We start from the raw sequence: 57,671 nt of genomic DNA on the forward strand, positions 1-57,671 counted from the left end.
CAGTTCTGCTACTTTGATTATCCCATTACGGATGTGAAAGGTTCAACGTTAGGTGTGTTTGGAAAAGGCTGTTTAGGTACAGAAGTGGGGCGTTTAGCCGAGCTTTTAGGCATGAAAGTGCTTTATGCTGAACATCGAAATGCCACAACGTGCCGTGAAGGTTACACGCCTTTTGAAGAGGTGCTAAAACAGGCCGATATTCTGACATTGCATTGTGCATTGACTGAAACAACTAAAAATTTAATCAATCAAGAAACCTTGTCACTTTGTAAGAAAGGTGCATATTTAATCAATACTGGTCGTGGTCCATTGATTGACGAGCAAGCAGTTTGTGACGCATTAAAATCAGGGCAATTAGGTGGTGCTGCATTAGATGTGTTAGTGAAAGAACCACCAGAGAAAAACAATCCTCTGATTGAATTAGCGAAAACGATGCCGAATTTAATTATCACACCTCATATTGCTTGGGCGAGTGATAGCGCGGTAACCACGCTAACGAAAAAAGTGGCGCAAAATATTGAAGATTTCGTTCAACAATTAAATCAAAAATAATGAATTTACCTATTTCTTTATACGTCGCTCTACGATATTGGCGTGCAAAAAGCGCTGATCGTTTTGGGCGACTTGTTGCTAATTTGGCAAGCTTTGGCATCGTACTGGGTGTGATGGCATTGATTATTGTGCTTTCTGTCATGAATGGACTGGAAGACTATCAAAAACAACAGGTGCTTTCGAGCATTCCACACGCGATTGTTAGCCAAGAAGCGCCTATTTCGGCAGAAAAAACGCTTGAAAATACACCGCACTTTGTGCAAAAAGCAGTGCCGATTAATACGACGAATGTCGTGTTTCAAACAGCAAAAGGCGTAAGCGCGGGACAAGTGATTGGTATTCAGTCTTTTTCAGATGATCCTTTATTAGAAGATATCGATCCTAGTCAGTTTAACCAACTTTTACCGCAAGGTGAGTTTAAGTTAGTTATGGGCGATAAGTTAGCGCAAAAATTAGGCTTAGCAGTGGGTGATAAGGTTCGTTTAATGATTACGGAAAACAGCCAATACACCCCGTTTGGTCGCGTGCCAATGCAGCGTTTATTTACGGTGAGCGAGCTTTACTATGATTATGGCGAAGCGTCAGGTTACGAGGTTTTTGCTAATTTAGCGGATATTGGCCGCCTAATGCGTATTCAACCAGGTGAGGCGCAAGGCTATCGTTTATTCCTAGATGATCCTTTCCAAATCACAGAATTACCAACCTATTTCAAAGAGAGTCATATCAGCGATTGGCGTGTCCAAAAAGGGGAGTTTTTCCAAGCGGTTCGTATGGAAAAAAATATGATGGGCTTGTTGATTAGCTTAATTATTGTTGTGGCGATTTCCAATATAGTGACCTCATTAAGTTTAATGGTGGTGGATAAACAAGGGGAAATCGCCATTTTGCAAACGCAAGGTGTGACTAAATCACAAGTGCGTTCGATCTTTATTTATCAAGGTTTATTGGTGGGGCTAGTGGGCACATTGATTGGTGCCGTACTGGGCGTATTAATCACTTTAAACCTTGGGGCAATTTTAAGTGCGGTCAATCCGAACGGTGTTTTCTTGCCAACATCCATTGAGCCTGTGCAAGTCATTATTGTGATTGCCTTTTCTTTATTGTTATCTTTATTATCAACCATTTATCCAGCTTATCGTGCGGCGAAAACTGAGCCGGCGGAAGCATTACGTTATGAGTAAAATATGAATAACTACTTATTAGAATGCCAAAATATTAATAAATTTTACCAAGAAGGCGAGAACCAAACACAAGTATTAAAAGGCGTAAGCTTTGCTATGAAACCACAAGAATTAGTGGCGATTGTGGGGAGTTCAGGTTCAGGAAAAAGTACTTTATTGCACACTTTGGGTGGTTTAGATCAGCCAAGTAGTGGGGAAGTCTTTATTAAAGGGCAATCTTTGCAAAAAGCGTCTGAAAGTGAATTGGCTAAATTACGTAACCAAAATCTAGGTTTCGTGTATCAATTTCACCATTTAATGGCGGATTTTACCGCATTGGAAAATGTGATGATGCCGATGTTAATTGGTCGCCAGAATAAAACAGAAGCAAAAGATCGTGCTGAAAAAATATTAGGCGCAGTAGGCTTAAGTCATCGCATTACTCATCGTCCATCTGCACTTTCGGGCGGTGAACGTCAACGTGTAGCGATTGCTCGTGCATTGGTGAATAACCCCGCTCTTGTCTTGGCTGATGAACCAACTGGTAACTTGGATCATAAAACCACAGAAAGTATTTTTGAGCTAATTCAAACCTTGAATGCGGAACAAAACATTGCGTTTTTATTGGTTACACATGATATGTCATTAGCGCAAAAATTGTCTCGTTGCTTAACCATGCAAGACGGCATTTTGAAGGAAGGTGCATAATGAATACGCCTTTTTTCATTAGTTGGCGTTATCAACGGGGTAAGCAAAAGAATCCGTTGGTAGCGTTAATTTCAAAATTCTCTGCTATCGGTATCGCCCTTGGCGTAGCGGTATTGATTGTCGGATTAAGTGCCATGAATGGTTTCGAGCGTGAATTAAACTCGCGCATTTTGGCTGTCGTGCCACATGTGGAAATTACAGTAAATCCACAGGGTAATGAAGCCACATTAAATCATTGGCAGAAGTTAGCAGATCGTTTAAAAACGAACAAAAAAATTACCGCACTTTCACCTTTTGTGAGTTTTACTGCCTTAGTTGAAAATGGCAATAAACTTAAAGTTGTGCAAGTGAAAGGAGTTGATAAACAAGCTGAAGATCAAGTGAGTTCTCTTGGTAAGTTTGTGGAAGGTGATGGCTGGCAGAAATTTGCAGAAGAAGGTGGATTGGTGCTGGGCTCTGGTATTGCCAAAGAGTTAGATGTTAAAGCAGGCGATTGGGTGTCATTATTGATTTCTCAACCTAATGGTGAAGATCAAATGGCTCAGCCTAATCGTGAGCGTGTTCAAGTGACCGCTATTTTACGTTTAGATGGTCAATTAGACCACAGTTATGCCTTGCTGGCATTACCTCAAGCACAAGAATTAATGGGGTATCGCGAAGATCAAATTACCGGTGTTGAATTGAAAATTGATGATCCATTTAAAGTACAAGAAATGGATTATTCGATGCTGAATGATTATCCGCTGCTGCTTTATATTCAAAACTGGGTGGCAAAATTTGGCTATATGTATCGTGATATTCAGCTTATCCGCACAGTGATGTATATCGCTATGGTGCTTGTAATTGGGGTGGCGTGTTTTAATATCGTTTCAACCTTAATTATGGCGGTAAAAGATAAGCAAGGTGATATTGCGATTATGCGAACCCTAGGGGCGAATAATGGATTTATTAAACAAATCTTTATTTGGTATGGTTTACTTGCAGGGATGAAAGGATGTTTGATTGGTATTGTGTTAGGTGTTGTACTTGCACTGAATCTTACGCCGATTATTCAAGGCATTGAGACATTACTCGGTAAAAAACTGTTATCAGATGGCATCTATTTCGTTGATTTCTTACCAAGCGAATTGCATTGGTTCGATGTTGTGCTGGTTTTAGTGGCAGCATTGGTATTGAGTTTACTCGCGAGTCTTTATCCAGCCAGTCGAGCCGCGAAGTTACAACCGGCTCAAGTATTGAGTAATCACTAATAAAAAATCAGGGATTAAGTATTTAATCCCTGATTTTTTTATTATTCAACCGTTAATTATTATTGGTTTTCTTTATCTGTTTTTAATAAACCAGATGAACCTTCGGAATAATCACGAGGCGGCTCTTCAGATTTACTTTCTGATGAGGCGGTCACCAATTGTTGAGTGAATAAACCTTTGTTAGCGGGTTTATTACCAAGCAAGGTTTCAGATGAAACTGCATAGTGACGATAGAGTTTTTGATAATCACCAATTAAAGTTTTAAATAATTCGGCACTTTCAGCAAAATGTTTTTCAAGTTGTGCTTGTTGATCGCTTAACTGTGTTTTCACTTCTTTTAGCTCAGCTTCTGTCTGAACTTGTTTTTTAACTGAGCCTTTCGTTAAACGTAATAATAAATAGCCTAAGATTACGCCAACCACAAGCCCAATTACAGCGGCTTGCCATATTTCTGGTATCCATGATTGCATACATTACTCCTTCTTTTGAATTCAGTGTTTAGTGTAAAGGAAAAACAAAAAAGTTTCTTTGCGGTTGATCACATTTTGAAAAAGCTGTACTTACACGGATGCAATAATCACGATCTCAACTTTCCAATCAGGATCTGCAAGTTTTGCTTCCACGGTTGCTCGGCTTGGTGGATTTTGACTATCAACCCATTCATCCCATGCTTGGTTGAGTTGAGCATAATCCGCCATATCAGCAAGGAAGATTTGCGAGGTAAGAATTTTACTTTTTTCAGAACCAATTTCTGCCAATAATTTATCGATCAGTGAAAGGACTTCTTTGGTTTGCTCGTAAGCATTTTGCTTAACGGTTTTTTCCGGTACTTGGCCTGCAAAATAGGCAGTATTGTTATGAATGACCACTTCAGAAAAGCGTTTGCTTGGTTGAATGCGTTGAATCGACATAATGGCTCCTTTTTGATGAAGATAATTCCATTCTAAAGGTGGTTTTAGACTTTGTAAATCAAGAAATTGTGAGATAAAATAATTGAGAATTTTTATCAACTAAAGGAAACTATGAAACTCCTGATTTCAAATCAATATGGCGCCATAGTGATGGCATTATTGCCTTTTGTTTACGGTATGTTATTAGCTTCACCTGTTTGGGCGCATTTCTTTTTGCTTTTAGCTTGGTTCACGATGTATTTGCTGAGTTACCCAATGCTGAGTCTCTTTAAAGGCAAAAATATGGCGGAATATAAAAAGTGGACAATCATCTATGGTGTCTCAGCTTTTTTATTTGCGCTTCCTGCCATTTTTTATAACTGGCAAATTCTTTTCTTTATTGCAGCCATGTTTCCTTTTGTGTTGGTGAGTATCTATTACACCAAGAAAAAAGATGAACGCAATCTTCTCAATGATTTAGCGGGTATTGCGATTTTTGCTCTTGCAGGTATGGGATCCTATTATTTTTCTGACCGCTCTTTTGATGAAAAAATCTGGTGGGTAGCACTGTATCCAAGCTTATTTTTTATTGGCACGACGCTTTACGTCAAATCAATGATGCGTGAACGTAAAAATCCGCTTTATCTCAAAGCCTCTATTATTTTCCATGTGTTTTGCGTGCTCGGTTGTTTATTTACCCAACAATATGTCTTATCACTTGCTTTTGTGCCGGCGTTAATTCGTGCCATTTATTTACCCACCAAGAAACTTTCGGTTAAGCAAGTCGGTCTAATAGAATTCGGAACATCCGCCATTTTTTTGATTATTTTATTGATAGCGACATTATAAGATGAAGACATTAGCCAAACTTTTACTCCTCACCACGCTCACCTTAAGCAGTTCAGCATTTGCGATGAAAACCATTGATTTGGTCGATAAAGCGCAAATGACAGAGCAGCAAAAAATGGATCTGGCGCAAAAACTGGCTGAGAAACAAGATTGGAAAGCCGTTTTTGAAATTATGTATCCTCTAGCTTTGGAAGGTAATTTACAAGCACAAAGCAATTTAGGGATGCTTTATAATTTGGGCCGTGGAGTGGATGAAAATAAAGAGTTGGCTTATTGGTGGTTTAGCGAAGCTGCTGAGCGAGGTAGTATTAAAGCTATCAATAATTTGGCGGTTATGTATTTCAACGGCAACAACTATGTAAAACAAGATACCGCTCAAGCGATTAAATTATTTGAAACCAGTGCGACAAAAGATCCTGATGCCATGCTTACATTAGGGGAAATTTATACCAATCAGAAAGAATTTACCAAAGCCTTTGAATGGTTCCAAAAAGCGGCGAATGCGGGCAGCAATGAGGGGCGATTCCGTTTGGCTCGTTTGTATGAAGAAGGGATTGGGACACAAGTTAATATTGGTTTGGCCAAATTGCTTTATTTGGAAATTATGAATACGGCGAAAAAGGATGAAATCAAAGAAATCGCCAGACAGCGATTACAACGTTTAAGCTTGTATTAAAAAAGTGCGGTTGATTTTAACCGCACTTTTTTATTTCACTTCCGCCCCTTTCAACCTGCGTCTGACCCAACTGCGGTTTGGCATTAAGTTATGAATCAGATCTTCACTCATCGGTAAGGGTTCACCATAAATTAAGGAAGCCAGTGTTTCACCCAAAAATGGCGCAGAAGTTAATCCTCTAGAGCCTAATGCGCCGATTAAGTAGAGATTAGGGTAGTTTTCAGCTTGTTCTATTGGCTGTTTACGGCGGCGTAAATTAAACAAATTCTGATATTGTGTTTGCTGAGCAGAAAAATGAGGAACAGCGCCCATCATTGGCGTAAGATCACGTACCGAACAACGTACACCGATTCGAGCAAGATTACCCGATGTATCCACTTCTTTTGTCCAATTTTCAGGAATATTTTGCTGAATTTTTTGTTGGTTTTCTTGTTGTTCGGTTAGGCTAAATTCACGAGTCGCATTATCACGAACATGACTGGCACCAATACAATGACTGGTTTTCGCTTGATCGACTGGCGTCAGGTAGCCGTCATAGCACAACACGGTTTTGAGTTTAAGTAACTTTTCCGATGTCGGAATTTGGCTCACTTGTCCTCGAACAGGATAGAGTGGGAGTTTTTGTGTTTGCTCAAACTCAGTGAGTTTATGTCCGTTTGCTAAAATAACCACTTCATGGCAGAAAGTTTCATTTTCAGCAGTGGTGATTTGCCAACCATTTTCTGTTTGAGAAAGTGCGGTTGCTTTTTGTGATGTTTTAATCTGGACACCTTGTTTTTCTAAAAAGGCAAAAGTGTGTTGAACTAACTGACGAGGTGCAAGCCAAGCGCCTTGAGGGATAAAAGCGCCACCAAAAGGTAACGGTAAGCCCACTTTTTCACTTAATTCAGATTGGCTTAATGACTGATATAAATCAGAAGGCAAATTCAGCTTAGCGATTTTATTTAATTTACTTTCAGCTTTCTCATTGTAAGCACAAAGTGCGACACCACAGAACTCATGTTCAAATTCAATTTGTTGTTGAATTGCCCATTGTAGAAATTGATGGCCATAGGCGAAAGCATGAATATAAAAACGAATATTACGCTCGTTATCATCGCTCAGTTGCGGATAAAAGGCACCCTGTTTATTGCCAGATGCATTGAGGGCAGTTTGCTCATCTTCGCAATAAATTGTGATTTTAGCCCCACGTTTAACCAATGAAATGGCTGTACAAAGCGAGGCAACCCCACCACCAATAATGGCAATATCTTGTTCTTTGAGATTGGCTGGCTGACTATGAAACCAGGATGTAGAAAGTGCGGTCAGTTTTTCCTGCGTTTTTTGACCAGAAAGACATTCCCGTTTTTTACCAAAGCCTTTGCGTTTCTTAATATTAAAGCCCGCATTTTCTAAGCCTTTTCTAACCGCACTTGCCGCAGTAAAGGTCGCAAAGGTGCCTTGTGGCTTGGTAAAACGAAACATTTGCTGATAAAGCTGCTCATTCCACATGTCGGGGTTTTTACTCGGTGCAAAACCATCTAAAAACCAGGCATCAATTTTACCATTCATATAATCGCCCAGTTGTGGCAGATTTTCAGCGACATCGCCAAACCAAAGATCTAACGTGGTTTCATCAAAATGAAAACGATAGCAACCTTGAATGGGATTAAGCCAATTCTGTTGTAAATGCTGAGCAAGATGAGAAAATTGCGGATAAGCTAAATGGGCTTGTTGTAATGCATCAAGTAGCAAAGGGTATTTTTCAAAAGAGATAAAATAAAGGCGTTTTAAAGGCGAATCAGGGTGTTTTTGACGAAATTCACGGAATAGCGTAGTCACCGCAAAGAAATTTAATCCTGTGCCAAATCCCGTTTCAGCAATCACAAAGTGGGCTTTTTGGTAATGAATCCAACGTTCCCACAACTGATTGCCTTCTAAAAACACATAATGGGTTTCTGCTAAACCATCTTGATTAGAAAAATATACGTCATCGAATTTATCCGAAACAGGGGTATTCTCTTCGTTAAAATGAATTTTTGCGTGCTGAATGGTGAACATGTGTTAGCCCTTTTTTGCCTTATCAAATTCTTTTATAATAGCACGGAAATTTTGAGTCGGTTAAAACTTAACTGGTCGAACAAATGAATTATTGCTTGCAATATTTTCATTTCATAGTAAATTGCGTTCAGCTAACAACTGTAAGTTGAATTAAATTTCCCCTAACTCATAAGGAATAAAGAATGAAAAGAGCTGTAATTACTGGTTTTGGTATTATTTCAAGTATCGGTAACAACAAAGAAGAAGTTTTGGCTTCATTAAAAGCAGGTAAATCTGGTATTGAAGTCGTGCCTGAGTTTATTGAAATGAAAATGCGTAGCCATGTTGCCGGTACAATCAAACTTGATCCAAGCGAGCATATCGATCGTAAAGTGTATCGTTTTATGGGTGATGCGGCAGCTTATGCATACCTTTCTATGCGTGAAGCGATTGAAGATTCAGGTTTAACAGAAGATCAAGTTTCAAATGACCGTACAGGTCTGGTAATCGGTGCAGGTACTGGTTCAGCTCACAACCAATTAGTGGCTTGTGATGCAGTGCGTGGTCCACGCGGTGTGAAAGCAATTGGTCCTTATGCGGTAACTAAAACGATGGCATCAAGTGTGTCAGCTTGTTTAGCAACCCCTTACAAAATCCGCGGTGTGAACTACTCAATCAGCTCTGCTTGTGCAACGTCTGCACACTGTATCGGTCACGCAGTTGAATTAATCCAATTAGGTAAACAAGATGTGGTTTTCGCGGGTGGTGCGGAAGAATTATCTTGGGAATGTGCAACTGAATTCGATGCAATGGGTGCGGTTTCAACTAAATACAATGATACCCCAGAAAAAGCGTCTCGTGCTTACGATGCAGACCGTGATGGTTTCGTTATCGCTGGTGGTGGTGCAGTTGTAGTGGTTGAAGAATTAGAACACGCATTAGCACGTGGCGCAAAAATCTACGCAGAAATCGTGGGCTACGGTGCAACCTCTGATGGTTATGACATGGTAGCGCCAAGTGGTGAAGGTGCAGAGCGTTGTATGAAACAAGCAATGGCAACGGTAGATACCCCAATTGATTACATCAACGTACACGGTACATCAACACCAGTTGGTGACGTGAAAGAATTAGGTGCGATCAAAAATGTATTTGGTGACAAAATTCCAGCGATTTCCTCAACCAAATCAATGACTGGTCACTCTCTAGGGGCAGCAGGTGCGCACGAAGCAATCTATACCTTATTAATGTTACACAATGACTTCATTGCACCAAGCATTAATATCGAAACATTAGACGAAGCGGCAGAAGGCTGCAATATCGTGACTGAAACAAAAGAAAATGCAGGCTTACAAACTGTCATGTCAAACAGCTTTGGTTTCGGTGGTACAAACGCGACTTTAGTGTTCAAACGCTATAACGGCTAATTAAAAACCTCTTAAAATCTAACCGCACTTTGGCTCTTCCAAGTGCGGTTTTTTCTTATAATCTCTCCCTTTCTCCTTAATCGTCATAGAAATTGACGCTTAAAATGTGATCCAGTTCAAAATTTTGAACAAAAGAATAAAAAATTTTTATTTTTATAAAACTCCATATAAAACTACAATTTTCTGCTTTTTATATTAATTATCTTTATTTAAATCTTAATATTTGTATTTTGTTAGTTTTTAATGCTTTTTAATTCGTCTTTTTAGACTTTTATCATGCTGGACAAGCCATTTTCTTTCGGTATGATGTTTCTATTGTTTTGACACGAATCGTAACAAATAAAAGTGCGGTCAGTTTTAGGAGTAAAATATGAAGAAATTATCCGGTGCGGAAATGGTGGTTCAGTCTTTGCGTGACGAAGGCGTTGAGTATTTATTTGGTTATCCGGGCGGTGCCGTATTGGATATTTATGATGCAATTCATACTCTTGGTGGGATTGAACATATTTTAGTCCGTCATGAGCAAGCAGCGGTGCATATGGCTGATGGTTACGCACGTGCGACCGGTAAAGTGGGGTGTGTGTTAGTCACATCAGGACCTGGTGCAACCAATGCGATTACGGGGATTTTGACCGCTTATACAGATTCGGTACCAATGGTGATCATTTCAGGTCAGGTAATGAGTAGCTTAATCGGTCGTGATGCGTTCCAAGAATGTGATATGGTGGGGATTTCTCGTCCGGTGGTTAAACACAGCTTTATCGTTAAAAAAGCAGAAGACATTCCAGGTATCTTGAAAAAAGCTTTTTACATTGCTTCAACAGGCCGTCCTGGTCCCGTTGTTGTTGATATTCCAAAAGATACCGTAAACCCAACTTTAAAATATCCTTACGAATATCCAAAATCTGTTGAGCTTCGTTCTTATAATCCAACGGTAAATGGTCACAAAGGTCAAATTAAGAAAGCGTTAAAAGCATTATTAGTGGCTAAAAAACCGGTTTTATTCGTCGGTGGTGGTGCTATTGCAGCAGGCTGTCATGAGGAATTAACGCAATTTGCACAACGTTTAAATTTACCGGTAACTTCATCGTTAATGGGTTTAGGTGTGTATCCAAGTACCGATAAACAATTCTTAGGTATGCTTGGGATGCACGGAACTTACGAAGCCAATACAGCCATGCATGAAAGTGATTTAATCCTTGGTGTTGGAGTTCGTTTTGATGACCGTACCACTAACAACTTAGATAAATATTGCCCGAATGCAAAAGTGATTCAGATTGATATTGACCCAACCTCTATTTCTAAAAACGTCCCTGTTGCGATTCCAATTGTAGGTAACGCGAAAAATGTATTGGATGAGTTCTTAAGCTTATTAGGTGAAGAAATTGGTTCGCGTCCTCAAAACCAATTAGAAGATTGGTGGAAACAAATTGATGAATGGAAAGCGAAAAAATGCTTGGATTTCGACCGCACTTCAGGCGTAATTAAACCGCAGCAAGTGATGGAAGCCGTATATCGTATTACAAAAGGCCAAGCTTATGTGGCATCGGATGTAGGTCAACACCAAATGTTTGCCGCATTACATTATCCGTTTGATTTACCGCGTCGTTGGATCAACTCAGGCGGTGCAGGTACGATGGGCTTCGGTTTACCGGCTGCATTAGGGGTGAAACTTGCGCATCCTGAAGCAACAGTGGTTTGTGTAACGGGTGATGGCAGTATTCAAATGAATATCCAAGAGCTTTCAACAGCAACGCAATATGGTATTCCTGTTGTGGTAATTTGTTTGAACAACCACTTCTTAGGCATGGTAAAACAATGGCAGGATTTGATTTACTCTGGCCGCCATTCTCAAACTTATATGAATTCTTTACCGGATTTCGTGAAGTTAGCCGAATCTTATGGTCATGTGGGAATTCAAATTTCTACACCAGATGAATTAGAAAGCAAATTAAAAGAAGCCTTCAGTATTAAAAATAAATTGGTCTTTGTTGATATTAACGTTGATGAAACCGAACACGTTTACCCAATGCAAGTTCGCGGCGGGGCGATGAATGAGATGATTTTAAGCAAACCACAAGAGGAGAAAGAATAATGCGTAGAATTTTATCTGTTTTATTAGAAAATGAATCCGGTGCATTATCTCGTGTGGTCGGCTTATTTTCCCAACGTGCATTTAACATTGAAAGCTTAACTGTGGCACCAACCGATGATCCAACGCTTTCTCGTATGACGATTGAAGCGGTGGGAGATGAGCAAGTACTCGAACAAATCGAAAAACAACTTCACAAATTAGTGGATGTGTTTAAAGTTATTAACTTGAGTGAACATGAGCATGTTGAGCGTGAAGTGTTGTTAGTGAAAGTTCGTGCAACGGGTTCATCGCGTGATGAGTTAAAACGTTTAGCCGACATTTTCCGCGGTCAGATTGTAGATGTAACAACAAAATCCTACACGATTCAATTAACTGGTACAAAAGATAAATTAGATGCTTTTGTTGAGGCTGTGAAGGAAGAAAGTACATTACTTGAGATTGTTCGTTCAGGCTTAATTAGCCTTTCCCGTGGTGAGAAAAATATTCTCTAATGATATGGAAAGTGTGGTTAAAAATGACCGCACTTTTGCAAATGAAAAAAGGAAGTCATGATTGACTTCCTTTTTGTTTATTCTGAATGAATATTAAGCTTCCGATTTATTAGTTAATGCGATATATAAACAAACTGCAAAACCGGCAAGTAAAACATAAGGCGTAAAGGTTGGAACGCCAGTAGGAGCGGCTGCGAAACCAAAGTTATGTGCCGCTGCTGCACCCAGTAGCATACCGAGCACAAATAATGCTGAGTCATTATTTCCTTCACCAATATTGACTAATTGTTTGCCTGGGCAACCACCGCCTAATGCAAAGCAAAGACCGCAAAGTGCCATAGAAAGGAAATTGTAGAGATAGTCATTATGTGCGATAGGTTGTTTTTCAAAGCCTAAATGGAATTGACCTAATAAGGCATTGGTTATTGCTGCAAAGACAATCAGTGCAATCACACCATTTAATAAATGTGCATCACGGAAGAGGACAAAGTTTCGGAATGCCCCAATTGTACAAAAACGTGATTTTTGCATCAGCACACCAAGAAGTAATCCGCCAGCAAGTGACATCCAAATAGCCGCATGTTGTGCACCAGGGCCTTTTTCAGAGGTGTAAATCGCTAGATTTTCACCAAATTTAAATTGGGTTAAGGCTAAAACAAGCAAAATCACGGCAAAGATTGGACCGATTAATCCAGAAGATTGGCTTTGTTCCTTAGATTTACCTAATGAGAATCCTCGATTAGCAAAGAAAATGCCACCTAATACACCGGCAAATAATCCTACGATACCTGCAATTGCAGTGAGATCTCCGCCACCTAATCGTAAATAAGCACGCCATGGACAACCTAAGAAAATGAGCGCACCAAGCATCGCAAAAAAGCCTAAGCTAATACGAGCAAGTGGGGCAGAGCCACCACGAGGTTTAAATTCCTTAGATAAGAATGCACTGGCGAGTGCACCTAAAACTAATCCAATGAGTTCTGGGCGAAGGTATTGTAATGGGGCAGCGTGGTGTAATCCAAGCGATCCGGCTGTATCGCGTAAGAAACAAGCCGCACAAAATCCCATATTACCAGGATTGCCATTGTAAGTGAGAAGTGGCGCAACGATACCAAGTGCAGCACCTGCAACCACAGGCCAAGTTAAAATTTTCATAATTAGACCCTTGTGATATCTGAAGTTAAATTGAATTGTGTGTTTTTAATAATAAAAACAAAGGTATTGTAGAAAGAGTTGAAAAATAAAGAAAGTTTATTTTTTTGAAATTGTGAGCAGGATCAATAAATTGATATTAATAACCTTTAAAGCCATCTTCCTAAATGCAATTCCACAATATCGACTAAATGTCGAAGAAATGTGGTGTCTTGGTCGTTGTGGAAACGGTCTGTGTCTCGAGATTTGAAGAGTAAAAGTGCGGTTGGTTTTTGAGGTGTTCCACCTAAGCGGCAAATCGCCACAGAACCGATAGGGAGTTCTTCAGGAAGGAACATGAGGGCTTTTTCTTTATTGGAGAGATCGCCTAAATAGAATTGGCGTAAGCCCATGCGCTCTAGGCGAATGAGTTCAAAGGCTTTTCGGTCTAACCAATGTTGTTCAGGAATGGTGCTATTTTTTTGCCAGCAGTCAGTGAAAAGTAAGATTTTGGCACCTTCTAGTTCATAGCCTTTTGCCCAGTCATCAAGTTTTTCATTGATGGCAATAAAGTCTTCTGTTTGAAATAGTTTTTTCTGCAAAGGCAAAAGAGCAAAGAAGATATCTGCTTCTTGATGAGCAAGCTGATGAAATTTTTCGAGGAGTTGAGTAAGCGTTTTGATTTGTTCTCGTTGCTGAGCAAGCTGTGCTTCGACTAAGGAAATCGTCCCTTCTTCATGGCTATGCGGAATACTAAGCAGTTGAAGTAGTTCAGGACGATGGGTAAAAAAATCAGGGTGATTTTTTAGGTAGTCAGCAATATCTTGTTCAGTCATCAAAAACTCCTTAAAAAAATAACCGCACTTGGTTGTGCCAAAGTGCGGTTTATTTTTATGCTGTTTTAGGCCGCAAATGGATCGCGTAAAATCATTGTTTGAACACGATCTGGACCTGTTGAAAGGATAGCTACTGGCACACCAGTTACTTCTTCGATACGTTTGATGTAATCACGGCAAGTTTGCGGTAGTTTATTTACATCAGTCACACCGAAAGTGTTTTCTTTCCAACCAGGTAAGGTTTCGTAAATTGGCTCTACACCTTCCCAATCTTTCGCTGCTAATGGTGCATATTCAACGATTTCACCATTTGGCATTTTGTAAGCAGTACAGATTTTCACTTCATCGAAACCATCTAATACGTCTAATTTGGTCATACAGAAGCCAGAAATAGAGTTAAGTTGAATCGCACGGCGAATGGCTACGGCATCAAACCAACCACAACGACGAGGACGACCAGTTACTGCACCAAATTCATTACCTTTACGAGCAATTTCAGCACCAGTTTCATCGAATAATTCTGTGGTGAATGGACCGCCACCAACACGTGTACAGTATGCTTTGATGATACCTAACACATAATCAAGGTTACGAGGACCGAAACCAGAACCAGTTGCTACGCCACCTGCAGTGGTATTAGAACTGGTTACATACGGATAGGTTCCGTGGTCGATATCAAGCATGGTACCTTGTGCACCTTCGAATAAAATGTTGTCACCATTTTTGCGAGCGGTATCTAAGATGGTTGTCACATCTGCCACCATACCGGTGATGATATCAGCTACCGCGAAGACATCGTCTAATGTTTTTTGATAGTCAACAGGTTCTACTTTGTAGTAGTTCACCAATTGGAAATTATAGTATTCAAGGATATTTTTTAATTTTTCAGCAAAGGCTTCGCGATTGAATAAATCGCCCACGCGTAAACCACGACGAGCGACTTTATCTTCATAAGCTGGACCGATACCACGACCGGTTGTACCAATAGCTTTTTTACCTAATGCGGCTTCACGCGCGTGATCCATTGCAACGTGATAAGGTAGGATTAAAGGGCAAGCTTCTGAAATTAATAAACGTTCACGTACTTTTACGCCACGGCTTTCTAATTCGCCCATTTCTTGCATTAATGCGGCAGGAGAAAGCACCACGCCGTTACCGATTAAACAGGTCACGTTATCACGTAAAATACCAGATGGAATTAAGCGCAATACGGTTTTTTCACCATTAATAATTAACGTGTGACCTGCGTTATGACCACCTTGGTAACGCACCACATATTTGACTCGATCCGTTAATAAATCAACGATCTTGCCTTTCCCTTCATCGCCCCATTGAGCGCCAAGAACAACAACACTTTTTCCCATAATTTCCGCCTTAAGTTTGCGTAAGTTTATAAATCAGACAAACGATTACTTTACTCTTTTTTTGCCTTAATCTCAAATTTAAAACGTAAAAAAGTGCGGTTATTTTTAACCGCACTTTTCTTAAATTTATTATTCAAACAACGATTTATGTAATGAACGTACTACATCATCCGCTTTGTCACTATGCGCTAGCATACAAATATTATTCGTGCTTGCTCCATAGCTAATCATGCGAATGTTATAACCTTCGAGCGTGTCGAAAATACGTTTTGCTACACCAGAAGCGAGGTGTAAGTCATTTCCAATTAATGCGACAAGTGATAAGCCTGTATCGACTTTCACGGTGCAATATTGACTTAATTCTTCTAATAATTCTGGTGAAAGTAATTCAACACCAGATGAAGCAGAACCTGTTTTATCTAAAGTTAATGCAATACTCACTTCAGAAGTGGTAATCGTGTCCACCGAAATTTTATATTTGGCTAAGATATTGAATACATTCGCAAGGAATCCTTGGGCGTGTAACATGCTTAAGCTTGAAAGCGTCAATAAAGTTTGATCACGGCGAACTGCAATTGCACGGAATGTCGGACGTGGTTGTGGATCGCGTGTTACCCAAGTACCACCAGCATCAGGCGCTTTACTTGAACCTACATAAACGGGAATATTACTGCGTACAGCTGGAAGTAATGTTGCTGGGTGTAATACTTTAGCGCCAAAAGTTGCCATTTCAGCCGCTTCAGCAAAGCTCATGGTATCAATACGTTTAGCTTCAGGGACGACACGAGGGTCTGTGGTATAAATTCCCGCCACATCCGTCCAAATTAATACATCTTTTGCGTTTAATACTTCAGCTAAAAGTGCCGCAGAGTAGTCACTACCACCACGACCTAAAGTAGTTGTTTTACCGCCCGGTTCACGGCCGATAAAACCTTGGGTGATGACTAATTCACCTCGGTCGATTAGTGGTTTCAATAAATTATCGCAATTTGTTTGGGTTTGAGCATCATCTGGTGCCGCTTTACCAAAGTTATCATTGGTTGCGACTAAAGTACGCACATCGACCCAAGTAGCTGAGGTTTGTAATTCTCTTAATACTTCAATGAAAATTTGTGTCGACATCATTTCACCTTGACTGATGATTTCATCAGTTAAAGCTTTTGATGTCGCAAGGCTTGCCGCTTCAGAAAGTGCGGTAATATTTTCTAAGTATTTTTCGATGACAGGGCGTACACGGCTATCATCTTGTAATTCATTTAAAATATTTTCTTGAATTTGACGGACTTCACCAATTAATTTTGCACGTTCTTCTGCTTCTACACCATTGGCTAGGGCAACTAATAAGTTTGTTACACCGGCTGATGCGGAAAGTACCACAACGCGAGTATTAGGATCTGCAATGATGATTTTGGCACAAGCCTGCATAGCCGAATAGTTTGCAACGGATGTACCACCAAATTTTGCTACCGATAAATGAGACATAAGATAATCCTCTAAAATGAAAAGTAAGATGTTGTGTTTTGTGATGGGTATTAGAAATAGCGATTTCATCAAAAATTGTCAAATAAATACTCCAAAAAAATAGAGTAAAAAACCAATTATTTAGATATTTTTTGATTTAATAGGGTAAAAATTAAAGAATCATTAACTATTCGGCAGGAATTGGCAGAGGTTCTGGTGCACCGAGGAAATAAGGTTTTACACCGATGATTAAGTCTAACACGGCTTTTACGCGAGCAAACATTTCGCGAACACGTGTCCCGAAATACACGTCAGGTTGTTTCGCAGTAAAGCAAATTGCATCAATATCATAGTGTTTAGCAATCAACAGCGCGCGTTCACAATGGAATTTTTGGCTGATAATAGTAAAAGAGGGCACTTGGAAAACTTTACTTGCGCGCACAACAGAGTCTAAGGTGCGGAATCCCGCAAAATCTTTAAACATCACACTTTCAGATACACCCATTTTACGTAGATCCAAAAACATGGTGCGTGGTTCGTTATATTGAAGCGTGCGATTATCGCCACTTAGTAGTAAATAATCGACTTTATCTTGCTCGACCAAGAGTTTTGATGCTTCTAAGCGGTAATCATAATATTTATTGGTTTTGCCTTTAGCCACATATTTGGATGTGCCGAGTACCAATGCATAATGGCGATGCGGGAGCGTTTCGAGATCTTCATACACGCGGTCTTGTACATAAAAGCTCACGGCACGATCAATGGTGAAGCAACCAATCAAAACAAGCAAAAAGAACCCCAGGGCGTAACCGAGGAGTTTTTTTAGCGGAAGGCACAAGAGCCAGGAAAGTGCGGTCATTTTTGACAGCGTTTTGGATAGTTGCATTTTGCTAACATACTGAAAAAACAATGTAAGTTCAAGTGTAATTTGTTTACTGAATTGATAAGAAAATATTTAGACGTCTAAACGTCTAAAATTTCTTGACAAAAAAAATGAGCTGTTGATAATTGGTAAACCATCAACGTAAAAGGTTATCATTTCAATGGCTGTGCAAAATGTCGTGCTTTTTCAAGACAATCCACTCCAATTAACATTGGGCGGACAGCTTTCGCCTATTAATGTCGCGTATCAAACTTACGGCACTTTAAATGCAGATAAAAGCAATGCTGTATTGATTTGTCACGCTTTAACGGGAGATGCAGAACCTTATTTTGATGAACCGAATAAAGATGGCTGGTGGCAAAACTTTATGGGAGAAGGTCTAGCTTTTGATACATCTAAATACTTTTTTATTTGCTCAAATGTATTAGGTGGTTGTAAAGGCACAACGGGCCCGAGTTCGATAAATCCAATTACTGAAAAGCCTTATGGTAGCCAGTTCCCAAATATCATCGTTCAAGATATTATCAAAGTGCAAAAAGCTTTGCTTGAGCATCTTGGTATCCCACATTTAAAAGCAATCGTGGGTGGCTCTTTTGGTGGTATGCAAGCTACACAATGGGCAATTGATTATCCAGATTTTATGGATAACATTGTCAATCTTTGTTCTTCTATCTTCTTTAGTGCGGAAGCCATAGGTTTTAACCATGTCATGCGTCAAGCGGTGATTAATGATCCGAATTTCAATAATGGTGACTATTATGATGGCACGCCACCTAATCAAGGCCTTTCCATTGCACGAATGTTAGGAATGTTAACGTATCGTACCGATGTGCAGTTGGCTAAGGCATTTGGTCGTGCAACTAAATCTGAAGGGCAATTTTGGGGCGACCACTTTCAAGTAGAATCCTATTTGAGTTATCAAGGCAAAAAATTCTTAGATCGTTTTGATGCCAACACTTATTTGCATTTATTACGTGCACTGGATTTATATGACCCAAGTGTTGGTTATGCGGATGTAAAAGAAGCTTTATCTCGAATTAAAGCACGTTATACGTTAGTATCCGTCACGACAGATCAACTATTTAAATCCATTGATTTACATAAAAGTAAACTGCTTTTAGAACAAGCGGGAGTCGATTTAAAATTTTACGAGTTTCCGTCGGATTATGGTCATGATGCCTTTTTAGTGGATTATACGGCGTTTGAACATAAAATTCGAAGCGGGATAGAAGGCGAGTTAGAATAAAATGAACAGAAAAGGCGGAAATTTCCGCCTTTTTTGATTTTTATAAATGGCTCACGAAACGTGATAAATCTTTTGGTTTACACTCTTTTTCTAATTTTTCAGCTGCTGTACCAATTTGTAATAAGGCAACAATCTTATCATTTTTACCACAGCCAAATGCTTCACGTAATTCACGTCCTTCAATAAGTGGACCCGTTGCCCAAAAACTATCAAAGCCTAGCGCATTACCAGCAAGTTGAAGAGCATAAGTTGCTGCACCTGCAGTAAGCATTTGTTCCCAACCAGGAACTTTGGCGACTTCATGATTAATTTTAGCAATGACGGCAATAACCATCGGTGCGCGTCGTGCAAAATTCTCTGCTTTTTTTAGTCGCTCTTCACCTAAATTAAATTCAGTTACAGCTGCTTTGAGTAAGTTCTCTAATTTACTTAAACCAGTGCCTTGCATCACGACAAAATGATAAGGTTCGAGTTTACCATGATCGGGTGCACGTAAAGCAGCTTGAAACATTTGTTCTAATTGCACTTGGCTAGGTGCTGGCGCCGTTAATTTTTTATTGGATTTGCGTTGTGTTAAAAGAGTTAATGCGTCCATAGTGTTTTTCCCTTTTTTAGTTTTAAGTGCGGTTAATTATAACATAGTTTTTCACTAAACTTTATGATAGGCTACGCACAATTTTTATTTCTGTTTTTAAAGGTTTAATTTCACATGAATAACATCTTAAGCGTATTGAAATTTTGTTGTAAAGCGCTCAATTTTATCCGAAATCTTGTGATGAATTTTGTGTTTTTATTATTTGTTTTAGCGTTGATTTTTCTTGTCGGCCTTTTTGGGGATGGTAAGAAAAGCCAAGTCTTATCAGGTGATCAAGGTGCATTATATTTAAATTTAACGGGCTATCTTGCGGATAACACGGAAGATATGTTGAGTTGGGAAAAGGAACTCCAACGTTTAAATAATGAAAAAGTCTCTTATAAATATTCAACCTTTGATGTGGTGCAAAGTATTTTATCTGCGAAAGATGATGAACGAATTCGTGGTTTAGTGTTGAATTTAAATGACTTTGAAGGGGGGGATCTTCCATCATTAGAGTATGTAGGAAAGGCCATTCAAAGTTTTAAAGAATCACAAAAGCCAGTTATTGCTTATGCTGACAATTACACACAATCACAATATTTTCTTGCGAGTTTTGCGGATGAAATTTATCTCAATCCGATTGGACAAGTCAGCATTCAAGGTTTGCGTCAGGAAAATCTTTACTTTAAATCCATGCTCGAAAAACTTGAAATTACGCCGCATATTTTCCGAGTGGGGACATATAAGTCCGCGGTAGAGCCTTTCTTGCGTGATGATATGTCGCCAGAAGCAAAAGCGAATATGCAAAAATGGCTTGGGGGCATGTGGCAAAACTATATGCAAACGTTAATGGTTAATCGTCATATTACCGCTAATGATGTATTACCGAATGCACAAAAATATATTAGTGATTTAAAAGCGTTAAAGGGTGATGAAACGGCTTATGTGAAAAAACGTCAGTTAGTGACACATTTTGCGACAAGATTGGATTTAGATAAAAAATTGACCGCATTTTTTGGTCAAGATACAGAGGGAAATACTAAATTATTAGATTTTGAAGATTATCTACCTCATTTAGAGGACCGTTTTGCATCTGCACCAGATGAACCAAATATTGTGGCTGTTGTGAATGTGGAAGGTGAAATTATTGATGGAGAAAGTGATGAAGAGTCTGCTGGTGGTGATACCATTGCGAGATTATTAAGACAGGCTCACGATAATGAGAAAGTGAAGGCAGTTGTTCTCCGTGTTAATTCTCCGGGCGGTAGCGCTTTTGCATCAGAAATTATTCGTCAGGAAACTGAAAATCTTCAAAAAGCAGGTAAGCCTGTTGTGGTATCTATGGGCGGTATGGCTGCATCTGGTGGTTATTGGATTTCATCTACTGCAGATTATATTGTGGCAGATAAAAATACGATTACGGGTTCCATTGGGATCTTTACATTATTCCCAACCTTTGAAAACACGATTAAAAAAATGGGAATGAGTACCGATGGGGTAGCGACAACAGATCTCGCGGAAACATCAGCTTTAAGCCCTCTGAATAAAAATACTCAAGATATCTATCAACTTGGTATTGAAAATGGTTATGACCGCTTCTTAGATGTCGTAAGCCGTGGGCGTCAATTATCAAAAGATAAAGTAGATAAAATTGCTCAAGGCCAAATTTGGTTAGGACAAGATGCACAGAAAAACGGCTTAGTTGACGAATTAGGTGATATTGATATAGCCATTGATAAAGTGGTCGCGCTAGTCAATCAACATCCGGATAAATATATGGATAATTTTAGTGTGCAATGGTTGGTTGATGAAGATAATAGCTTCTTAGCTCAATTAGATCGTAAACTTAAACAAAAAGGCCAAGCGTTACTGACAAATTGGTTAGGATTACCACAGGAAGTGCATCAAGTGAAAAAACAACTGAATGTGTTAACCAAATTTAATGATCCAAAAGGGCAGTATTTGTATTGTTTAAATTGTGGTTCGGTTAAGTAAAACAGTAAAATGTAAAAAGGGCGGAATGTAAGTTCCGCCCTTATTTTTTTACCCAAATCGCTTATTTTTCATTTTTGATATTAGAGAAAATGTTCGCCAAAATTGGACCCGATACATTGTGCCAGAAACTAAATAAAGCACTTGGCACCGCCGCAATCGGGTTGAAATGAGCGGCAGCCAGTGCTGCACCTAAAGCAGAGTTTTGCATGCCCACTTCAATTGCCACCGCTTTACTATCCGCTGTATTAAGTTTAAATGATTTTGCCGCAAAGTACCCAATTAAATAACCTAAGCAGTTATGTAAAACTACTACGCTGAAAATTAATAGACCTGATTCTATGATTTTGTCTTTGCTTACTGCCACTACCGCTGCCAAGATTAAGACGATAGAAATAACAGAGACTAATGGCATAGTTTGGCTTGCTTGTTCTACTTGTTTTTTGAAGAGTGCATGAACGACTAAACCTAAGAAAATTGGGAACAATACCATTTGTAATATAGACATAAACATCGCGCCTGCATTAATATCTAACCATTGGCTTGCTAATACATAGAAAATAGCAGGGGTTAATATTGGTGAAAGTAAGGTTGAGATTGTGGTACAAGTAACAGAAAGTGCGGTGTTACCTTTCGCTAAATAAGTCATTACGTTTGATGAAGTACCACCCGGGCAAGAACCCACCAGAATCACACCAACCGCTAAATCAGCTGGCAAATCAAAGGCTTTTGCTAACCCGAATGCGATAGCAGGCATAATGATAAATTGACCTGCTACACCAATGAATACAGATTTAGGATGTTTAGCCACTTCACTGAAATCAGCAAAGGTGGGCGATTGTTTTTGCTCTTCTCGCCTTTCTCTTCCCGGCACAATTTAAAATTTTTGCGCCATACATTCCTTACCTTTTAGGTTTAGTGATGTTCGGTATGGGGATTACCCCCATAATGCGAAAGTTTTGCTCACAAAGTTAGTGAGTTTTAATAATGCTTGCATAGTTGCTTTCCTATTTTGTTAAAAAGAATGAAAAGAGCGGTCAATTTTAAAGACGTTTTTTTAAGATGTCTATGCCTAACTTGAATTTACAGATGATTAGGAAGTAGTTGTTTGCCAAGCATTTTCATCGAGTAATTGACCAAAATGACTTTCCACAAGAAGGCGGGTAATATTGTTTTGCGGATTGGTGAAGATCTCTCTTGGTGTACCTGATTCGATAATTTCACCTTCATCCATAACTAGCACTTGATCCGCAATATGTTTGATAATCCCTAAATTTTGTCCAACATAAATATAGGAAATGCCTAAGTGTTCTTGTAAATCTAAAATTAGATTAAGCAATTGAACACGAACGGAGGCATCTAATGTACCAAGTGCGTCATCGATAATAATCACTTCAGGCTGAAGAATGAGTGCACGAGCCAAAGCGATCCGCTGTTTTTGACTAACAGAGAGATGTTTAATTTTAAGATTAGTGTAATCAGGGTAAAGCCCTACTAACGAAAGGGTTTCAAAGATCTTTTGATTGCGAGTTTCTTCATCCCAATCGGTAATTAATCGCAGCGGTGCATCTAAGGCTTGGCCAATATTCAACCGAGGATTAAACGCTGAATTTGCATCTTGGAAAACCATTCGGATATGTTGTGCACGATAGTGAAAATCTTCAAATTGGAGCGGTAAATCATTAAATAAGATTTTCCCCGAAGTCGGGGGCGTAATCCCGGCAATCATTTTCACTAAGGTCGATTTCCCTGAACCATTTTTACCAATAATCGCAAGTGTTTCTTTCCGACTAAGCGAAAAGCTGACGTCCTTTACCGCATAAAACTGCTCAGAGCCAAAAAGTTTGGCTGGACCATCAAAGGTTTTACTGAGATTTTCCACTTTCAATAATGGCATTATTCGTTTCCTTTTGATTCTGTGTTGAGCGTAAGCGGTGAAGCGGCCACTTTATCTTTAAACTGCCGTTCTCGAAGATTAATCGGATGATGGCAGGAGAACTCATGCTGTTTAATACGATAGCGGCTTGGTTTTTGAATACATTCACGTTGAGCGAAAGGACAACGAGGCCCTAAACGACAACCAATAGGCATTTGTTCCAAAATCGGTATGGTGCCTTCTAGTGTCCCTAATTTGCTTTTAAAGCTTAAAGGGCGACTAAAATCCGGCACAGAGTAAAGTAATGCCTGCGTATAAGGATGGTGAGGCATTTCTAATATTTGGTCGGTTGGCCCAGACTCTGTATTTTGCCCACAATAAAGGACGGAAATACTATCACACCATTCGCTGATACTTTTAAGATCGTTACTTGCTAATAAAATCGTTGTGCCTTGGTTTTGATTCATGCTCGAAAGCAAACGGAAAATTTGCAAGGCCGTAATAGATTCCAAAGAATTCGTGGGTTCGTCCGCAATTAATAGACGAGGTTGATTCGCCACTGCTACGGCGATCATCACTTTTTGGCCTTCACCTTCAGTGAGGTCATCTGGATAACTTGCCATAATGTCTTGGTGATCTTTAATACCTACACGGTGTAGCAATTCAATTGCGCGACGTTTTTTCCAACCAAACCATTGCCACCAACGGCCTTTAAAGGTCCAATTGGGAATACTTTGGATAAGCTGTTTGCCGATTTTTCGACTTGGGTCTAGGCAGCTTAATGGATTTTGAAAGATCATTGAAATTTCTTTTCCAACGATTTTTCGACGTTGATTAGGTGTTAGTTTAAGTAATTCAGCATCATTAAAACGAAAACGGTCAGCGGTGACAATCCAGTTGTCTTTAATAGAATTACTGATTACTTTAGCAATTAAACTTTTACCTGAACCTGACTCACCGACAAGTCCTAGAATTTCACCTTCATTAAGCGAAAGATTGACGCCGTCCACAATTTTTATGCGGCCGTTTGGTGTTTGAATTTCAATATTAAGATTGCGAATATCTAACAGCGCCATGGGTTACTCGTAATATTTATTGATTGCTTGACACAATCCGTTAGTAAAAATAATGCTTAATAAAATGGTAAAAATAATAGCAAAACCAGGTAATAATACTGTCCAAGGCGCAAGATAAATCAGCTCTAGCGAGTCTTTGATCATCGCACCCCATTCTGACATTGGTCGTTGCGCACCAAGAGAAATAAAGCTTAATGCTGTAATATCTAAAATAGCGACCACAAATGCGCGAGCAATTTCTTGCGTATAGATAGCACTAATATTAGGCAAGATTGTAGTTTTTAGTAGCTCCCAATTTGAAATCCCATCTAATCTTAGTAAGAGAACATAGTCTTTCTTCAGCTCTTGTTGAATCGCTTGATAAATGGCATGCACAAAATACGGCAAAATAGCTAATAGGGTAGCAAACATGGCATTCATTAAGCTTGGTTCCATTAACGTGGAAATGATAATGGCAATCAGCAAAATAGGAATCGATAAAAAAGCATCAAAAAAATGACCTAAAAAACGCGCTTTAATCCCGTCAGACATACCCGCAAGAATACCTAGTGCGCCCCCAATAATTGCCACAGCGATAACCACCAAAAGGGATGAACCAAGAGTGTATTGTGTCCCCATTATTAATCGACTGAGTACATCTCGGCCAAGATCGTCCGTGCCAAAGAAAAAGGCGATACGACCTTTTTCTACCCAAGATGGCGGCATCAATTCTTCTCCCACAAACTCCATGCTTTCGCTATAAGGCATGATGAGTTTCGGGAAAATAGCGACCAAAATCAGGATAAAAAATAAGTAGAAACTAAATAATGCCACACGATTTTGGCGGAAAAGCAACCAAATTTGAAAGAAGGAGGTGCTTTCGCGAAATTCATCAGGTTCTCTATCTTGCATACCAGCCCTTCTTATTAAATGGATCTAACATAAACATCAGCGACTTGGCTAAGGTATCAATAATGATGATGCAAACACCGATCACTACGACACCGGCAGAAATACTGTTGTAATCTTGTTGGGTTACGGCATCAATCAGCCAACGCCCGATTCCTGGCCAACCTAAAACGTTTTCTACCAACATACATTGTGTTAATACTAAGGTAAATACGCGAGTAAGCTGTGGAATCAATAATGGAAATGTATTACGAAAAACGTAACGTTTTAAAATCGTCCATTTCGACCATCCACGTGTTACAGCCGCTTTGGCATATTCTTGTTGAAGTAAATAATCAGCCCGTTGCTGAATGATTCGGATAAACTCCATTGTTGGCAGAATACAAAGCACTAATGTCGGTAAGGCTAAATGCTGTAAAACATTTTGTACGATTTTGGTTCGGTAAGGGACATCAACAAACCACATATCAATGGTAGGGAAACCTGTGATAGGTTTGATTTCATAGAGTAAATTATACTGCCCGATGGCTGCAATCTCCCAGCTTTGAATCGCTGCTACATAGAGTAAAATCGGGGCAAACCAGAAAATAGGAATAGACAAACCAATATTAGAGATACTTTGCAATGCGCGTGCACAAGGACGCTGATTATAGACCGCACTTAATACGCCGAGAGGAATACCTAAGATGCAAGCCAATAAGAGTGCGGTAAAACAGAGCTCTAATGTGGGTGGTAATACAGTAAAAATTAAATCTTTTAACGATTCTCCGCCGTTATAGGTAATCCCTAAATCGCCCTGTAACAATGATGTAAGGTAATGATAATAAGCACTATAAATGTTATTTGTGACAAGATCGGCATTGAGTGGATCTCGCATTAAAATCACAAAACTTAATACGGATAAAATCAATAATAAAATGCTTACCCAAATGACATAACGAATTGCTGAAAAGAGCATTATTTTTTCTCCTTATTTTTCATGAAATACAAGGTAGAAAAATTGATGCTACCAAATGGGGTCATTTCAATTCCTTTTACATTACCACGTGCGACTAAAAGTCGTTTTACGTTTGCAATTGGCACAATAGGTAATTCGTTTAAAATGAGCTCTTGCGCATTGTTATACGCTTTAGACCGTTCATATAAATGATTGGTGGATAGTGCACGATCCATCATCTTATCGAATTCAGGGTTACACCAATTGGATAGATTAGTGATTTCCTTTTGTGTATCACAACTTAAAATCGGGCGCATAAAACCGTCAGGATCAAGGTTTCCAGCAAGCCAACCCGTTAAGATTAAATCGTAATCTTCTGTGCCTTTTCGCAATTGTTCGATTAAATATGTACGTGTGACTGACCGCACTTTAACCTCCACTCCCGCTTTGGCTAAATCCCATTTGATGAGCTCTGCCATTTTAATTGGTGCAGGGTTATATACTTGCTCTTCGTTTATTACCCACATCTTTAACGCGAGTTTTTTATCGCGTAACGTTTTTTCCGCTTCAGAGGGTTGATAATCATAAGAAAAATCAGGCGTATTAATCGCAGAAGCCCAAGAAATATCAGGGATAATGTTATTCGCTACGGTTGCTGTATTGTGGTAAATATTTCGCACAATTCTAAAACGGTTTAAACTTTGCGAAATAGCTTGACGAATAGTTTTATCTTGCATTAATGGCTTTTGGAAATTGAAAGCCAAATAGGCCAGGTTCATTCCATCTGTAGATTGCAGATAATAACGGTCGTCCTTTTCACTTAACAAGCCGAGTTGGCTGACTTCGGGATAAGAAGCGATTTGACATTCATTATTAAAGAATTTAATTAAACGCCCTGTACGATCCGCCGAAAGATCCACAATAATATTTTCAATTTTGGCTTTCTTTTCCCAATAAGCTTCATTGCGTATCAAGCGAACATATTGGTTATAAACGTAATCTTTTACTTGATAAGGACCCGTGCCAACAGGGTGTGTGTCCAATTGGGTGAGATTATCATCGGCACTTAATTGATACGCATATTCTTGAGAGAAAATAATAGAATATTGACTGGCAAGATGCGACAGAATTGACGCATCGGGTTCAAACAGTTCAATTTTGACCTGATAAGGATTCGTTGCTGTGATGCTTTTAATTTTTTGATTCAGCTTAATACTTTCAAAATACGGAAAGTGTACCTTTTTGGCTTGCTCATGGAAGATTCTATATTGTGGATTTTTATAAGTTACTTCATCATCTGAAAAGGTAGGCAAGTAAGTATCATGCCCTAAAACACGATTAATCGAAAAGACTACATCTTCGGCATTAAAGTCACGAGTTGGCGTAAACCAAGGAGTACGATGGAATTTCACCCCTTTACGAAGATTAATGAGAATTTGTTTGCCATCAGATGAAATTGAATAGGATTGTGCTAATACTGGAATGAGTGCTGCACTATGATCTTTAATATCAAACAGTTTGTTATAAATTTGCTCCGTCACCACATTCATACTGGTACCAGCGTCTGCAGTTTGTGGGTTAAAGGAAAAACCCGATGCATTTGTGCAGTATGTTAAGCCGTTTTCTGTCAGTATTTTGGGTATGCTTGGGGCGGCTTGTGCCAAATTAATTTGGCTCAACCCATACAATAAAAAACAAAAAGTGACATTTCGACGTAACATAGCTTTATTATTAAAGACCGTTTTGTGGTAAATTGAGTGAATTGTAAAATATCTTGGCAAAAATGGCTAGTTATTGGATTTTTAGGATATGTTTAAATCAATTAATCGGGAAATTAATCAAATAATCAATCGTGGATTTGACCGCACTTTACGTTTGGCTGTGACAGGGCTAAGTCGAAGCGGTAAAACAGCCTTTATTACGAGTTTGATTAATCAATTGTTACATATTAATCAAGAGGGAAATGCACATCTTCCTTTATTTGAGGCTGCTCGAAATCAATCTATTTTAGCGGTAAAACGTGTTCCTCAGCAGGATTTAAGTATTCCACGTTTTGATTATGAAGCGAATCTCAATGATTTAATGAATAATCCACCACAATGGTGTCAATCTACTCGAGGCGTGAGTGAAACACGCCTTGCTATTCGTTTTGAACGCCAATCAGGCTTACTTCGCCATTTTAAAGAACGTGGCACATTATACTTGGATATTTTTGATTACCCTGGTGAATGGCTATTGGATTTACCTTTGCTGAATTTAGATTTTCAACAATGGTCACTTGAACAAGCCAAAATTACATCAGGTATTCGCCAGCAGTTTGCTCAAGATTGGTTGGATAAACTGAAAAAACTCGACCTAAGTGCGGTCGTCAATGAAGATGTTTTAGCACAGATTGCAAAATCTTATACCGATTATTTGCTTGCCTGCAAAGCAGAAGGAATGCAATTTATTCAACCAGGCCGATTCGTCTTGCCTGGAGAATTAGAAGGTGCACCTGTATTGCAATTTTTTCCGTTATTGCATTTGTCGGAAGAACAATGGCAAAAACTGAAAAGAGAAGCGAAATCTAATAGCTATTTTGCCGTGTTGAATAAGCGATATGATTATTATCGTAATAAGGTGGTGAAAGGCTTTTATGAAAATTATTTTTCTACTTTTGATCGCCAAGTGATTTTAGCCGATTGCTTAACGCCACTAAATCATAGCCAACAAGCTTTTATCGATATGCAAACAGGGCTTAATCAGCTTTTCAAAAATTTCCATTATGGGAAACGCAATTTACTTAATCGTTTGTTTTCCCCAAATATTGATAAGCTCATGTTTGTGGCAACAAAAGCCGATCATATCACGACAGATCAAATTCAAAACTTAATCAGCCTGATGCGCCAATTGGTGCAAGAGGGTGGCCGTCATGTAGAATTTGAAGGGATTGATACAGAATATACGGCAATTGCTGCGATTCGAGCGACAAAACAAGTTTTAGTTAATCAAAACGGTAAACAAATTAAAGCTATTCAAGGTGTGCGTTCTGTAGATAAGCAACTTATTACGCTTTATCCAGGTTCTGTTCCAAGTAAACTACCTAATGCAGAGTTCTGGTCAAAACAATCTTTTGATTTTGATTTCTTTGAACCTCAAGTTTTACAACAAGGTGAAAGCATTCCGCATTTAAGAATGGATGCAGTTTTACAGTTTTTATTGGCGGATAGGTTTGATTGATAGAAAAGTCAAATCAATTTAATTGTCAAATATTTAATATAAACCACTATTTTTTTATTGGTATTTAGGTAGAATTAATTTGAGTCTTTCTAAAGTAAAGGAGCTTATAATGAAAATGAAAACTCTCTTAGCATTAGCAATCAGCGGAATTTGTGCTGCTGGCGTGGCAAATGCACATGACCATATGGCAAAACCAGCAGGTCCTTCAATCGAAGTAAAAGTACAACAATTAGATCCTGCAAATGGTAACAAGGATGTAGGGACTGTAACTATTACTGAATCAAATTATGGTTTAGTATTTACACCAAATCTACAAGGTTTAGCTGAAGGTTTACATGGCTTCCACATTCATGAAAATCCAAGCTGTGATCCAAAAGAAAAAGACGGTAAATTAACTGCAGGTTTAGCGGCTGGCGGTCACTGGGATCCTAAAGGCGCAAAACAACACGGTTACCCATGGCAAGATGATGCTCACTTAGGTGACTTACCGGCTTTAACAGTATTACATGATGGTACAGCAACTAACCCTGTTTTAGCTCCACGTCTTAAAAAATTAGATGAAGTTCGTGGTCATTCTATTATGATTCACGCAGGTGGTGACAACCACTCAGATCATCCAGCTCCACTTGGCGGTGGCGGTCCACGTATGGCATGTGGCGTGATTAAATAAGTCTTTTCTTAAAGATAAAAAAGTGCGGTCAATTTTGACCGCACTTTATTTTTTAGAGTCTTACTTAACCACTTCCGCCGTATATTCCAATTTATGAATCGCATTAATCAATTGTTCATCGGAAACTTTTGGATCTTCGACAACAGTCACGGTTCTATCTTTAATGGAGGCTTTAGTGGAAATCACACCATCAATATTTCGTAATTCTTTATTCACTAAATAAGCACAAAGCTGGCAGTTCATTTCATTCACTTTTAACACAACTTGCTTTGTTTCTTCCGCCTGAGCGATAGAGAAAGTGAATAATGAAAGCAAAAGTGCGGTCGTTAATTTCTTCATTTTTTGTTCCTAATTAGAAAGCTCTAAAATCCACGGTAAAATGGTTGGATAAGTTAAGAAAAAGAGCATGACGATAAATACAATCCAATACAAAACAATGAGCTTTTTACGGGAAATGTATTTGCTGCAAATGATTTTTTTGGAAAACATTAGCAACCAAAAGCCGTAGGCAAAGGCGCATAATGAAACGATAAGCATAGGAATGCGTAAATAATCATATTCGCCTAAGCCAATTAACCATGTGGATGACACGCCAAATACTAAATAGATTAAAGGCGCAATACAGCACAAGGTTGATGCCACCGCAGCACTTAGCGCGGTGGCAATCGCAACCCAAAAAGATTTATTAGAGCTTTTTAGAGACGTAGTCATATTTAAATTCTTTTGGATCAAATGAATTTAACGGGTCACCACCGATTTCGGCATACGGATAGCCAAAGTTATTGAGTGGGGCAAGTTCTGGTTGCGGATATAAATCGAAGTCACGCGCATGGTTAAAGCCAACCCAGTTTGCTTCCCAGTTACCGAATAAGTATTTGACAACGGCTTGTGTATCCTTATCGTCAACAGATTTTTTCTCTGCTAAACGCATTTTTGCTACGTCTGCAGAATCAACAGGTACCCAGCCGAATCCTGCAAGATAGAATTCAGCACGACAATGCTGACCACCGCTTACGTTTGCTACGCCATGTTCGTCCGCACTACCGAATGCACCTTTGGAATATTTGCCCATTTTATCCGCTGCACCTAAACGAATACCAAAAATTTCACGAGCAGGAATGCCGCTGGCACGAGCTAATGCTACAAAAACAGAGTTAATATCAGTACATTTACCTTTTAATACACCGGTGGTCAGAATTTTTTCTACATCACCATCGCCACAGCCTAAAACAGAATTATCACGTTCCATATTGTTGACAATCCATTGGTGAATCAATTCAGCTTTTTTCAATGGATTAGTTTCAGTGCCTACAATCTTATCGGCGAACTGTTTCACGATACCATCTGTTTTAATATGTTGAGTCGGTTTTAAATATTCTTGTACATCAACAGAATAGTGAACATCTTTTGGTGGCTTGTAATTCGTCAACGCACCTTTACCCATTGGTTCGCGATCTTTGGTTTCAATCACCATTGTGATTTTTAAATCGCGTTTTTGTGCATCTTTATCCCAAGTTGCAAAGAGGGTTTTCGCACCATATTTGTTGTTTTCCGTTACATAGGCATCCAAATAGTTACCTTCAAAATGGATAGATTTTACCTGTTGATACTCGCCATTAAACGGTAAAGGCACCCACAGATTCGCTTGACCTTGTGAACCTTTTGGCGCAACTAAGTCATAAGTTTGAGTGAATTCATACAGATGAGAATCGGTATTGTAGTTTGGAATGTCGGTATTGGCGTAAGCCATAGAACATGCGGAGAGCACCGCAGTGGCGATAAGTTTCTTCATAAAAAGATCCTTCTAGTTAGTTAACAGTTAAAACTTAACACATTAGATAAACTAATTGTGGACTATGGCTATAGTATCTCATTTTATTTTCTAGTCAATATTGCTTTTTTATTTCAGCCATTTAAGATTTACTAAAGAAATTCGAAGTAAAATACCGTTTCTATTTTTATTGGAAAGAATAATGAAAAAACAAATTTTCACACAATCTCAACAACCCGAAGAGGAAGAAATTCTGCCTAAGCAAGAATTTCATAATGTTGAAACCACCATTGATAACGAACCTTTAGAAGGGGAGTTGTTGGACGAGCAATTTGAGCAAATTGTGAAGCCTAAATCGAGTGGTTGGAAAACGGCTTTGAAATTGACCGCACTTTTATTTTTAGGGGCGACGGTTGCACAATCTGTTCAATGGATTTGGGATAGTTATCAAAATCAACAATGGATTTACCTTGCTTTTGCGTTAGTGAGTTTTGTCGTTGTGCTGTTTGGTTTATCTGAAATCATCGCAGAATGGCGACGTTTGGTGAAACTCAAAAAGCGTTTGAATCTACAAGAACAAAGTCAGCGATTAATTGGTGAAAGTGCGGTTAAAAATCATCAAGCTTTTTCTGAACAGGATGGTGAGAAAGGAAGAGCTTTGTGTTTATCGATTGCCGATACCTTAAAATTGGATTCGCAACATCCTGCAATTGTCCAATGGGAAAAGCAGCTTAATGAAAGTTATTCAGCTCGCGAAGTTACTCATTTATTTAGTCAAACGGTGTTGCAGTCTTTTGATAAAAAAGCAAAAAAACTGATTACTAAAATGGCAGCAGAATCCGCTGTGATTGTGGCAATCAGTCCTTTAGCCATTATTGATATGTTTTTTATTGCATGGCGCAATATTCGTTTAATCAATAAAATTGCAGCGATCTATGGGATTGAGCTTGGCTATTTTACCCGTCTTCGTTTGCTTAGAATGGTATTGGTAAATCTTGCTTTTGCTGGTGCAACGGAGATTGTGCAGGATTTAGGAATGGATTGGCTTTCACAAGATATTACCGCAAAACTTTCTGCACGAGCAGCGCAGGGGATTGGCGTGGGATTATTAACGGCTAGATTGGGCATTAAGGCTATGGAGTTTTGTCGCCCACTGGCATTTGAAAAGTCGGAAAAACCAAAACTTTCCCATGTACAGAAAGAATTGTTGACGGTGATGAAAGATACGGTACTTGGCAAGACGAAAGTGAAAGAAAAAGAAGAAGTGTAATAAAAAAGTGCGGTTAAAATTGACCGCACTTTTTTTGTATAAGAGATGATTAAAGTCCCGCTTTTAAGCTTGCTTCAATAAAGCGGTCAAGATCGCCATCTAGCACTGCTTGTGTATTACGATTTTCAACGCCTGTGCGGAGATCCTTAATACGTGCATCATCTAACACATAAGAACGAATTTGGCTGCCCCAACCAATATCAGATTTATTATCTTCCATCGCTTGTTTATCCGCATTTTTCTTTTGTAACTCAAGCTCATACAATTTCGCTTTTAACTGCTTCATGGCTTGATCTTTATTTTTGTGTTGAGAACGATCGTTTTGACATTGCACGACAATTCCACTTGGCATGTGAGTAATACGCACCGCACTTTCAGTTTTATTGACGTGCTGACCACCCGCACCAGATGCACGATAAACGTCAATACGTAAATCAGCCGGATTAATTTCAATATCAATATCGTCATCAATTTCAGGATAAACGAAAGCCGCTGCAAACGATGTATGACGTCGATTATTAGAGTCGAATGGGCTTTTGCGCACTAAACGATGAATACCGGTTTCCGTACGTAACCAACCAAAAGCGTATTCACCACTGACACGAATCGTCGCTGATTTTAAACCCGCAACATCGCCATCAGAGACTTCCATTAATTCAGTTTTAAAGCCTTTGCTTTCAGCCCAACGAAGGTACATGCGAAGTAACATTTCCGTCCAGTCTTGCGCTTCTGTTCCACCAGAACCAGCTTGTAAATCGACATAACAATCGCATGCATCATGTTCACCGCTAAACATGCGTCGGAATTCGAGTTTTGCAAGTTGTTGTTCAAGCTCATCTAATTCAGCAACGGCCTCATTGAAGGTCTCTTCATCTTCAGCTTCAATAGCTAACTCAAGCAGTCCTTCAACATCTTCTAAACCTTGTTCTAAATTCTTGATGGTATCAACCACTTGTTCAAGTGAAACGCGTTCTTTCCCAAGCGCTTGGGCTTTTTCAGGTTCGTTCCACACATCGGGTTGTTCTAATTCGGCATTAACTTCTTCTAAACGTTCAACTTTTGCGTCGAAGTCAAAGATACCCCCGAAGCACAGAAGTGCGCTCGGAAAGGTCGGTGATTTTGTTTTTGATTGGATTGATTTCAAACATAATAAATAAACCTCTATAAGCGGCAGAAGTATAAGTCATTTTCAGTTTTTTGGGTAGTTTGGCTTGCACAAATTATCGATCCATTTATAATTCTAATCTTCGTTGTTTAGATATATTTAGGAACAAAAATGAAGAAATTATTAACCGCACTTTTAATCTCTGCTTCAGCTACTGCTATGGCGAGTGATGCTGAGATTAAATCGAAGTTACAGGCATTAGGTGCAAAAAATATTGAAGTGAAAGATTCACCGGTAAAAGGCCTTAAAACAGCCGTGACTGATCAGGGCATTTTATACGTGAGCGAAAATGGTCAATATGTTTTGCAAGGCAAAATGTATGAATTAACAAATAAAGGCCCAGTTGATGTAGCGGGTAAATTTTTAGCCGATAAAGTGAATGCATTAAAAAGCGAAATGATCATTTATCCGGCAAAAAATGAAAAATATGTTGTGACTGTATTTATGGATATCACTTGTCATTATTGCCATATCCTTCATCAACAAGTGAAAGAATATAATGATTTAGGTATTACAGTTCGTTATCTTGCATTCCCGCGTGCTGGAATGAATGAAACCGCTCGCCAAATGGAAGCAATTTGGACATCGAAAGATCCTGTATTTGCATTGAACGAAGCAGAAAAAGGTAACTTGCCGAAAGAATTAAAAACACCTAATATTGTGAAAAGACACTATGATTTAGGTGTACAACTCGGTGTGCAAGGTACGCCAAGTATTGTGACTTCAACCGGTGAATTGATTGGGGGATATTTAAAACCCAAAGATTTATTAGCTGCCTTGAAGGAATCAGCACAATAATTTTTAGTAGTGAGGGCGTATTGTATACGCCCTTTAAATATTCATATCATCAAAGCACATATCAAATGTTCCTTTAGGTGATAATTTTAAATAAAAAAACACCGTGAAAAAACTCATCAAACGTCGTGAAATTCCTGCCGGAAATTCTGTTTCAGATAATGCATTACTCGATCGTCTCTATCGTTCTCGCCATATTAAAAATAGCCAAGAATTAGACCGCACTTTGCAATCAATGCTGAATCCCAATCAATTACACGGTATTCAACACGCCGTAGATTTACTGGTTGATGCTTATCAACAGCAACAAAAGATTGTTATCGTCGGTGATTTTGATGCAGATGGGGCAACCAGTACGGCGCTTTCAGTATTAGCTTTGCGTATGCTGGGCTTTACTGATGTGGAATACCTGGTGCCAAATCGTTTTGAGCAAGGCTATGGTTTGAGTGTACCTGTTGCTGAGATGGCAATGGAAAAAGGCGTGCAGTTATTGATGACGGTGGATAACGGGGTATCGTCTTTTGAGGGTGTGGCGTATTTAAAAGAGCAGGGCGTGAAGGTGTTAATTACCGATCATCACTTGCCACCAGAAATACTGCCGAATGCTGATGCTATTGTTAATCCAAATTTGCAACAATGTGATTTTCCCTCAAAATGTTTAGCCGGCGTAGGCGTAGCATTCTATTTAATGCTCGCTTTGCGTGCCAAATTTCGCGAGTTAGGTATTTTTACGGCTGAAACACAGCCTAATTTTACTGAATTACTGGATTTAGTCGCGCTCGGCACAATTGCGGATGTCGTTCCCCTTGATCAAAATAACCGTATTTTAGCCCATCAAGGGTTGATGCGAATTCGTGCGAAACGTTGTCGACCTGGAATTATTGCTCTCGCTGAAGTGGCTAATCGAGAAGTCGAAAAACTTTGTTCAGCTGATTTGGGCTTTGCGATTGCCCCACGTTTAAATGCAGCGGGTCGATTAGATAATATGTCTGTTGGTGTGGAGCTATTACTTGCAGAAAGCATGCAAGAGGCAAGAGCCCAAGCCTTGGATTTGGACAGTTTAAATCAGGCTCGAAAAGAAATTGAGCAAGGCATGAAGTTGGAAGCCTTAGAAATTTGCCGAAATCTCACCGCACTTTCTGATGAATTACCGATGGGGATCGCCTTATTCCAGCCAGATTGGCATCAAGGTGTATTAGGTATTGTGGCTTCTCGAATCAAAGATCAATACCATCGACCAGTCATTGCTTTTGCGCAAGATCAAGAAGGTATTTTAAAAGGCTCTGCGCGTTCAATTGAAGGCTTGCATATGCGAGATGTATTAGAGCGTATTCATTCCCAACATCCTGATATGATTTTAAAATTTGGCGGTCATGCCATGGCAGCAGGGTTAAGCATTAAAGAAAGCTTTTTCCCTGATTTTCAAAAGATTTTTAATCAAACGGTGCAAGATTGGTTAAATGAAGATCAATTACAAGGAGTGATTTGGACGGATGGCGAACTTCAAGAAAATGAATTTAGTATTGAAACTGCAGAAGTGATAAAATCTGGTGGACCTTGGGGACAAGCTTTTCCTGAGCCTCTTTTTGATGGTGAATTTAAAATTTTTGAGCAACGTGCTATCGGGCAAAATCAAAATCATTTAAAAATGCTTGTTGAGCCTAAAAATGGTGGTCCATTATTAGATGCCATTGCGTTTAATATCGATACTCGGTATTATCCCGATTTATCGATTAAGCAGGCAAAATTTGCTTATAAGTTAGAAATTAATGAGTTTCGTGGAAATCGAAACCTCCAATTATTAGTCGATTATATTGAACCAATTGGTTAATTTATGAAAAAAGTTTGGCAGAATAAATTATTAAAAGGATCCTTTGCAATGATATTGCTGAGTGTGACAAATGTCGCATTCAGTGAAGTCAATGCAAAGGATTTTTCTGCCAAAAATTCACCGCACTTACCACCAGCGAATGTGGCACAGTTTGAAGACGGTCGAGATTATTTTTCATACCAAGAACCCATTGAGCAAGCCAAAAGAAACGATCGTAAAATTCCTATCCAATTTTTCTTTGATTACGATTGCCGAGTTTGTTCTTCAGCTCAAGATATTTTGCAACTTTATAGCCAAATTCGACCTAATAAAGTGGCATTAGAAGAACATCCAGTTGCCACAAATGAAGCTAAGTTTTCAGCCACAATATTCTATACATTACAGCGTTTAAAAGTGGGTGAGTTATCAGATGTGCTGTTATTTGAAACCTCTGAAAAGGCACGCTATACCGAATTATCTACATTAGATAAGATGCGTGAATGGGTTGTCTCACAAGGGATTAGTAAAGCTGAATTTAATAAAGTCGTCCATTCCAAAGAAGTGAAAGAGGATGTGAGTAACGCCATTTATTTGACAGAAGAATATGGTGTCTTTACTTTCCCTTATGTGGTTGTGGGCGGAAAATATGTTCTCACCGCGAGTACGCTCTATAACGATGATTATGGCGTAGCAGTATTAGATTTCTTAGTGAATAAACTCGAACAAGAAAGGAAAAAATAATGAAAATCGGGATTGTTGGTGCAATGGCACAAGAAGTGGAAATTTTATCCCAATTAATGACAGATAAAAGAGAAACAAAAGTGGCAAGTGCGGTCATTTTTGAAGGCAAAATTAATGGCAAAGAGGTCGCATTATTGCAATCAGGGATTGGTAAAGTCGCCGCGGCTATTGGCACTACCGCTTTATTACAATTGGCTAAACCAGATGTGGTTTTAAATACCGGCTCAGCAGGTGGTGTGGCAAAAGGCTTAAAGGTAGGAGATATCGTTATTTCCGATGAAACCCGCTATCACGATGCCGATGTGACGGCATTTGGCTATGAAAAAGGTCAGTTACCTGCGAATCCAGCGGCTTTTCTTTCAGATAAAAAATTAGCCGATTTAGCCGATGAAATTGCACAGTCACAAGGACAAAATGTAAAACGTGGTTTAATTTGCTCGGGAGATAGCTTTATTAATAGCGAAGAAAAAATTGCTCAAATTAAAGCTGATTTCCCCAATGTGACAGCAGTAGAAATGGAAGCAACAGCAATTGCACAAGTTTGTCATGCCTTTAACGTACCATTTGTGGTTGTTCGAGCTATTTCTGATGCAGGCGATGGCGAAGCGAGTATGTCATTTGAAGAATTTCTCCCACTTGCAGCAAAACAATCCTCTGCATTAGTGTTGGGCATGATAGATAGATTATAAGAGGTAATTTATGGGTATGATTATCACCGTTGATGGTCCAAGTGGGGCTGGAAAAGGAACGCTTTGTTACGCATTGGCAGAAAAATTAGGTTTTACCTTATTAGATAGTGGCGCCATTTATCGCGTGATGGCATTAGCTGCGCTGAAACGTCATGCTGACTTAACTGATGAAGAAGGATTAGCGGAGTTAGCTCGTCATTTAGATATTCAGTTCATTCCAAAGAATGGAGAAGTCAATGTGCTTCTAGGAGGGATGGATGTAAGCCATTTAATCCGAACGCAAGAGGTGGCGGAAGCTGCGTCAAAAGTGGCGGTTTTTCCTAAAGTGCGGTCAGCTTTACTGCAACTTCAACAGGATTTTGGCAAAAATGACGGTCTGATTGCGGATGGGCGAGATATGGGAACCGTGGTTTTCCCAAATGCGCAAGTGAAACTGTTTTTAGACGCGAGTGCGGAAGAACGTGCAAAAAGACGCTATAAACAGTTGCAAAATAAGGGAATTAATGGTAACTTTGCACAGATTTTAGCCGAGATACAAGAACGCGATTTTCGCGATAGAAATCGTGAGGTTGCGCCATTGAAACCGGCTGATGATGCTTTATTGTTAGATAGTACAACATTGAGTATTGATGAAGTTATTGCTCAAGCGTTAGCTTATATTCAAGAAAAAGCGTCAATTTCGATTTAACTGTTTATTCAAGGAAGAATAGACATTTATCCTCAACCCCGCATTTTATGGATCTTAATGTGGATGTTATTAACTTAAATTAAGAAGATTATTTATATGTCAGAATCTTTTGCTCAACTCTTTGAAGAATCATTAAAAGGCCTTGAAACCCGTCAAGGTTCAATCGTTAGCGGTACTGTTGTTGCTATTCAAAAAGGCTTTGTACTTGTTGATGCAGGCTTAAAATCTGAATCTGCAATTCCTGTTGCTGAATTCCAAAACGCTCAAGGTGAACTTGAAGTTAAAGTTGGCGACACAGTAAACGTAGCTTTAGATGCAGTTGAAGATGGTTACGGCGAAACTAAACTTTCTCGTGAGAAAGCTGTTCGTCACGAATCTTGGATTGAATTAGAAAAAGCTTACGAAGAAAAAGCGACCGTTATCGGTTTAATCAACGGTAAAGTGAAAGGCGGTTTCACAGTTGAGTTAAACGGTGTTCGTGCATTCTTACCAGGTTCATTAGTTGACACACGTCCTGCACGTGAAGCTGATCACCTACTTGGTAAAGAATTAGAATTCAAAGTAATCAAATTAGATCAAAAACGTAACAACGTTGTTGTTTCTCGTCGTGCAGTGATCGAATCTGAAAACAGCCAAGAACGTGAACAAATCCTTGAGAACCTAGCTGAAGGTTCAGAAGTTAAAGGTATCGTTAAAAACTTAACTGACTACGGTGCATTCGTAGATTTAGGTGGCGTTGACGGTTTATTACACATCACTGATATGGCTTGGAAACGTGTTAAACATCCAAGCGAAATCGTGAATGTAGGCGACGAAGTAACTGTTAAAGTATTAAAATTTGACAAAGATCGTACTCGCGTATCTTTAGGCTTAAAACAATTAGGTCAAGATCCTTGGGTTGCTATCGCTGAAAACCACCCAGTAAACAGCAAATTAACTGGTAAAGTAACTAACTTAACTGACTACGGCTGTTTCGTTGAAATCTTAGATGGTGTTGAAGGTTTAGTTCACGTTTCTGAAATGGATTGGACTAACAAAAACATCCACCCATCTAAAGTTGTAAGCCTTGGCGATACAGTTGAAGTAATGGTGTTAGAAGTTGACGAAGAACGTCGTCGTATTTCTTTAGGTTTAAAACAATGCAAACCTAACCCATGGACTCAATTCGCTGAAACTCACAACAAAGGCGACAAAGTTACTGGTAAAATTAAATCAATCACTGATTTCGGTATCTTCATCGGTCTTGAAGGTGGTATCGACGGTTTAGTTCACTTATCTGACATTTCTTGGAATGTTGCAGGTGAAGAAGCAGTTCGTAACTACAAAAAAGGTGATGAAGTTTCTGCAGTAGTATTAGCAGTCGATGCAGTAAAAGAACGTATTTCTTTAGGTATCAAACAACTTGAAGATGATCCATTCAACAACTTCGTAGCTATCAACAAAAAAGGTGCAGTAATTTCTGCAACTGTTGTTGAAGCTGACGCTAAAGGTGCTAAAGTTGAATTAGCAGGTGGCGTTGAAGGTTATATCCGTGCAGCAGACTTAACAAACGAAGTTGCAGCAGGCGATGTAGTTGAAGCGAAATACACTGGTGTAGATCGTAAAGCACGTATCGTTCACTTATCTGTAAAAGCGAAAGATCAAGCTGAAGAAGCAGCTGCAGTTGCAAACGTGAATACCAAACAAGAAGATGTTGCTATTCCAAACGCAATGGCTGAAGCTTTCAAAGCAGCTAAAGGTGAATAATTAATTCACATAAATAAGGCTGGGTCATTGACTCAGCCTTATTACTACCAGCTATAATTAACAAGGATTTAGCGGTAATTTATTATGAACTAATGCATTACCTGTAAGTCTTAATAACAAGTTTAAGTACAAATTTAAAGGAGAGTTGACGATGACTAAATCTGAACTAATTGAAAATCTATCAACAAAGCACCCAACTTTATCTGCAAAAGAAGTAGAAGGTATTGTAAAGGATATTCTTGAACTCATTGCACAATCTTTAGAAGAGGGGAATCGTATTGAAGTGCGTGGTTTTGGTAGCTTCTCTTTACACCATCGTCAACCGCGAGTGGGCCGTAATCCTAAAACCGGTGATTCTGTAAAATTAGATGCTAAATCTGTACCGCACTTTAAAGCAGGTAAAGAATTAAAAGATCGCGTAAACGTTTTTGCTTAAACATTCAATCGATATCAATAAAACGACACTTAGGTGTCGTTTTTTATTACAAATTTTGGCATAATGAAACTATTCTTAACAAGGAGATAGTGATGATTAAATATATTCTCGGACTCATTATTGTGCTAGCTATCGTAATCGTTGCGGTAACTATAGGGGCGAATAATGATCAAGTAATCACCTTTAACTACATTGTTGCTGAAAGCCAATTCCAACTTTCAACGCTAGTCGCGATTTTATTTGGTTTTGGATTAATTTTAGGTTGGTTAATTACTGGATTCTTCTACTTAAAATTAAAATTCAAAAATATGTCGTTAGCGCGTCAAGTTAAACGTCAAACATTACAAATTAATGAATTAACGACTACTCGCGATAAGGCAGTATAATGCTTGAATTACTCTTTCTGCTTCTGCCAATAGCCGCCGCTTATGGTTGGTATATGGGGCATCGGAGTGCCAAGAAAGATCAGGAAGATATTAGTAATAAACTCTCCCGTGATTATGTCACGGGGGTCAATTTTTTGCTTTCCAATCAAACGGATAAAGCTGTTGATTTGTTTCTTGATATGTTGCAAAAACAAGAAACAGAAAATGAAATTGAAAGCAACTCACAATTTGAAGCTGAGCTAACGCTTGGTAATCTTTTCCGTTCTCGAGGCGAAGTGGATCGTGCTTTGCGGATCCATCAAGCACTCGATCGTAGTCCCAATTATTCTTTCGAACAAAAATTATTAGCTAAACAGCAATTAGCCAAAGATTTCATGACAGTCGGTTTTTATGACCGCGCTGAAGCGCTTTACACCATTATGGTGGATGAACCAGAGTTTGCTGAAAATGCACTGCAACAGCTTTTGGTGATTTATCAAAAAACAAAAGAATGGAAAAAAGCGGTTAATATCGCAGAGAAGCTTGCCAAGATCTCACCTAAAGAAAATAATGTGGAATTAGCACAATGTTATTGTGAATATGCCTTAAGCGGTGAACTTGAAAGTGCGGTTGAAAAACGCAGTATTTTACAAAAAGCGCTAAATGTATCTCCAACCAGTGTGAGAGCATCAATGCTGCTTGCTGATTTAGAAATGGCTAATAAAAACTATCGTCAAGCCATTCACTTTTTAGAGAATATTCTTGATCAAAATCCAATTTATATTGGTGAAGTGCTGAAAACGCTCAAATATTGTTATGATGAATTAGGAGAGAGAGATAACTTTGAGTTATTCTTGATTCGAGCAAGTCAGCAGATTAACAATACTAAAGTCGATTTAATGTTAGCAAGCGTTATTGAAGAGAAAGATGGCAAGAGTGCCGCACAATCAAAACTTTATCAACAACTTACTAAACATCCAAGTACATCTATTTTCCACCGCTTTATTCAATTCCAAATTGATGATGCAGAGGAAGGGCGAGGTAAAGAAAGCTTAATTTTGCTACATAAAATGGTCGGTGAGAGAATTAAGCAAAGCTTTGGTTATCGTTGCTCAAATTGCGGTTATCAAACCCATAAATTAATGTGGAATTGTCCTTCTTGCAAACAGTGGGAATCCATCAAACCAGAACATAATTAATTGACACAGTGAGGTAAAATTATGAATAGCAAAGTAATCGTTGCATTGGATTACGAAACGGAAGCACAAGCGCTATCCCTCGTGGATCAAATTGATCCAAGCTTATGCCGCTTAAAAGTGGGTAAAGAAATGTTTACCACACTGGGAACAAATTTCGTTAAGCAATTACACGAGCGTCAATTTGATGTTTTCCTCGATCTTAAATTTCATGATATTCCGAATACTGTGGCAAGAGCGGTGCGTTCGGCGGCTGATTTAGGGGTATGGATGGTTGATGTCCATGCTAGCGGTGGTCTGAAAATGATGGAAGAGGCGAAGAAAATTCTCGAGCCTTATGGAAAAGATGCGCCTTTATTAATCGCAGTAACCGTATTGACCAGTATGGAAGATTTGGATTTATTACAAATCGGTATTAACTCTTCACCACTTGAACATGTTTTACGTCTTGCACATTTAACACAGCGTGCGGGATTAGATGGCGTCGTTTGTTCACCACAGGAAGTGGAGATTTTACGTAATGCTTGTGGCCCTGATTTTAAATTAGTCACACCGGGGATTCGTCCAATTGGAAGTGATTTTGGCGATCAACGTCGCGTTATGACTCCTGCTGCGGCTATCCGTTCTGGTTCTGATTATTTGGTGATTGGTCGCCCAATTACTCAAGCTAAAAATCCAGCAGAAGTGCTTCGTTCAATTAATTCATCACTTTTGTAATATGACAGAGAGTACTTTAGTTTATTCTACCGAAGTTGGTCGAATTAAAGAGCAAAAGCAGCCGGTGCAACGCCCTAAAGGTGATGGTGTGGTTCGCATCCAAAAACAAACCAGTGGTAGAAAAGGCGCAGGTGTTTCAGTGATTACAGGGCTAGATTTAGCTGATGATGAATTGAAAAAATTAGCGGCTGAACTTAAAAAACGGTGTGGTTGTGGTGGTTCAGTTAAAGACGGCAATATTGAGATTCAAGGCGAAAAACGTGATTTACTAAAACAACTTTTAGAACAAAAAGGGTTTAAAGTAAAGTTAGCGGGCGGTTAAGATAAAACAAAAAATCCATCTTCAACTGAAGATGGATTTTTTTATGATTAACTTTCCATGAAGTCTGGTTGGTAAGCAAAGAAAATTGCCCCCAAGAAACTTAATACAGCAAATACCAGAAATGCATTATTTGGATTTGTAGCTTTGCGACTAAAATATTTAGCCGAGAAGAAGATATAAAGCACAATCATGATGATTTTCATGATGAGCCAGCTTTGTAACTGATAACCGACCAAGAAGAAAATCGTTAAGCCACTTGCAATTAAAAGTGTATCAACTAAGTGCGGTAAAATTTTTAGCAGTTTAATCGCTCGCCAATCTTTCCCAGTTAATTGCATTCCCCCACGGATAATTAATAATCCTAAACTTAAAAATGCACAAACAATGTGCAAATAAACTAACATAGTCACTCCAGATGTAAAAGGAAAGTGCGGTCAAAAGTGACCGCACTTTAATTTCTTATTTTGCAATACGCTTATATTTAATACGATGTGGTTGTGTTGCGGCTTCACCTAAGGTTTTCTTTTTCCACTCTTCGTAGTCAGAGAAGTTACCTTCGTAGAACGTCACTTTACCTTCATCACCGTAATCTAAAATATGAGTTGCAATACGGTCTAAGAACCAACGGTCATGGGAAATCACCATTGCACAACCAGGGAATTCTAAGATCGCATTTTCTAATGCACGTAAGGTTTCAACGTCTAAGTCATTGGTTGGTTCGTCCAATAACAGTACGTTACCACCACGTTGTAGAAGTTTAGCTAAGTGTAAACGACCACGTTCACCACCCGATAATTCGCCCACACGTTTTTGTTGATCTACGCCTTTGAAGTTGAAGCGTCCAACATACGCACGGCTTGGAATTTCAAAGTTACCAATAGTGAGGATATCTTGTCCGTTAGACACTTCTTCCCATACGGTTTTCTTATCATCCATTGAGTCACGGAACTGATCGACAGAGGCAAGTACCACAGTTTCACCCATTGTAATTGAGCCGCTATCTGGTTGTTCTTGACCTGAAAGCATACGGAATAGGGTAGATTTACCCGCACCATTCGCTCCGATAATACCCACGATAGCCCCTTTTGGAATGCTGAATGATAAATCGTCGATTAAAGTACGATCACCGTAAGATTTGGTGAGGTTTTGCACTTCGATCACTTTATCACCTAAACGTGGGCCAGGTGGAATAAAGAGTTCGTTTGTCTCGTTACGTTTTTGATATTCGCCAGAGTTTAATTCATCAAAGCGCGCCATACGTGCTTTGCTTTTCGCTTGGCGACCTTTAGGATTTTGACGAACCCATTCTAACTCTTTCGCAATTGATTTTTGACGCGCATTTTCAGTTGCTTGTTCTTGTTCTAAACGTTTCTCTTTTTGCTCTAACCAAGAAGAGTAGTTGCCTTCCCAAGGAATACCTTCACCACGGTCAAGCTCTAAGATCCAACCCGCAACGTTATCTAAGAAGTAACGGTCGTGGGTAATCGCTACAACAGTACCTTCGTAGTCATGTAAGAAGCGTTCTAACCATGCTACAGATTCTGCATCTAAGTGGTTGGTTGGCTCGTCTAATAAGAGCATGTCTGGTTTTTCGAGTAATAAGCGACAAAGTGCGACACGACGACGTTCGCCCCCAGATAAATGCTCAATTTTTGCATCCCAATCTGGTAAACGTAATGCATCTGCGGCACGTTCTAACTGGTTATCTAAATTATGTCCATCATGCGCTTGAATAATGGCTTCAAGGTTCGCTTGTTCAGCCGCTAATTTATCGAAATCCGCATCAGGATCAGCATAAAGTGCATAAACTTCATCTAAACGAGTCAGTGCATTTTTTACTTCAGAAACCGCTTCTTCTACCGCTTCACGTACAGTTTGTTGCGGATCAAGTTTTGGTTCTTGTGGAAGATAACCAATTTTGATACCCGGTTGTGGACGAGCTTCACCTTCGAACTCTTTATCCACGCCCGCCATAATGCGTAAGAGGGTTGATTTACCCGCACCATTTAAGCCCAGAACCCCGATTTTTGCGCCAGGGAAGAAGCTTAAAGAAATATCTTTCAAAATATGACGCTTCGGCGGCACCACTTTGCCGACACGGTGCATCGTATATACAAATTGCGTTGACATAATTTTCTCGATGTTATGAATAAAAGTGCGGTTATTTTACTTGATGTTTAGGGAATAAGCTATTTGAAAGGCAAAAAAAACCACCCATATAGGGTGGTAGGAAAGTAGTTTAGCTATATTTATGATTATTTTATTTAGGAACTTTATGAATATCAAGCAATCACTTGACGAGGCAAATAGTACATAAATTTCAGTTATAATGGAAATGCGAATGAATAATTTGTTGATACAAATCAAGAAAATCACAGGATTTTTTACGTTTAGATCGATTTTTATTCGATTTTGATTAGGAACTGCTTGTGATAAAATCTGTCTATTCAATTATTTAGCCTACTTTGTTTTTATTTATGTTTAAAAAATTACTCCTTGGATTATCGCTGATTTCTCCTTTTTCGGTTCTCGCACATCCTCATGCCTTTATTGATATGCAAACAAAACCCTTAGTGAAAGATAATCAACTTATTGGTTTTTCAACTCAATGGCTACTGGATGAAGCTAGCTCTTCAGCCGTATTGTATGATGTGATGCAGACGAAAGGTGATAAAGCTGCTCAACAGAAATTAGTTGATGAGGTAATGGCAAACGTTGTGAATGAACATTACTTTAGTTATGTCTTTGATAAAGAAAATCACAAAATTAAATATAAAAAACAGCCTGAAAATTATGGCATGCGTGTTAAAGGAAATGAGGTGGAGTATTATTTTGATTTTCTTTTAGCTCAGCCACAGACTTTGCAAAATAATGAATTTACGCTAATGACTTATGACAGCACCTATTATGTGGCAATGCGTTATGCTGAAATAGGTAAAAGAGCGGTTGATTTTTCAGCACTTCCTGCAAACTGCAAAGGGGAAGTGCTCGAACCTAATGTGGATGAAAAAATTAAATCCTACGCTTCATCATTGGATAAATCGCAAAAAAATGAAGATGATTCTCTTGGTGTATTGTTTGCGCAGAAAGTAAAAATTAAATGTGAATAAAAAAATGAAGTTAAAATTGACCGCACTCTTTATCGGCTTATTAGCGATTATTTTCGCCTTGCTACCTTGGCTTTTTGTGCAAGTCGCCGATTGGCAAAAAGCCTTTAATCAGCTGATTTCTGAAAATCTACACCAAATTCAAGCACATTCATCTACAGCAGGATTGTGGTTGATTTTTGCCGCCTTTTCTTATGGTGTATTACATGCATTAGGCCCTGGACATGGGAAATTTATTATTGCTGGTTATCTTTCTACTCACGAAAGCCAGCTTAAAACCAGCGTACGCTTAAGTTTACTTTCCTCTCTCATGCAAGGTTTTGTCGCAGTTGCAGCAACCTCCATTGTGGTGGTGATACTTAATCTTTCCTCTAAATATTTTAAACTTAGTCAGTTATGGCTGGAGCGTAGCGCACTCATTTTATTATTGTTACTAGGGTTTTATTGGATTGCTCAAGGTTTGAAAGGCTTGAAGAAAAAACAGTCTTTTCGTATCACATCGATTCAATCATTACCGAAACAGATTGGAGCAGCTTCGCCATTTCGATATGAGCAAGGAAAAGCAAGCCAAGCGCAGTGTAGTTGTGGACATCAACATCTACCCAATGATCAACAGCTTAAGCAATCGGGTGATTTAAAATCTCAACTCTTAGTGATTTTAACCATTGGTATGCGACCGTGTAGTGGCGCCATTTTTGTGCTTTTTCTCGCTTATATGCTGGATCTTTATTGGTGGGGAATTTTAGCTACTTTTGCCATGTCTTTGGGGACAGGATTAATGCTTTCGCTTTTTGCAGCGTTAGTACGCTATGCGAGAAATGTCGCGACTCGCTTAGGTCATTGGTATGGTTTAGCAGGTTCTAATCAAAAAGGCGAAGCTATGATCAAATGTATTGCGGGGGCAATGATGATCTTTTTTGCACTAAGCTTGTTATATGGCACGATGGGGGTTGTAACAGGTGGTGCAGCCTTATTCGGTGGATAAATAAATGGATTATTCAACCCAAGTGACGATTTCTTCAATTGGTCGACGAGATTTTTTCGTAATGTCTCTCGCACGATAACCAAATGTTGCTGCCACGGATACACCCCATTCACTTGGATCAAAGAGACCTTCAGCGGCTAAAACTTCATTCATTTTATCGTAGTTAAAGCCTTCAATAGGGCAAGAGTCTACACCGATAGCGGCAGCACCAGTTAGCATATTGGCTAATGCAATGTAGGTTTGTTTGCTTGTCCAATCAAATAATGCACGCTCGCTTTCTGCGGTTTTCATTTCAACTTCTTGTAAGCCTTTATATTTTTCTAAGGCTTTTTCTAATTGCTCGCCTTGTAAACCTCTACGCACCGCCACATCACGGAAGAAAGGCGTGTCATATCGAGCATTTTTCTTCGCAAGAATGATCACTAAATGACTACAATCATCTAATTGATATTGCATGCCCCAGCTAAAAGGTTTGAGCTTATCGCGTAATGCTTTATTTTGAATAACTAAGAACTTCCATGGCTCTGAACCGACTGAGCTTGGTGATAAACGAGCAAATTCTAAAATTGCCGCGAAATCTTCTTGGCTAATTTTTTTATTCGGATCGTAATAACGTGTTGAACAGCGATTTTCGAATACCTGAAGCATTTGTTCGCGTGTAATTTGACTCATGTTTTCTTCCTCTTAACATTATCTAATTTGTGATCTTTTGACCGCACTTTATCGCTCTTTCCAATATCCAATCCACTCTTTGAGTAATTGCATATTTTTAGTAATTGCGCCACCTTGCGGAATAAAATGCATCATATTGAGTCCGTAACTATCTGGCGTAATGCCTTCACCTACACTTGCAGGTAACACATCAAAGCCTTGTTGTTGGAATAATAATTTTGCACGTTGCATATGCCATTCATTAGTGACTAAAACAATCTTATGAACACCTTCTTTTTCCAATATTTGTTTGGTGAAAAGCGCATTTTCTTTAGTAGTAAGTGCTTTAGGTTCAATCCATTTGGTTGGCACATTAAAGAAGTTTTGGAGTTCTTCGGCGGCGATTTTTGCCTCAATGGCGCCAGTTGGACTTGCCCCTGTAATTAATAATGGCAAGTGCGTTTCTTTTTGCAAGAAAGCGGCATAACGCAAGCGCTCAAGTTGAATACCCGTTGAAGCTAATGGTGCGTAAAGTTCTTTGCTATCACGCAAACCACCGCCAAGTAAAACGATCGCTTGAGCTTGTTGGTAATCTTGCAGTGTTAAATGATCTTCAGTGATGAGACTATCTTTAAGTACTTGTGCAGTGTAAGGGATACTTAAAAGATAGAGTAGTGAGAAACCAAGTGCGGTTGAAATTCGACTTAATTTTTTGAAATTGAATTTAGCTAGAATAAGTGAAAGTCCCCATAAAATTAAAATATTAAATGGGGGGAGAATCATAGCGGTAATGAGTTTTTTCAATTCAAACATCATTTATCCAATTCAACAAAATCCAACTCTTTGGTCCACAGTTTCGCATAGCTGCTATTTTTACCATAAGAGTTATCGCAAACACGACTTGGGATTTCTAATAGGCAAGAGAAAATATGACCATGTAAGCGAGTAGTGATCACTTTGTCGTTTGCTAAGAATACTTGCGCAACACGTTTTACAATGCGTTGAGTATAGGCATACCAGAATTGATGGCAAAGATCTTTCAGCCAACCTAAGCCAAATTTGTTTGCCATTTTACTGATGCGCCAGCTTAATGCTAAAACCACATCATCTTCGGTTGAAAGAATGTCTTCCCAGTCTTTTACATTACTATTGGCAGGCAGTTGCGCTAAGATATTTTTTTCTACATCACTTGCTTCAATGTCTTTACGCAAGAAATAAAGTTGTTCACCCGTTGTGCCTTGCTTGGTTTCCATCGTGCCATAAAGCTGATGCGCCATATCGGGTGATAAATAAACATGATCAGAAAATTGTGCAAATAAATTCGCTGTTCTTTCGTCACGAGCCAGTAAATGGCAATCACTGTGGCTACGGAAAAGTGCGGCTGATTTTTGTAGATTTTCTTCGTGCTTAAAATAAGCGGTTTGTGGCAACACAATAATGCGATTATTCGGAAAATGAGTCACCATTTCTTCGCGGATTTTTTGATGCTGCGGATAAAGATCGCCAAAATTACCGCCACCATGTAAAAGGATGGTGGTGTTCGGTGTAATTTTTGCTTTGACTTCTTCAAGATCTAAATCATATTCGCAGCGTTTTAAGGTCACGTTAATGTGGTGATCTTTGAAAAATTGTTCTGTACCGTGATAAATCAATAAATCGCCCACGTTCAAATGAAGCGGGTAGTCAAAATAAAATACGTCGTTTTTATCTTTAATCAGTTCAACAATAGGATTCAGTTTATTTTTTAAATCAATAAGGAGTTGATTCATTTTTTTACTCTTTTCTTTAAATAGCTAAACAAGAAATTTTTTTCTGCTGTGTTTAATCCGAAGATTAAAATGACACAGATTAATACCATTTCTAAGATGATGGATTGTCCAATAAATTCCAATAAAGAATAACTGCGGGTGGTATCGGATATATAGATGATACCTAATAGCAGGCCAAACACCACGCCGACATTCACTAAATATGAGACAAATTCTTTGTGGTTAAATTTAATTTTTTTATTAATAAAATATAATCGATAGATTTGTGAGATGACCATCGTACTAAATTTACCCACAAAGGCAAATACTGGATTATAACCTAGTGTGAACAAATAATAAGCCAATGGCACCGTGCAAAGATCGATTAACGCCACGATGATATTGTATTGTTTTACAGTGGATGTGCCAATGGCTAATGCACTCATCCAAAATGCCCCAGCCATCGCACTGATTAATAAGCAAGCAATAATAGCTTGTACAAGCTGTTCAGTATATTGCGGAAGATGATCGCCTAACCAAAATGTCAGTAAGGTATGGGTGAAATACAATACAGGCGCAGAGAGAATCGCCATTAAATAAAGTGAATATTTTGAAATACCAAGAATTAATTGGCGATTGCGATCGTAATCTTTTGCTGCATAAGACTGAACCAACTGCGGATTAGCTGCCATTTGGAAATTATTTACAAAGCTGTAAACGGCACCTTCTACTTGTGTTGCAATCGCAACAGCGGCATTGACTGCCACACCAAAGAATAAGTTAGACACCATATTCAAGCCTTGTGTTGAACCCACATAAGCGACTTGCCCCATAAGCATCCAACCGGAAAAACTCACCATTTCTTTGGTTTTACTTAAATCTTTATATAAGCGGAAACGCGCAGCCTCTTTAAAATAATATTTAGTGAATAACACATAAAGAGAGAGCACAATTAAGCTGACTGAAAGCAATAAGCAGCCATAAGTAATCAACTTATCATAATGTGTGATATGACTTAAGATAAAGACAGAGGTCAGTTTTAAGATGGTTTCCCCTAATCCCAACCAAGCATAGAATCCCATTTTCTCGTGTGCAACAATCATGGCATTGAATGGCACTTTGATGATTTCAACGAGGGCAATAATTAATGCCAATTGGTAAACGATATTTGCAGCTTGCAAGCGTTCAGCGGGGATTACCAATTTGTGATTTAAAAACCATAAACCAGCGGTTTCAGCTAACACTAATACGATAAAAATAATGAGTAGGTGATTTAAGATACTAATATTAAAGACTTTATTGACACGTTGAATGTCATTTGAGGCTTTTTCTACGTTAATAAAACGCTGAGTGGTGGCGGTCATTGTGCCATTAAAAAAGGAAAATAAGACCACCACACCCATCACAATGTTATAGATACCAAAATCTTCCACACCCAATACTTGCAATACCACACGAGAGATATACAGCATCGCTCCCATATTAAAGAGCATTCGGATGTAAAGAAATAGCGTATTTTTAGCAATGGTTTTATTTGACATTGTGAAAATGAAATTAGAAAAATTGGGGGAATTATAGGGGGGATTGGGGTGTGTAGCAAGCATTGTGCAAGTTCTAAGCAATTGTACGGGCGTAGTAAAAAGAAAAGGCTAAATATAATTTAGCCTTTTGTTATTTAGACGATGCAGACTGCCAAATCCAATTGTTTGTTATGGAATTGATGCAATGTGCCACGATGGCCAACACTTAAAATGATCATATTCGGTAAGCGCTCTTTAATTGTTTTATAAAGCAGATACTCTGTTGGCTCATCAAGTGCTGATGTGGTTTCATCTAAAAAGACCACTTCAGGCTTCGTCAGTAAAATCCGAATAAATGCCACACGCTGTAATTCACCTGGTGACAAAATTGCTTGCCAATCGTTATCTATATCAAGACTATGAAGGTATTTATCCAAACAGCAATCCGCGAGTGTTTTTTCCAATTCAGGATGATAAGGATCAATATCAGGATAGCAAATTGCTTCACGTAGTGTGCCTTGTGGCATATAAGGACGTTGCGGTAAGAATAAACTGGTCACACAAGGATGTTCCACCTGCCCTACTGTCTCAAAAGGATAAATCCCCGCCATCGCTTTTAATAGAGATGTTTTCCCTGTGCCAGATGGACCTTGAATTAATAAAGCATCACCATTTTTTAATTCAATATTTAAGTTATTAAGTAATAATCTGCCTTGCTCATCTTTAATACCAAAATTTGATAACGCAACACGGTTAGAACATTTCATGGGTTGATGAACCTCTGAATGATCTAATTCATCTAACTTAGTCATAAAACCATAAAGACGATTTAAACGCGCTTGATAAAGCGTAAATTCTTCATAGAACAAACGGAAGAAAGAAAGTGCGGTCATTAATCGGTTAAATGCTTGCACAGTTTGGTGCATATCGCCCAGTTTGATTTGTCCAGTGAAAAAACGAGGCGCTTGCAGCATTAATGGTAAGAGTTTTGCAACGCGCGTGACACTTCCATTAAAGCCGTCTAATCCCAGCATTCTCAACACAATTGCCCAACGGTTATGAATGATTTCGGCAAATTTATTTTTCAGTAAATGCTGTTCTTGCTGTTCACCTTGATAGAATGCAATACTTTCCGCATTATCTCGCACTCGAATTAAAGAATAACGGTAGTCACCATTGAGTTTTTCTTTATTGAAGTTCAGCTTGATTAAAGGATGACCAATCCAAACGGACATTAACGTTGCGAGGATAATAAAGGCATAAATAAAGAAAACGACGCCTTTTTCGATATTCAAGCCAAAAAGACTTAATATTCCAGAAAGTGACCAAAGAATGATAGTGAATTCAATGGTAGTCAGGATCGAATTAATCATGCCCCGCACAATTTTTACAGTGCTACTGATAAATTCACGTGCATCTTGTTCAATACGTTGATCAATATTATCGGGCAGATCTTTTTCGTATTTGAGACGATAGTATTTTTTATTTTCTAACCATCGTTTAACAAGGACTTTATTCAAGCTTTCCAACCAACGGATTTCAAATACTTGTTGCAAGAAATAGTCGGCGATGGAGTGGATAACTTGTACCAATACTAAGAGGGCATTTAGTTTTGCAAAGAACCAAAACTTATCCGCATCTAATTCCTGCATTGAGCTATAAAGTCCATTATAGAAAAAAGAGTTGAGTACGCTGAAGCGGACTTCTAACAAAATCATGGTAAACAACACCAGTAGCATAACGATGATTTTGATGCTGTTACGGCGATTAATCGAAGGGGATGCAATATGCCAAAACTTCTGACCGAATGAGGTTTGTTTGAGTGCCAGTGTCGTCACGCTAAAGCACACAATCACCCAGAAAAGTGCGGTCAAAATCCAGCTTAAACTTGAGTTAAGTTCAGTTTGCCAATTCATTGATTATCCATTAAGTAAAAAACGAAAAAAGGGCGAAATATTCGCCCTCGTATTGTGCGCTCAATTAAAACTCAACTTTCGTGTTGAAGATAAATTCACGTCCATAACCTAATGCAACTGGGATCAATGTATTTGTTGCGTTACCAGAAGTGGATGGATAGTAAGTTTTATCTGCTAAGTTTTTACCGTTAAGTTGGAAAGAGACTTTCTTGCCAGAGATTTTGGTATCGTAAGCAATAAAGGCATCATATACCACGGCATGAGGTAATTTGTATGCTTTTGTGTAATCACTGTTATAAGCATGCCAAGAACCTAAATAACGAGCACCACCACCAACGCGGATGTTACCAAAATCAAATTCACCTACGTTATAAGCTAGGAATAGGGAAGCTTGATGTTTTGGTACACCAGAAAGTTGTTGATTTACCGCATCAGGATAAAGCTCATTTTCAAGTGATTTTACTTTGGTGTATGTATAGTTAGCCGCTACGCTTAGACTATCCGTAATTTGACCATTAAGATCAAATTCCACACCACGAGAACGTTGTTTGCCGACGATATTCAATTGCGCATTTGAACCAGAACCAACGGATTCAGCCACATTACGTTTGCTGATATTGAATAATGCAAGTGTCGCATTAAAGCCTGAGTTTTCGTATTTTGCACCAATTTCAAAAGATTTACCTTGTTCTGGTTTTAAATCTCCGCTAACAGGTGTTGCCACACTCATTTGTGGACGGAAAGATTCCGAGTAGTTTGTAAAGGTCGCAATATGTGGCGTAAATTTATATACGGCACCTAATTGATACAATAATTTACCATCGTGCTGATCGGTATTTCCGGTTTTTATTAGATTTTGACCTTTTTTACAGTTTGCCGCATTTAAGCAATGACGTCCTGCAAATTGATCAAAGTACTCATAACGTAAACCGCCCGTCATAATAAAGTTATCTGTAAAATAGGCGGTATCTTGAATATAAACACCAACAGTTTTGAGATAGTTATATTGGTAGGCGTTGCCATTACCATTTTTATGTGCTGCAACAGGGCTGGTATAGTTTGGATTATCAATATTAATATCTGAATTTGTAATACCTTTGTTATAAATCGGTCCAAGATCACGAATATTACGCATTGCATCAATACCGGCTACAAAGCGGTTAGCAATATCACCAATACCAAATTCACCGACAATATTTAATGTGCCACTATGAACACGCTGGTCACCTTGTTGCTGTTCAATCTCTCGGCGTACATGACGTGCACTTAATTCAGGAGAGGTAATCTCGCCCTTTTTATTTTTAACTGCAGGGATAGCAACATCTGTGACGTTAATATTTGTAATACGAGCTTGATCGTAGAAATATTTGTAACGCGCATAGCTATAACCCGCATTTAATTTCCAACCATCACTTAATTTGTGTTCAATTTTAAAATCAATGTTATCGGTTTTTGCGGTTGTTTCATTATTTGGTTCATCTAAACGACGCGATACTGGAATATCCGGTAAGGCATTGGTCGCGGTTAAAAGATTAGTACCACGATCAAATGGCTCAAGAATATCTTTATGTTCATAAGAAAGAAGCACTTTAGTTTTATCATTTTCCCAAGAAAGTGATGGTGCGTAAGTGGTATTTTTCACTTTGCCAAAATTACGCCAGTAGTCTTTTTCTTGTTTATCATAGATAAAGCGGTAAGCGAAACCATTTCCTAAGCCACCAGTAAAATCTAATTGCGTTCCCCACAGGCTATGATTACCTAAGGTTCCACCAACAACATAACGTGGCGTTTGTTGCGGTTTTTTAGTAATGATATTAACCACACCACCTGGATCTTGAATACCATAAAGTACAGATGCAGGTCCTTTTAAAACTTCAACGGTTTCAGTTGTCGCACTAAAGTTTTTAGCTGGGCCAGCTTGTAAACCGTTACGCATAATTGAGTTGTCACGGTTTCCACCAAAACCACGTTTTTGAATAGAGTCAAACATACCACCTAACGTATTCGCTTGACTTACACCACTGACGTTATAAAGTGCATCAATGAGTGATTCAGGTTTGCGATCTTCTAGCAGTTTAGTTGAAAGAATATTTACTGTGTTTGGCGTGTCGAATACTGGCACTTCAGCTTTTGATACGACTGATGTCCCTGTCGTTTGATAACCATTTTGTTTGATCCCCGTATCTTGAACGTTAATTTGCTCAAGCGTCTCGGTGTTTGTATCTACGGTTTGCTCAGTTTCTGCAAACGTAGAAATGGAAAAACTGGTTAAAAGTGCGGTTGAAATAAGGCTTAATTTAAAATTCATAATCGCTTCCCAATAGATACTAAAGAGCCAAGAGTATAGCAAAAACGTTTTCGTTAATCAATGCAAATTATTTTCATTTGTATGTATGCTTTATTCAGAAAAGATTCATTCAAATTAAGCGGGGGGAAAAAAGAAAAATCCCAAGCTAAAAAGCTTGGGATTGTAATATGGTGCGACTAGCTGGACTCGAACCAGTGACCCCCACCATGTCAAGGTGGTGCTCTAACCAACTGAGCTATAGTCGCGTAAAAGATGTGGCAGATGATAAACAGTTTTAATGATGAAAACAAGGGGATTTGTTTTAAGTTAAATTTAGCTGCTAAAAAAATAACCAAAATTTGTTGCAAAAACTCTCAGTGCTTGTTTTGATTTTGCAGTGGTTTAAGCGTATAATGCGCGACGGTTTTTATCTCGGATGAGCCGAAATTAAAAAAGCTTTTTTAAATTGTAACTATTTGTGGAGTTTAGATAATGTCTAGAAAATTAAGAAGAACGAAGATTGTATGTACAATGGGTCCAGCTACAGACCGCGATAACAATCTTGAAAAAATTATCGCAGCAGGCGCTAATGTTGTACGTATGAACTTTTCTCACGGTACACCAGATGATCATATTGAGCGTGCTGAGCGTGTTCGTTCGATCGCGAAAAAATTAGGTAAAACCGTGGCAATTTTAGGTGACTTACAAGGTCCTAAAATTCGTGTTTCTACTTTTAAAGACGGCAAAATTTTCTTAAATGTTGGCGATAAATTTATTCTTGATGCGGAATTACCAAAAGGTGAGGGTAATCAAGAAGCTGTTGGTTTAGACTATAAAACTCTTCCACAAGATGTTGTTCCTGGTGATATTCTTTTATTGGATGACGGCCGTGTTCAATTAAAAGTACTTTCTACAGAAGGTGCAAAAGTATTTACTGAAGTGACAGTTGGTGGTCCATTATCAAACAATAAAGGGATCAACAAATTAGGCGGTGGTTTATCTGCAGATGCATTAACTGAAAAAGATAAAGCAGATATCATCACAGCTGCACGTATCGGTGTAGATTACTTAGCTGTATCTTTCCCTCGTTCAAGTGCAGATTTAAACTATGCGCGTGAATTAGCAAAACAAGCAGGTTTAGACGCGAAAATCGTTGCTAAAGTTGAACGTGCTGAAACTGTTGTTGATGAAGCAGCAATGGATGATATCATCCTTGCTTCTGATGTCATCATGGTTGCGCGTGGTGACTTAGGTGTTGAGATTGGTGACCCAGAATTAGTTGGCGTACAGAAAAAATTAATTCGTCGTTCACGTCAATTAAACCGTGCGGTTATTACTGCAACTCAAATGATGGAGTCAATGATCAGCAACCCAATGCCTACTCGTGCAGAAGTTATGGACGTGGCAAATGCGGTATTGGATGGTACTGACGCGGTAATGCTTTCAGCAGAAACTGCTGCAGGGCAATATCCAGCT

54 protein-coding genes, 1 tRNA gene and 1 pseudogene (2 of these 56 cut by a window edge) are annotated in these 57,671 nt (G+C 38.9%); 28 read left to right on the forward strand and 28 right to left on the reverse strand.

The annotated features are described in order from the left end of the window. The 4 genes in view from QP437_RS05725 to lolE are tightly spaced (at most 3 nt apart) and all read left to right on the forward strand, a layout consistent with a single transcriptional unit that may run on beyond the window. A protein-coding gene (locus QP437_RS05725) for a 2-hydroxyacid dehydrogenase (protein WP_285267243.1) crosses the window boundary here: on the forward strand, window positions 1-552 show its 3' portion. Its footprint begins 396 nt before the window's first position; the window shows 552 of its 948 coding nt (coding positions 397-948); its start codon lies off the left edge, out of view; its stop codon occupies window positions 550-552. Beyond that, the gene (locus QP437_RS05730) at window positions 552-1,733 is read left to right on the forward strand and encodes a lipoprotein-releasing ABC transporter permease subunit (protein WP_285267244.1); all 1,182 of its coding nucleotides are present in this window, start codon (window positions 552-554) and stop codon (window positions 1,731-1,733) included. The genes QP437_RS05725 and QP437_RS05730 overlap by 1 nt, the downstream gene beginning before the upstream one ends. Window positions 1,734-1,736: 3 nt before the next feature. Beyond that, complete coding sequence (lolD, locus tag QP437_RS05735) at window positions 1,737-2,420, forward strand: lipoprotein-releasing ABC transporter ATP-binding protein LolD (RefSeq protein ID WP_014065207.1); 684 nt, start codon at window positions 1,737-1,739, stop codon at window positions 2,418-2,420. Beyond that, window positions 2,420-3,670: a lipoprotein-releasing ABC transporter permease subunit LolE gene (gene lolE / locus QP437_RS05740; protein ID WP_285267245.1), complete on the forward strand. Its 1,251-nt coding sequence runs from the start codon at window positions 2,420-2,422 to the stop codon at window positions 3,668-3,670. The genes lolD and lolE overlap by 1 nt, the downstream gene beginning before the upstream one ends. 59 nt (window positions 3,671-3,729) lie before the next feature. Here lolE and QP437_RS05745 read toward each other — a convergent pair whose 3' ends face one another. After that, the gene (locus QP437_RS05745) at window positions 3,730-4,140 is read right to left on the reverse strand and encodes a YhcB family protein (RefSeq protein ID WP_065244881.1); all 411 of its coding nucleotides are present in this window, start codon (window positions 4,138-4,140) and stop codon (window positions 3,730-3,732) included. A 90-nt stretch (window positions 4,141-4,230) separates the two neighbouring features. Then, entirely contained in the window at window positions 4,231-4,581 is a 351-nt protein-coding gene (locus QP437_RS05750) for a RidA family protein (RefSeq protein WP_285267246.1), read from the reverse strand. A 111-nt stretch (window positions 4,582-4,692) separates the two neighbouring features. Between QP437_RS05750 and QP437_RS05755 the strand changes: the two genes are divergently transcribed. Continuing rightward, window positions 4,693-5,409, forward strand: a complete 717-nt coding sequence (locus QP437_RS05755; RefSeq protein WP_285267247.1) for a YwiC-like family protein — start codon at window positions 4,693-4,695, stop codon at window positions 5,407-5,409. A 1-nt stretch (window position 5,410) separates the two neighbouring features. Continuing rightward, window positions 5,411-6,085 carry a tetratricopeptide repeat protein gene (locus QP437_RS05760; RefSeq protein ID WP_054419270.1) on the forward strand — a complete coding sequence of 225 codons (675 nt, stop codon included), beginning with the start codon at window positions 5,411-5,413 and terminating at the stop codon, window positions 6,083-6,085. A 30-nt stretch (window positions 6,086-6,115) separates the two neighbouring features. Here QP437_RS05760 and mnmC read toward each other — a convergent pair whose 3' ends face one another. Beyond that, a complete protein-coding gene (mnmC, locus tag QP437_RS05765) occupies window positions 6,116-8,125 on the reverse strand; it encodes a bifunctional tRNA (5-methylaminomethyl-2-thiouridine)(34)-methyltransferase MnmD/FAD-dependent 5-carboxymethylaminomethyl-2-thiouridine(34) oxidoreductase MnmC (RefSeq protein WP_285267248.1) in 2,010 nt (669 codons plus the stop codon). Between the two features lie 182 nt (window positions 8,126-8,307). Between mnmC and fabB the strand changes: the two genes are divergently transcribed. The 3 genes from fabB to ilvN all read left to right on the forward strand — a co-directional run bounded on the left by fabB (window position 8,308) and on the right by ilvN (window position 12,114). Then, window positions 8,308-9,528 (forward strand): beta-ketoacyl-ACP synthase I, encoded by a 1,221-nt coding sequence (gene fabB, locus QP437_RS05770; RefSeq protein ID WP_005695877.1) that lies wholly within the window; start codon window positions 8,308-8,310, stop codon window positions 9,526-9,528. A gap of 370 nt (window positions 9,529-9,898) precedes the next feature. Further along, window positions 9,899-11,623, forward strand: coding sequence for an acetolactate synthase 3 large subunit (locus QP437_RS05775; protein WP_049367501.1), 1,725 nt, complete (start codon window positions 9,899-9,901; stop codon window positions 11,621-11,623). Further along, on the forward strand, window positions 11,623-12,114 hold the full coding sequence (ilvN, locus tag QP437_RS05780) for an acetolactate synthase small subunit (RefSeq protein WP_005695880.1): 492 nt from the start codon (window positions 11,623-11,625) through the stop codon (window positions 12,112-12,114). The genes QP437_RS05775 and ilvN overlap by 1 nt, the downstream gene beginning before the upstream one ends. A gap of 93 nt (window positions 12,115-12,207) precedes the next feature. Here ilvN and yedE read toward each other — a convergent pair whose 3' ends face one another. From yedE to QP437_RS05805, 5 genes are all read right to left on the reverse strand, one after another. Continuing rightward, window positions 12,208-13,269: a YedE family putative selenium transporter gene (gene yedE, locus QP437_RS05785; protein ID WP_197553960.1), complete on the reverse strand. Its 1,062-nt coding sequence runs from the start codon at window positions 13,267-13,269 to the stop codon at window positions 12,208-12,210. Between the two features lie 146 nt (window positions 13,270-13,415). Continuing rightward, on the reverse strand, window positions 13,416-14,081 hold the full coding sequence (locus QP437_RS05790; RefSeq protein ID WP_285267249.1) for a DUF484 family protein: 666 nt from the start codon (window positions 14,079-14,081) through the stop codon (window positions 13,416-13,418). Window positions 14,082-14,146: 65 nt separating this feature from the next. Further along, window positions 14,147-15,445, reverse strand: coding sequence for an adenylosuccinate synthase (purA, locus tag QP437_RS05795; RefSeq protein WP_285267250.1), 1,299 nt, complete (start codon window positions 15,443-15,445; stop codon window positions 14,147-14,149). A gap of 129 nt (window positions 15,446-15,574) precedes the next feature. Next, window positions 15,575-16,927 (reverse strand): lysine-sensitive aspartokinase 3, encoded by a 1,353-nt coding sequence (gene lysC / locus QP437_RS05800; protein ID WP_285267251.1) that lies wholly within the window; start codon window positions 16,925-16,927, stop codon window positions 15,575-15,577. Between the two features lie 166 nt (window positions 16,928-17,093). Continuing rightward, window positions 17,094-17,765: a vancomycin high temperature exclusion protein gene (locus QP437_RS05805; protein WP_285267327.1), complete on the reverse strand. Its 672-nt coding sequence runs from the start codon at window positions 17,763-17,765 to the stop codon at window positions 17,094-17,096. A gap of 184 nt (window positions 17,766-17,949) precedes the next feature. On the opposite strand from QP437_RS05805, the gene QP437_RS05810 reads away from it, so the two are divergent. Next, window positions 17,950-19,035 (forward strand): homoserine O-acetyltransferase, encoded by a 1,086-nt coding sequence (locus QP437_RS05810; protein WP_285267252.1) that lies wholly within the window; start codon window positions 17,950-17,952, stop codon window positions 19,033-19,035. A gap of 40 nt (window positions 19,036-19,075) precedes the next feature. On the opposite strand, the gene QP437_RS05815 is transcribed toward QP437_RS05810, so the two are convergent. After that, entirely contained in the window at window positions 19,076-19,630 is a 555-nt protein-coding gene (locus tag QP437_RS05815; RefSeq protein ID WP_054419286.1) for a nitroreductase family protein, read from the reverse strand. 114 nt (window positions 19,631-19,744) lie between these two features. Here QP437_RS05815 and sppA point away from each other — a divergent pair, with 114 nt between their 5' ends. Then, entirely contained in the window at window positions 19,745-21,607 is a 1,863-nt protein-coding gene (sppA, locus tag QP437_RS05820) for a signal peptide peptidase SppA (RefSeq protein ID WP_285267253.1), read from the forward strand. Window positions 21,608-21,668: 61 nt separating this feature from the next. Here the strand turns inward: sppA and QP437_RS05825 are convergent. The 6 genes and pseudogenes from QP437_RS05825 to QP437_RS05850 form a co-directional block, all read right to left on the reverse strand. Beyond that, a pseudogene (locus tag QP437_RS05825) lies at window positions 21,669-22,601 on the reverse strand (bile acid:sodium symporter family protein). Window positions 22,602-22,697: 96 nt separating this feature from the next. Then, window positions 22,698-23,501: an ABC transporter ATP-binding protein gene (locus QP437_RS05830; protein ID WP_049372495.1), complete on the reverse strand. Its 804-nt coding sequence runs from the start codon at window positions 23,499-23,501 to the stop codon at window positions 22,698-22,700. Beyond that, on the reverse strand, window positions 23,501-24,556 hold the full coding sequence (locus QP437_RS05835) for an oligopeptide/dipeptide ABC transporter ATP-binding protein (protein WP_285267254.1): 1,056 nt from the start codon (window positions 24,554-24,556) through the stop codon (window positions 23,501-23,503). The genes QP437_RS05830 and QP437_RS05835 overlap by 1 nt, the downstream gene beginning before the upstream one ends. 3 nt (window positions 24,557-24,559) lie before the next feature. Beyond that, entirely contained in the window at window positions 24,560-25,447 is an 888-nt protein-coding gene (locus tag QP437_RS05840) for an ABC transporter permease subunit (protein ID WP_285267255.1), read from the reverse strand. Then, window positions 25,437-26,402, reverse strand: a complete 966-nt coding sequence (locus tag QP437_RS05845; RefSeq protein ID WP_265469622.1) for an ABC transporter permease subunit — start codon at window positions 26,400-26,402, stop codon at window positions 25,437-25,439. The genes QP437_RS05840 and QP437_RS05845 overlap by 11 nt, the downstream gene beginning before the upstream one ends. Further along, a complete protein-coding gene (locus QP437_RS05850; RefSeq protein WP_285267256.1) occupies window positions 26,402-28,102 on the reverse strand; it encodes an ABC transporter substrate-binding protein in 1,701 nt (566 codons plus the stop codon). The genes QP437_RS05845 and QP437_RS05850 overlap by 1 nt, the downstream gene beginning before the upstream one ends. Before the next feature lie 88 nt (window positions 28,103-28,190). On the opposite strand from QP437_RS05850, the gene QP437_RS05855 reads away from it, so the two are divergent. Beyond that, on the forward strand, window positions 28,191-29,600 hold the full coding sequence (locus QP437_RS05855; RefSeq protein WP_285267257.1) for a YcjX family protein: 1,410 nt from the start codon (window positions 28,191-28,193) through the stop codon (window positions 29,598-29,600). A 109-nt stretch (window positions 29,601-29,709) separates the two neighbouring features. After that, window positions 29,710-30,270, forward strand: coding sequence for a superoxide dismutase family protein (gene sodC, locus QP437_RS05860; RefSeq protein WP_005695896.1), 561 nt, complete (start codon window positions 29,710-29,712; stop codon window positions 30,268-30,270). Between the two features lie 60 nt (window positions 30,271-30,330). On the opposite strand, the gene QP437_RS05865 is transcribed toward sodC, so the two are convergent. The 3 genes from QP437_RS05865 to QP437_RS05875 are packed head-to-tail and all read right to left on the reverse strand — an operon-like array spanning window position 30,331 to window position 32,062. Beyond that, on the reverse strand, window positions 30,331-30,609 hold the full coding sequence (locus tag QP437_RS05865; RefSeq protein ID WP_049365898.1) for a heavy-metal-associated domain-containing protein: 279 nt from the start codon (window positions 30,607-30,609) through the stop codon (window positions 30,331-30,333). 9 nt (window positions 30,610-30,618) lie between these two features. Next, window positions 30,619-30,981 (reverse strand): mercuric transporter MerT family protein, encoded by a 363-nt coding sequence (locus QP437_RS05870; protein ID WP_005695901.1) that lies wholly within the window; start codon window positions 30,979-30,981, stop codon window positions 30,619-30,621. Beyond that, window positions 30,956-32,062, reverse strand: a complete 1,107-nt coding sequence (locus QP437_RS05875; RefSeq protein ID WP_285267258.1) for a transglutaminase-like domain-containing protein — start codon at window positions 32,060-32,062, stop codon at window positions 30,956-30,958. Before QP437_RS05875 ends, QP437_RS05870 begins: the two co-directional genes overlap by 26 nt. 181 nt (window positions 32,063-32,243) lie before the next feature. Between QP437_RS05875 and QP437_RS05880 the strand changes: the two genes are divergently transcribed. Beyond that, window positions 32,244-33,311 (forward strand): TIGR01620 family protein, encoded by a 1,068-nt coding sequence (locus QP437_RS05880; protein WP_285267259.1) that lies wholly within the window; start codon window positions 32,244-32,246, stop codon window positions 33,309-33,311. A 49-nt stretch (window positions 33,312-33,360) separates the two neighbouring features. Here QP437_RS05880 and prfB read toward each other — a convergent pair. After that, window positions 33,361-34,459 (reverse strand): peptide chain release factor 2 gene (gene prfB, locus QP437_RS05885; RefSeq protein ID WP_285267260.1). Its coding sequence is split into 2 segments (ribosomal slippage): window positions 33,361-34,383 and window positions 34,385-34,459, totalling 1,098 coding nucleotides; the frame shifts between segments, so codons are not numbered across the junction. Between the two features lie 128 nt (window positions 34,460-34,587). Here prfB and dsbC point away from each other — a divergent pair. The 11 genes from dsbC to yciH all read left to right on the forward strand — a co-directional run bounded on the left by dsbC (window position 34,588) and on the right by yciH (window position 43,981). Beyond that, complete coding sequence (gene dsbC, locus QP437_RS05890; RefSeq protein ID WP_285267261.1) at window positions 34,588-35,274, forward strand: bifunctional protein-disulfide isomerase/oxidoreductase DsbC; 687 nt, start codon at window positions 34,588-34,590, stop codon at window positions 35,272-35,274. A 103-nt stretch (window positions 35,275-35,377) separates the two neighbouring features. Further along, complete coding sequence (gene recJ / locus QP437_RS05895) at window positions 35,378-37,102, forward strand: single-stranded-DNA-specific exonuclease RecJ (RefSeq protein ID WP_285267262.1); 1,725 nt, start codon at window positions 35,378-35,380, stop codon at window positions 37,100-37,102. A 48-nt stretch (window positions 37,103-37,150) separates the two neighbouring features. Further along, entirely contained in the window at window positions 37,151-37,822 is a 672-nt protein-coding gene (locus tag QP437_RS05900) for a thiol:disulfide interchange protein DsbA/DsbL (RefSeq protein ID WP_285267263.1), read from the forward strand. Beyond that, on the forward strand, window positions 37,822-38,511 hold the full coding sequence (locus tag QP437_RS05905) for a 5'-methylthioadenosine/adenosylhomocysteine nucleosidase (protein ID WP_285267264.1): 690 nt from the start codon (window positions 37,822-37,824) through the stop codon (window positions 38,509-38,511). The genes QP437_RS05900 and QP437_RS05905 overlap by 1 nt, the downstream gene beginning before the upstream one ends. 10 nt (window positions 38,512-38,521) lie before the next feature. After that, window positions 38,522-39,199, forward strand: a complete 678-nt coding sequence (cmk, locus tag QP437_RS05910; protein ID WP_285267265.1) for a (d)CMP kinase — start codon at window positions 38,522-38,524, stop codon at window positions 39,197-39,199. A 96-nt stretch (window positions 39,200-39,295) separates the two neighbouring features. Next, complete coding sequence (gene rpsA / locus QP437_RS05915) at window positions 39,296-40,945, forward strand: 30S ribosomal protein S1 (RefSeq protein WP_054419321.1); 1,650 nt, start codon at window positions 39,296-39,298, stop codon at window positions 40,943-40,945. Window positions 40,946-41,096: 151 nt separating this feature from the next. After that, on the forward strand, window positions 41,097-41,381 hold the full coding sequence (locus QP437_RS05920) for an integration host factor subunit beta (protein WP_005695916.1): 285 nt from the start codon (window positions 41,097-41,099) through the stop codon (window positions 41,379-41,381). A 92-nt stretch (window positions 41,382-41,473) separates the two neighbouring features. After that, the gene (locus QP437_RS05925; protein WP_049369025.1) at window positions 41,474-41,767 is read left to right on the forward strand and encodes a LapA family protein; all 294 of its coding nucleotides are present in this window, start codon (window positions 41,474-41,476) and stop codon (window positions 41,765-41,767) included. Continuing rightward, complete coding sequence (gene lapB, locus QP437_RS05930; protein ID WP_285267266.1) at window positions 41,767-42,945, forward strand: lipopolysaccharide assembly protein LapB; 1,179 nt, start codon at window positions 41,767-41,769, stop codon at window positions 42,943-42,945. The genes QP437_RS05925 and lapB overlap by 1 nt, the downstream gene beginning before the upstream one ends. Window positions 42,946-42,966: 21 nt before the next feature. After that, window positions 42,967-43,659: an orotidine-5'-phosphate decarboxylase gene (pyrF, locus tag QP437_RS05935; RefSeq protein ID WP_285267267.1), complete on the forward strand. Its 693-nt coding sequence runs from the start codon at window positions 42,967-42,969 to the stop codon at window positions 43,657-43,659. 1 nt (window position 43,660) lies between these two features. Further along, window positions 43,661-43,981, forward strand: a complete 321-nt coding sequence (yciH, locus tag QP437_RS05940; protein WP_070775442.1) for a stress response translation initiation inhibitor YciH — start codon at window positions 43,661-43,663, stop codon at window positions 43,979-43,981. 47 nt (window positions 43,982-44,028) lie between these two features. Here the strand turns inward: yciH and QP437_RS05945 are convergent, their stop codons facing one another. Next, the gene (locus QP437_RS05945) at window positions 44,029-44,385 is read right to left on the reverse strand and encodes a SirB2 family protein (protein WP_162860499.1); all 357 of its coding nucleotides are present in this window, start codon (window positions 44,383-44,385) and stop codon (window positions 44,029-44,031) included. A gap of 55 nt (window positions 44,386-44,440) precedes the next feature. Beyond that, window positions 44,441-46,111: an energy-dependent translational throttle protein EttA gene (gene ettA / locus QP437_RS05950; protein WP_102704091.1), complete on the reverse strand. Its 1,671-nt coding sequence runs from the start codon at window positions 46,109-46,111 to the stop codon at window positions 44,441-44,443. 347 nt (window positions 46,112-46,458) lie between these two features. On the opposite strand from ettA, the gene zevA reads away from it, so the two are divergent. Together zevA and zevB are read left to right on the forward strand one after the other, a co-directional pair. Continuing rightward, window positions 46,459-47,091 carry a zinc transporter binding subunit ZevA gene (zevA, locus tag QP437_RS05955; RefSeq protein WP_285267268.1) on the forward strand — a complete coding sequence of 211 codons (633 nt, stop codon included), beginning with the start codon at window positions 46,459-46,461 and terminating at the stop codon, window positions 47,089-47,091. A gap of 4 nt (window positions 47,092-47,095) precedes the next feature. Beyond that, the gene (gene zevB / locus QP437_RS05960; RefSeq protein ID WP_285267269.1) at window positions 47,096-48,073 is read left to right on the forward strand and encodes a zinc transporter permease subunit ZevB; all 978 of its coding nucleotides are present in this window, start codon (window positions 47,096-47,098) and stop codon (window positions 48,071-48,073) included. A gap of 9 nt (window positions 48,074-48,082) precedes the next feature. On the opposite strand, the gene QP437_RS05965 is transcribed toward zevB, so the two are convergent. The 7 genes from QP437_RS05965 to QP437_RS05995 all read right to left on the reverse strand — a co-directional run bounded on the left by QP437_RS05965 (window position 48,083) and on the right by QP437_RS05995 (window position 56,461). After that, a complete protein-coding gene (locus tag QP437_RS05965; RefSeq protein WP_054419333.1) occupies window positions 48,083-48,745 on the reverse strand; it encodes an NAD(P)H-dependent oxidoreductase in 663 nt (220 codons plus the stop codon). A gap of 48 nt (window positions 48,746-48,793) precedes the next feature. Beyond that, entirely contained in the window at window positions 48,794-49,537 is a 744-nt protein-coding gene (locus QP437_RS05970) for a YdcF family protein (RefSeq protein WP_285267270.1), read from the reverse strand. Beyond that, entirely contained in the window at window positions 49,537-50,493 is a 957-nt protein-coding gene (locus QP437_RS05975) for a polysaccharide pyruvyl transferase family protein (protein ID WP_285267271.1), read from the reverse strand. Before QP437_RS05975 ends, QP437_RS05970 begins: the two co-directional genes overlap by 1 nt. Beyond that, window positions 50,490-52,013 (reverse strand): lipopolysaccharide biosynthesis protein, encoded by a 1,524-nt coding sequence (locus tag QP437_RS05980; protein ID WP_285267272.1) that lies wholly within the window; start codon window positions 52,011-52,013, stop codon window positions 50,490-50,492. Before QP437_RS05980 ends, QP437_RS05975 begins: the two co-directional genes overlap by 4 nt. A gap of 134 nt (window positions 52,014-52,147) precedes the next feature. After that, window positions 52,148-53,908: an ABC transporter ATP-binding protein/permease gene (locus QP437_RS05985; protein ID WP_285267273.1), complete on the reverse strand. Its 1,761-nt coding sequence runs from the start codon at window positions 53,906-53,908 to the stop codon at window positions 52,148-52,150. Between the two features lie 64 nt (window positions 53,909-53,972). Further along, the gene (locus QP437_RS05990) at window positions 53,973-56,216 is read right to left on the reverse strand and encodes a TonB-dependent siderophore receptor (protein ID WP_285267274.1); all 2,244 of its coding nucleotides are present in this window, start codon (window positions 56,214-56,216) and stop codon (window positions 53,973-53,975) included. 168 nt (window positions 56,217-56,384) lie between these two features. Continuing rightward, window positions 56,385-56,461: transfer RNA gene (locus QP437_RS05995), tRNA-Val, on the reverse strand. A 226-nt stretch (window positions 56,462-56,687) separates the two neighbouring features. Between QP437_RS05995 and pyk the strand changes: the two genes are divergently transcribed. Next, a protein-coding gene (gene pyk / locus QP437_RS06000; RefSeq protein ID WP_285267275.1) for a pyruvate kinase crosses the window boundary here: on the forward strand, window positions 56,688-57,671 show its 5' portion. It continues 453 nt past the right edge of the window; the window shows 984 of its 1,437 coding nt (coding positions 1-984); the start codon lies at window positions 56,688-56,690; its stop codon lies off the right edge, out of view.

Origin of the sequence: Haemophilus sp. UMB1048 (genome assembly GCF_030218125.1) — a bacterium.
In the GTDB taxonomy this organism is placed as follows: domain Bacteria; phylum Pseudomonadota; class Gammaproteobacteria; order Enterobacterales; family Pasteurellaceae; genus Haemophilus_D.

Excerpts from the sequence above, each read along its gene's own strand:
- QP437_RS05730 (WP_285267244.1), top strand. The coding sequence starts at position 552 with ATGAATTTACCTATTTCTTTATACGTCGCTCTACGATATTGGCGTGCA.
- lolD (WP_014065207.1), top strand. The coding sequence starts at position 1,737 with ATGAATAACTACTTATTAGAATGCCAAAATATTAATAAATTTTACCAA.
- lolE (WP_285267245.1), top strand. The coding sequence starts at position 2,420 with ATGAATACGCCTTTTTTCATTAGTTGGCGTTATCAACGGGGTAAGCAA.
- QP437_RS05745 (WP_065244881.1), bottom strand. The coding sequence starts at position 4,140 with ATGCAATCATGGATACCAGAAATATGGCAAGCCGCTGTAATTGGGCTT.
- QP437_RS05750 (WP_285267246.1), bottom strand. The coding sequence starts at position 4,581 with ATGTCGATTCAACGCATTCAACCAAGCAAACGCTTTTCTGAAGTGGTC.
- QP437_RS05755 (WP_285267247.1), top strand. The coding sequence starts at position 4,693 with ATGAAACTCCTGATTTCAAATCAATATGGCGCCATAGTGATGGCATTA.
- QP437_RS05760 (WP_054419270.1), top strand. The coding sequence starts at position 5,411 with ATGAAGACATTAGCCAAACTTTTACTCCTCACCACGCTCACCTTAAGC.
- mnmC (WP_285267248.1), bottom strand. The coding sequence starts at position 8,125 with ATGTTCACCATTCAGCACGCAAAAATTCATTTTAACGAAGAGAATACC.
- fabB (WP_005695877.1), top strand. The coding sequence starts at position 8,308 with ATGAAAAGAGCTGTAATTACTGGTTTTGGTATTATTTCAAGTATCGGT.
- QP437_RS05775 (WP_049367501.1), top strand. The coding sequence starts at position 9,899 with ATGAAGAAATTATCCGGTGCGGAAATGGTGGTTCAGTCTTTGCGTGAC.
- ilvN (WP_005695880.1), top strand. The coding sequence starts at position 11,623 with ATGCGTAGAATTTTATCTGTTTTATTAGAAAATGAATCCGGTGCATTA.
- yedE (WP_197553960.1), bottom strand. The coding sequence starts at position 13,269 with ATGAAAATTTTAACTTGGCCTGTGGTTGCAGGTGCTGCACTTGGTATC.
- QP437_RS05790 (WP_285267249.1), bottom strand. The coding sequence starts at position 14,081 with ATGACTGAACAAGATATTGCTGACTACCTAAAAAATCACCCTGATTTT.
- purA (WP_285267250.1), bottom strand. The coding sequence starts at position 15,445 with ATGGGAAAAAGTGTTGTTGTTCTTGGCGCTCAATGGGGCGATGAAGGG.
- lysC (WP_285267251.1), bottom strand. The coding sequence starts at position 16,927 with ATGTCTCATTTATCGGTAGCAAAATTTGGTGGTACATCCGTTGCAAAC.
- QP437_RS05805 (WP_285267327.1), bottom strand. The coding sequence starts at position 17,765 with ATGACCGCACTTTCCTGGCTCTTGTGCCTTCCGCTAAAAAAACTCCTC.
- QP437_RS05810 (WP_285267252.1), top strand. The coding sequence starts at position 17,950 with ATGGCTGTGCAAAATGTCGTGCTTTTTCAAGACAATCCACTCCAATTA.
- QP437_RS05815 (WP_054419286.1), bottom strand. The coding sequence starts at position 19,630 with ATGGACGCATTAACTCTTTTAACACAACGCAAATCCAATAAAAAATTA.
- sppA (WP_285267253.1), top strand. The coding sequence starts at position 19,745 with ATGAATAACATCTTAAGCGTATTGAAATTTTGTTGTAAAGCGCTCAAT.
- QP437_RS05830 (WP_049372495.1), bottom strand. The coding sequence starts at position 23,501 with ATGCCATTATTGAAAGTGGAAAATCTCAGTAAAACCTTTGATGGTCCA.
- QP437_RS05835 (WP_285267254.1), bottom strand. The coding sequence starts at position 24,556 with ATGGCGCTGTTAGATATTCGCAATCTTAATATTGAAATTCAAACACCA.
- QP437_RS05840 (WP_285267255.1), bottom strand. The coding sequence starts at position 25,447 with ATGCAAGATAGAGAACCTGATGAATTTCGCGAAAGCACCTCCTTCTTT.
- QP437_RS05845 (WP_265469622.1), bottom strand. The coding sequence starts at position 26,402 with ATGCTCTTTTCAGCAATTCGTTATGTCATTTGGGTAAGCATTTTATTA.
- QP437_RS05850 (WP_285267256.1), bottom strand. The coding sequence starts at position 28,102 with ATGTTACGTCGAAATGTCACTTTTTGTTTTTTATTGTATGGGTTGAGC.
- QP437_RS05855 (WP_285267257.1), top strand. The coding sequence starts at position 28,191 with ATGTTTAAATCAATTAATCGGGAAATTAATCAAATAATCAATCGTGGA.
- sodC (WP_005695896.1), top strand. The coding sequence starts at position 29,710 with ATGAAAATGAAAACTCTCTTAGCATTAGCAATCAGCGGAATTTGTGCT.
- QP437_RS05865 (WP_049365898.1), bottom strand. The coding sequence starts at position 30,609 with ATGAAGAAATTAACGACCGCACTTTTGCTTTCATTATTCACTTTCTCT.
- QP437_RS05870 (WP_005695901.1), bottom strand. The coding sequence starts at position 30,981 with ATGACTACGTCTCTAAAAAGCTCTAATAAATCTTTTTGGGTTGCGATT.
- QP437_RS05875 (WP_285267258.1), bottom strand. The coding sequence starts at position 32,062 with ATGAAGAAACTTATCGCCACTGCGGTGCTCTCCGCATGTTCTATGGCT.
- QP437_RS05880 (WP_285267259.1), top strand. The coding sequence starts at position 32,244 with ATGAAAAAACAAATTTTCACACAATCTCAACAACCCGAAGAGGAAGAA.
- dsbC (WP_285267261.1), top strand. The coding sequence starts at position 34,588 with ATGAAGAAATTATTAACCGCACTTTTAATCTCTGCTTCAGCTACTGCT.
- QP437_RS05900 (WP_285267263.1), top strand. The coding sequence starts at position 37,151 with ATGATATTGCTGAGTGTGACAAATGTCGCATTCAGTGAAGTCAATGCA.
- QP437_RS05905 (WP_285267264.1), top strand. The coding sequence starts at position 37,822 with ATGAAAATCGGGATTGTTGGTGCAATGGCACAAGAAGTGGAAATTTTA.
- cmk (WP_285267265.1), top strand. The coding sequence starts at position 38,522 with ATGGGTATGATTATCACCGTTGATGGTCCAAGTGGGGCTGGAAAAGGA.
- rpsA (WP_054419321.1), top strand. The coding sequence starts at position 39,296 with ATGTCAGAATCTTTTGCTCAACTCTTTGAAGAATCATTAAAAGGCCTT.
- QP437_RS05920 (WP_005695916.1), top strand. The coding sequence starts at position 41,097 with ATGACTAAATCTGAACTAATTGAAAATCTATCAACAAAGCACCCAACT.
- QP437_RS05925 (WP_049369025.1), top strand. The coding sequence starts at position 41,474 with ATGATTAAATATATTCTCGGACTCATTATTGTGCTAGCTATCGTAATC.
- lapB (WP_285267266.1), top strand. The coding sequence starts at position 41,767 with ATGCTTGAATTACTCTTTCTGCTTCTGCCAATAGCCGCCGCTTATGGT.
- pyrF (WP_285267267.1), top strand. The coding sequence starts at position 42,967 with ATGAATAGCAAAGTAATCGTTGCATTGGATTACGAAACGGAAGCACAA.
- yciH (WP_070775442.1), top strand. The coding sequence starts at position 43,661 with ATGACAGAGAGTACTTTAGTTTATTCTACCGAAGTTGGTCGAATTAAA.
- QP437_RS05945 (WP_162860499.1), bottom strand. The coding sequence starts at position 44,385 with ATGTTAGTTTATTTGCACATTGTTTGTGCATTTTTAAGTTTAGGATTA.
- ettA (WP_102704091.1), bottom strand. The coding sequence starts at position 46,111 with ATGTCAACGCAATTTGTATATACGATGCACCGTGTCGGCAAAGTGGTG.
- zevA (WP_285267268.1), top strand. The coding sequence starts at position 46,459 with ATGTTTAAAAAATTACTCCTTGGATTATCGCTGATTTCTCCTTTTTCG.
- zevB (WP_285267269.1), top strand. The coding sequence starts at position 47,096 with ATGAAGTTAAAATTGACCGCACTCTTTATCGGCTTATTAGCGATTATT.
- QP437_RS05965 (WP_054419333.1), bottom strand. The coding sequence starts at position 48,745 with ATGAGTCAAATTACACGCGAACAAATGCTTCAGGTATTCGAAAATCGC.
- QP437_RS05970 (WP_285267270.1), bottom strand. The coding sequence starts at position 49,537 with ATGTTTGAATTGAAAAAACTCATTACCGCTATGATTCTCCCCCCATTT.
- QP437_RS05975 (WP_285267271.1), bottom strand. The coding sequence starts at position 50,493 with ATGAATCAACTCCTTATTGATTTAAAAAATAAACTGAATCCTATTGTT.
- QP437_RS05980 (WP_285267272.1), bottom strand. The coding sequence starts at position 52,013 with ATGTCAAATAAAACCATTGCTAAAAATACGCTATTTCTTTACATCCGA.
- QP437_RS05985 (WP_285267273.1), bottom strand. The coding sequence starts at position 53,908 with ATGAATTGGCAAACTGAACTTAACTCAAGTTTAAGCTGGATTTTGACC.
- QP437_RS05990 (WP_285267274.1), bottom strand. The coding sequence starts at position 56,216 with ATGAATTTTAAATTAAGCCTTATTTCAACCGCACTTTTAACCAGTTTT.